The sequence below is a fragment of the Delftia sp. GW456-R20 genome (genome assembly GCF_001622915.1).
GTDB classification, from domain to species: domain Bacteria; phylum Pseudomonadota; class Gammaproteobacteria; order Burkholderiales; family Burkholderiaceae_C; genus Comamonas; species Comamonas acidovorans.
On sequence record NZ_LWCN01000005.1, the window covers coordinates 224,435 to 280,523 of the forward strand.

At 66.5% G+C, this 56,089-nt stretch carries 48 protein-coding genes and 3 tRNA genes (2 of these 51 cut by a window edge); 21 read left to right on the forward strand and 30 right to left on the reverse strand.

Translation table 11 applies throughout. The features are described 5' to 3' along the window. Both A4F85_RS25030 and A4F85_RS25035 read right to left on the reverse strand, forming a co-directional pair. Nucleotides 1-34: the beginning of a DUF2867 domain-containing protein gene (locus A4F85_RS25030; RefSeq protein ID WP_013800955.1), read on the reverse strand. The gene continues 494 nt to the left of window position 1, outside the view; the window shows 34 of its 528 coding nt (coding positions 1-34); it begins with the start codon at nt 32-34; its stop codon lies off the left edge, out of view. An 89-nt stretch (nt 35-123) separates the two neighbouring features. After that, a complete protein-coding gene (locus A4F85_RS25035; RefSeq protein WP_063328159.1) occupies nt 124-6,186 on the reverse strand; it encodes an alpha-2-macroglobulin family protein in 6,063 nt (2,020 codons plus the stop codon). Nucleotides 6,187-6,606: 420 nt separating this feature from the next. Here A4F85_RS25035 and A4F85_RS25040 point away from each other — a divergent pair, with 420 nt between their 5' ends. After that, nucleotides 6,607-7,932: a tetratricopeptide repeat protein gene (locus A4F85_RS25040; protein WP_013800953.1), complete on the forward strand. Its 1,326-nt coding sequence runs from the start codon at nt 6,607-6,609 to the stop codon at nt 7,930-7,932. On the opposite strand, the gene A4F85_RS25045 is transcribed toward A4F85_RS25040, so the two are convergent. From A4F85_RS25045 to argH, 3 genes are read right to left on the reverse strand one after another with little or no spacing between them, the layout of a single operon-like run. Then, nucleotides 7,933-9,423 carry a rhomboid family intramembrane serine protease gene (locus A4F85_RS25045; protein WP_063328160.1) on the reverse strand — a complete coding sequence of 497 codons (1,491 nt, stop codon included), beginning with the start codon at nt 9,421-9,423 and terminating at the stop codon, nt 7,933-7,935. Between the two features lie 21 nt (nt 9,424-9,444). Beyond that, nucleotides 9,445-10,443 carry a Bug family tripartite tricarboxylate transporter substrate binding protein gene (locus A4F85_RS25050; protein ID WP_013800951.1) on the reverse strand — a complete coding sequence of 333 codons (999 nt, stop codon included), beginning with the start codon at nt 10,441-10,443 and terminating at the stop codon, nt 9,445-9,447. 25 nt (nt 10,444-10,468) lie between these two features. Next, complete coding sequence (gene argH, locus A4F85_RS25055; protein ID WP_012207114.1) at nt 10,469-11,950, reverse strand: argininosuccinate lyase; 1,482 nt, start codon at nt 11,948-11,950, stop codon at nt 10,469-10,471. A gap of 150 nt (nt 11,951-12,100) precedes the next feature. Between argH and A4F85_RS25060 the strand changes: the two genes are divergently transcribed. Beyond that, entirely contained in the window at nt 12,101-13,255 is a 1,155-nt protein-coding gene (locus A4F85_RS25060) for a sensor histidine kinase (RefSeq protein ID WP_063328161.1), read from the forward strand. After that, nucleotides 13,236-13,997: a LytR/AlgR family response regulator transcription factor gene (locus tag A4F85_RS25065; RefSeq protein WP_063328591.1), complete on the forward strand. Its 762-nt coding sequence runs from the start codon at nt 13,236-13,238 to the stop codon at nt 13,995-13,997. The genes A4F85_RS25060 and A4F85_RS25065 overlap by 20 nt, the downstream gene beginning before the upstream one ends. 155 nt (nt 13,998-14,152) lie before the next feature. Here A4F85_RS25065 and A4F85_RS25070 read toward each other — a convergent pair whose 3' ends face one another. Further along, the gene (locus A4F85_RS25070) at nt 14,153-15,640 is read right to left on the reverse strand and encodes an aminotransferase class V-fold PLP-dependent enzyme (RefSeq protein ID WP_063328162.1); all 1,488 of its coding nucleotides are present in this window, start codon (nt 15,638-15,640) and stop codon (nt 14,153-14,155) included. Between the two features lie 27 nt (nt 15,641-15,667). Continuing rightward, complete coding sequence (locus A4F85_RS25075; protein WP_063328592.1) at nt 15,668-16,126, reverse strand: Rid family detoxifying hydrolase; 459 nt, start codon at nt 16,124-16,126, stop codon at nt 15,668-15,670. A 647-nt stretch (nt 16,127-16,773) separates the two neighbouring features. On the opposite strand from A4F85_RS25075, the gene A4F85_RS25080 reads away from it, so the two are divergent. Continuing rightward, nucleotides 16,774-18,186, forward strand: a complete 1,413-nt coding sequence (locus tag A4F85_RS25080; RefSeq protein WP_012207119.1) for a cache domain-containing protein — start codon at nt 16,774-16,776, stop codon at nt 18,184-18,186. Beyond that, the gene (locus tag A4F85_RS25085; RefSeq protein WP_013800948.1) at nt 18,183-18,845 is read left to right on the forward strand and encodes a response regulator; all 663 of its coding nucleotides are present in this window, start codon (nt 18,183-18,185) and stop codon (nt 18,843-18,845) included. Before A4F85_RS25080 ends, A4F85_RS25085 begins: the two co-directional genes overlap by 4 nt. Before the next feature lie 28 nt (nt 18,846-18,873). On the opposite strand, the gene A4F85_RS25090 is transcribed toward A4F85_RS25085, so the two are convergent. The 3 genes from A4F85_RS25090 to polA form a co-directional block, all read right to left on the reverse strand. Beyond that, nucleotides 18,874-19,707 (reverse strand): ZIP family metal transporter, encoded by an 834-nt coding sequence (locus tag A4F85_RS25090; RefSeq protein ID WP_063328163.1) that lies wholly within the window; start codon nt 19,705-19,707, stop codon nt 18,874-18,876. Between the two features lie 302 nt (nt 19,708-20,009). After that, nucleotides 20,010-20,906 (reverse strand): dienelactone hydrolase family protein, encoded by an 897-nt coding sequence (locus tag A4F85_RS25095; protein WP_043825097.1) that lies wholly within the window; start codon nt 20,904-20,906, stop codon nt 20,010-20,012. A 57-nt stretch (nt 20,907-20,963) separates the two neighbouring features. Further along, nucleotides 20,964-23,807: a DNA polymerase I gene (polA, locus tag A4F85_RS25100; protein ID WP_063328164.1), complete on the reverse strand. Its 2,844-nt coding sequence runs from the start codon at nt 23,805-23,807 to the stop codon at nt 20,964-20,966. Between the two features lie 72 nt (nt 23,808-23,879). On the opposite strand from polA, the gene A4F85_RS25105 reads away from it, so the two are divergent. The 5 genes from A4F85_RS25105 (at nt 23,880) to A4F85_RS25125 (ending at nt 29,462) form a co-directional block, all read left to right on the forward strand. Beyond that, complete coding sequence (locus A4F85_RS25105) at nt 23,880-24,251, forward strand: hypothetical protein (RefSeq protein WP_043825094.1); 372 nt, start codon at nt 23,880-23,882, stop codon at nt 24,249-24,251. Between the two features lie 130 nt (nt 24,252-24,381). Beyond that, nucleotides 24,382-25,338: a homoserine kinase gene (locus tag A4F85_RS25110; RefSeq protein ID WP_013800944.1), complete on the forward strand. Its 957-nt coding sequence runs from the start codon at nt 24,382-24,384 to the stop codon at nt 25,336-25,338. A gap of 146 nt (nt 25,339-25,484) precedes the next feature. Next, a complete protein-coding gene (locus tag A4F85_RS25115) occupies nt 25,485-26,318 on the forward strand; it encodes a BPSS1780 family membrane protein (RefSeq protein ID WP_063328165.1) in 834 nt (277 codons plus the stop codon). Between the two features lie 283 nt (nt 26,319-26,601). Further along, nucleotides 26,602-28,554: a PhoX family protein gene (locus tag A4F85_RS25120; protein ID WP_063328166.1), complete on the forward strand. Its 1,953-nt coding sequence runs from the start codon at nt 26,602-26,604 to the stop codon at nt 28,552-28,554. A 275-nt stretch (nt 28,555-28,829) separates the two neighbouring features. After that, nucleotides 28,830-29,462, forward strand: a complete 633-nt coding sequence (locus tag A4F85_RS25125) for a hypothetical protein (protein ID WP_013800941.1) — start codon at nt 28,830-28,832, stop codon at nt 29,460-29,462. Nucleotides 29,463-29,486: 24 nt separating this feature from the next. Here the strand turns inward: A4F85_RS25125 and A4F85_RS25130 are convergent, their stop codons facing one another. Beyond that, nucleotides 29,487-31,955 carry a UvrD-helicase domain-containing protein gene (locus tag A4F85_RS25130; protein ID WP_063328167.1) on the reverse strand — a complete coding sequence of 823 codons (2,469 nt, stop codon included), beginning with the start codon at nt 31,953-31,955 and terminating at the stop codon, nt 29,487-29,489. Between the two features lie 341 nt (nt 31,956-32,296). Here A4F85_RS25130 and A4F85_RS25135 point away from each other — a divergent pair, with 341 nt between their 5' ends. The 4 genes from A4F85_RS25135 (at nt 32,297) to A4F85_RS25150 (ending at nt 33,787) form a co-directional block, all read left to right on the forward strand. Further along, nucleotides 32,297-33,274: a GMP reductase gene (locus A4F85_RS25135; RefSeq protein ID WP_013800939.1), complete on the forward strand. Its 978-nt coding sequence runs from the start codon at nt 32,297-32,299 to the stop codon at nt 33,272-33,274. A gap of 184 nt (nt 33,275-33,458) precedes the next feature. Beyond that, nucleotides 33,459-33,534 (forward strand) — tRNA-Lys (locus tag A4F85_RS25140). 55 nt (nt 33,535-33,589) lie between these two features. Then, nucleotides 33,590-33,665 (forward strand) — tRNA-Lys (locus tag A4F85_RS25145). 46 nt (nt 33,666-33,711) lie between these two features. Next, a tRNA-Lys gene (locus tag A4F85_RS25150) sits at nt 33,712-33,787 on the forward strand. Between the two features lie 36 nt (nt 33,788-33,823). Here the strand turns inward: A4F85_RS25150 and A4F85_RS25155 are convergent. After that, the gene (locus A4F85_RS25155; protein WP_063328168.1) at nt 33,824-34,822 is read right to left on the reverse strand and encodes a TRAP transporter substrate-binding protein; all 999 of its coding nucleotides are present in this window, start codon (nt 34,820-34,822) and stop codon (nt 33,824-33,826) included. Then, on the reverse strand, nt 34,819-34,962 hold the full coding sequence (locus A4F85_RS30770) for a hypothetical protein (protein ID WP_156517059.1): 144 nt from the start codon (nt 34,960-34,962) through the stop codon (nt 34,819-34,821). Before A4F85_RS30770 ends, A4F85_RS25155 begins: the two co-directional genes overlap by 4 nt. A gap of 126 nt (nt 34,963-35,088) precedes the next feature. Between A4F85_RS30770 and A4F85_RS25160 the strand changes: the two genes are divergently transcribed. Then, nucleotides 35,089-36,321 carry a multidrug effflux MFS transporter gene (locus A4F85_RS25160; RefSeq protein ID WP_063328169.1) on the forward strand — a complete coding sequence of 411 codons (1,233 nt, stop codon included), beginning with the start codon at nt 35,089-35,091 and terminating at the stop codon, nt 36,319-36,321. 14 nt (nt 36,322-36,335) lie between these two features. Here A4F85_RS25160 and A4F85_RS25165 read toward each other — a convergent pair whose 3' ends face one another. The 3 genes from A4F85_RS25165 to orn all read right to left on the reverse strand — a co-directional run bounded on the left by A4F85_RS25165 (nt 36,336) and on the right by orn (nt 40,922). After that, on the reverse strand, nt 36,336-37,805 hold the full coding sequence (locus A4F85_RS25165) for a sensor domain-containing diguanylate cyclase (RefSeq protein WP_330873353.1): 1,470 nt from the start codon (nt 37,803-37,805) through the stop codon (nt 36,336-36,338). A 151-nt stretch (nt 37,806-37,956) separates the two neighbouring features. Beyond that, the gene (locus A4F85_RS25170; protein ID WP_063328170.1) at nt 37,957-39,984 is read right to left on the reverse strand and encodes a DEAD/DEAH box helicase; all 2,028 of its coding nucleotides are present in this window, start codon (nt 39,982-39,984) and stop codon (nt 37,957-37,959) included. Between the two features lie 323 nt (nt 39,985-40,307). Next, nucleotides 40,308-40,922, reverse strand: a complete 615-nt coding sequence (gene orn / locus A4F85_RS25175) for an oligoribonuclease (protein WP_063328171.1) — start codon at nt 40,920-40,922, stop codon at nt 40,308-40,310. Between the two features lie 30 nt (nt 40,923-40,952). Here orn and A4F85_RS25180 point away from each other — a divergent pair, with 30 nt between their 5' ends. Genes A4F85_RS25180 through rsgA form a run of 3 tightly spaced genes read left to right on the forward strand, consistent with a single transcriptional unit; the run spans nt 40,953 to nt 43,590 of the window. Continuing rightward, the gene (locus A4F85_RS25180; protein WP_063328172.1) at nt 40,953-42,254 is read left to right on the forward strand and encodes a M48 family metallopeptidase; all 1,302 of its coding nucleotides are present in this window, start codon (nt 40,953-40,955) and stop codon (nt 42,252-42,254) included. Between the two features lie 16 nt (nt 42,255-42,270). Beyond that, nucleotides 42,271-42,603, forward strand: a complete 333-nt coding sequence (locus A4F85_RS25185; protein WP_063328173.1) for a 4a-hydroxytetrahydrobiopterin dehydratase — start codon at nt 42,271-42,273, stop codon at nt 42,601-42,603. A gap of 18 nt (nt 42,604-42,621) precedes the next feature. Further along, nucleotides 42,622-43,590, forward strand: a complete 969-nt coding sequence (gene rsgA / locus A4F85_RS25190) for a ribosome small subunit-dependent GTPase A (RefSeq protein WP_013800931.1) — start codon at nt 42,622-42,624, stop codon at nt 43,588-43,590. 88 nt (nt 43,591-43,678) lie between these two features. Here rsgA and A4F85_RS25195 read toward each other — a convergent pair whose 3' ends face one another. The 6 genes from A4F85_RS25195 to rpsP all read right to left on the reverse strand — a co-directional run bounded on the left by A4F85_RS25195 (nt 43,679) and on the right by rpsP (nt 47,783). Continuing rightward, entirely contained in the window at nt 43,679-44,668 is a 990-nt protein-coding gene (locus A4F85_RS25195) for a CobD/CbiB family protein (RefSeq protein ID WP_034398910.1), read from the reverse strand. Between the two features lie 68 nt (nt 44,669-44,736). After that, nucleotides 44,737-45,465, reverse strand: a complete 729-nt coding sequence (locus A4F85_RS25200; protein WP_043825071.1) for a CoA pyrophosphatase — start codon at nt 45,463-45,465, stop codon at nt 44,737-44,739. 87 nt (nt 45,466-45,552) lie between these two features. Next, nucleotides 45,553-45,933, reverse strand: a complete 381-nt coding sequence (rplS, locus tag A4F85_RS25205; RefSeq protein WP_013800930.1) for a 50S ribosomal protein L19 — start codon at nt 45,931-45,933, stop codon at nt 45,553-45,555. Nucleotides 45,934-46,043: 110 nt separating this feature from the next. Then, nucleotides 46,044-46,814, reverse strand: coding sequence for a tRNA (guanosine(37)-N1)-methyltransferase TrmD (gene trmD, locus A4F85_RS25210; RefSeq protein ID WP_063328174.1), 771 nt, complete (start codon nt 46,812-46,814; stop codon nt 46,044-46,046). A 12-nt stretch (nt 46,815-46,826) separates the two neighbouring features. Next, nucleotides 46,827-47,396, reverse strand: a complete 570-nt coding sequence (gene rimM, locus A4F85_RS25215; protein WP_013800928.1) for a ribosome maturation factor RimM — start codon at nt 47,394-47,396, stop codon at nt 46,827-46,829. A gap of 132 nt (nt 47,397-47,528) precedes the next feature. Next, a complete protein-coding gene (gene rpsP, locus A4F85_RS25220) occupies nt 47,529-47,783 on the reverse strand; it encodes a 30S ribosomal protein S16 (protein WP_012207143.1) in 255 nt (84 codons plus the stop codon). A 146-nt stretch (nt 47,784-47,929) separates the two neighbouring features. Here rpsP and A4F85_RS25225 point away from each other — a divergent pair, with 146 nt between their 5' ends. Next, nucleotides 47,930-48,454 carry a GNAT family N-acetyltransferase gene (locus A4F85_RS25225; protein ID WP_013800927.1) on the forward strand — a complete coding sequence of 175 codons (525 nt, stop codon included), beginning with the start codon at nt 47,930-47,932 and terminating at the stop codon, nt 48,452-48,454. Nucleotides 48,455-48,461: 7 nt separating this feature from the next. Continuing rightward, nucleotides 48,462-48,968, forward strand: a complete 507-nt coding sequence (locus A4F85_RS25230; protein WP_012207145.1) for an NINE protein — start codon at nt 48,462-48,464, stop codon at nt 48,966-48,968. A 118-nt stretch (nt 48,969-49,086) separates the two neighbouring features. Here A4F85_RS25230 and A4F85_RS25235 read toward each other — a convergent pair whose 3' ends face one another. From A4F85_RS25235 to A4F85_RS25265, 7 genes are all read right to left on the reverse strand, one after another. Then, nucleotides 49,087-50,097, reverse strand: coding sequence for an inorganic phosphate transporter (locus A4F85_RS25235; protein ID WP_012207146.1), 1,011 nt, complete (start codon nt 50,095-50,097; stop codon nt 49,087-49,089). 22 nt (nt 50,098-50,119) lie between these two features. After that, nucleotides 50,120-50,767: a DUF47 domain-containing protein gene (locus tag A4F85_RS25240; RefSeq protein WP_013800926.1), complete on the reverse strand. Its 648-nt coding sequence runs from the start codon at nt 50,765-50,767 to the stop codon at nt 50,120-50,122. A gap of 142 nt (nt 50,768-50,909) precedes the next feature. Further along, a complete protein-coding gene (locus A4F85_RS25245) occupies nt 50,910-51,272 on the reverse strand; it encodes a DMT family protein (RefSeq protein WP_012207148.1) in 363 nt (120 codons plus the stop codon). A 252-nt stretch (nt 51,273-51,524) separates the two neighbouring features. Continuing rightward, nucleotides 51,525-52,271, reverse strand: coding sequence for an ABC transporter ATP-binding protein (locus tag A4F85_RS25250; RefSeq protein ID WP_096913852.1), 747 nt, complete (start codon nt 52,269-52,271; stop codon nt 51,525-51,527). Nucleotides 52,272-52,274: 3 nt separating this feature from the next. Further along, the gene (locus A4F85_RS25255; protein WP_012207150.1) at nt 52,275-53,069 is read right to left on the reverse strand and encodes an ABC transporter ATP-binding protein; all 795 of its coding nucleotides are present in this window, start codon (nt 53,067-53,069) and stop codon (nt 52,275-52,277) included. A 17-nt stretch (nt 53,070-53,086) separates the two neighbouring features. After that, nucleotides 53,087-54,166: an ABC transporter permease subunit gene (locus tag A4F85_RS25260; protein ID WP_013800924.1), complete on the reverse strand. Its 1,080-nt coding sequence runs from the start codon at nt 54,164-54,166 to the stop codon at nt 53,087-53,089. Between the two features lie 10 nt (nt 54,167-54,176). After that, on the reverse strand, nt 54,177-55,106 hold the full coding sequence (locus A4F85_RS25265) for a branched-chain amino acid ABC transporter permease (RefSeq protein ID WP_012207152.1): 930 nt from the start codon (nt 55,104-55,106) through the stop codon (nt 54,177-54,179). Nucleotides 55,107-55,411: 305 nt separating this feature from the next. Here A4F85_RS25265 and A4F85_RS25270 point away from each other — a divergent pair, with 305 nt between their 5' ends. Then, entirely contained in the window at nt 55,412-55,759 is a 348-nt protein-coding gene (locus A4F85_RS25270; protein ID WP_013800923.1) for a GFA family protein, read from the forward strand. On the opposite strand, the gene A4F85_RS25275 is transcribed toward A4F85_RS25270, so the two are convergent. After that, nucleotides 55,738-56,089, reverse strand: the 3' portion of a protein-coding gene (locus A4F85_RS25275) for a 2-hydroxychromene-2-carboxylate isomerase (RefSeq protein ID WP_063328175.1). The gene runs 284 nt beyond the window's last position; the window shows 352 of its 636 coding nt (coding positions 285-636); the start codon falls outside the window, past its right edge — the gene reads right to left on this strand; it ends in the stop codon at nt 55,738-55,740. The two genes, A4F85_RS25270 and A4F85_RS25275, sit on opposite strands and share 22 nt — an antisense overlap.

A 56,089-nucleotide genomic window follows, 5' to 3' on the forward strand; every position in this document is an offset into this window, starting at 1 on the left:
CTGCGGGAACCGGGGAGAGGATGACTTGTGCCATGGAGCGGAAGGTGATGAAAAAAGGGGGCGGTCCTGCAGCCATCATAGGCCGCAGGGCCGCCCCCTTGTCAGGGCGCCATCAACGCTGCATCAGCGCTTGTCGCTCACCTTGATGCGGGCGTTGGGAACCTCGCCGAACATCTCGGGCGCATACAGCGCCTCCACCCGCGTGGGCGGCAGCGCGAAGTCGCCGGCATTGTTCAGCCGCACGGTGTACTCCACGCGCGTATTGCCCTTGGGCAGGTACTGGTAGTAGGCGCGGTAGGCCTCGAAGCTGCGCTCTTCATAAGCCAGCCAGCCCGCGCCTTCCGCGCGCTCGCCGCCCGAGGCGATCTCCGAGTCGCGCCCCAGGCCGCCGCCCAGGATGGTGGCGCCCGTGGGCACGGGGTCGGTGATGGCCACCCAGGTCATGTCGGTGCGGGCCTGCACCTCCAGCGTGACGCGCAGCACGTCGCCGCGCGAGTACTGGCCTGCGGGCAGGCTCTTGTCGGCCTGCTCCACGGGCTTGACCGTGCGCGTGACGGTGTAGCCGGCGCTGAACGGCGCCTTCAGCTGCACGGCCGCCACAGACTGCAGCGTGAGCCAGGGCTTGCCGGTGCCCTGCTGGGTCACCGTCAGCTGGCCCTTGCGGGCATCACCCACCGCGCTCCAGGGCAGGAACATGGTGTTGTTGCGCAGGCCGCCGACCACCGTGGTCGCGCCGAAGCTGGACGCCTGGTGCGCCGCGCCCTCGGTGTCGCTGGCGCGCATGCGCGTGACCTGGCTCCACTCCACGCGGGCCTGGGACGCGCCCAAAGCCGCCTGGGTGGTGCCCGTCACGGGCGTGGCCTCGAACTGCTGCGAGAAGCGCTGCAGTGCCAGCGCGCCCCACAGGTTGGCCGTGGTCGTGCCCCAGGCGCCGTTGCTCTGGCGCGAGATGAAGCCGTTGGCCAGGCGCGGCAGCTCTTCCTTCCACGTCGGGTCGTCCATGTTGACCAGCATCAGGCGGGCCAGGTTGACCTCGGGGCCCTGCATCAGCCACCACCACTGGTCGTCCTGCTCGTTGCTGAAGGCCACGCGCGTGCCCTGGTAGCTCAGGCGGGCGCGCAGGATCTGCTGGGCCTGGGCCAGCTGCTGTTCGCGCTGGGGCAGCTCGCGCATGTGCTTGAGCAGGGCCACCCAGTCGATGACGGCATGCGTGGGCCAGTCATTGGGCGCGATGGTGATGCTGTCGAGCATGCGCGGATTGGCGCGGCCCGTCAGCGCCAGCGCCTGGATGGCGGCCAGCTTGCGCATGTCCAGATCCTTGCGCGGGCTCCAGAAGCTGCGCTGGATGCGGCCTTCGACGAAGGCGATCAGGCCGTTTTCCATGCGTTCGCGCTCGGCCGCCGGCAGCACGAAGCGCTTGTCCACGCCCTGCGCCAGTGCCGAGAGGTTGAGCAGGTGGGCCGTCAGCGTATCGCTGCCGCGGGCCGCACGGCCCGACCCGTCGCCTGCCAGCGGGAAGTAGCTGGCCAGGCCGTCGCCGTCCAGGTAGCTGGGCAGCTGGCCCATGGTGGACTGCCACAGCGTGGCGTCGCTCATGCCCACGGCCTTGCTGGTGACCTGCTCCAGGCAGCTGTAGGGATAGCGCGCCCACCAGTCGCGCACGCCCGGCAGGCCTTCGGCCAGCTTGGGCGCCAGCGACATGCGCAGGCCGCCGCGGCCGGACAGTGCATCGGCCGGCAGCTGCACGGGCAGGTTGATGCTGCCATCGATCTGCATCAGCGTGCCCTGCTGCACCGTGAGCGGCACGGCCGGGATGATGCGCTGGCTGACCTTCAGCCTGTCGCTGGCCGGCTTGTCACCGCCTGCGGTGTCGCGGGCCTCGATCTCCCAGATCAGCGCCTCGGCGCGGGTCTGGCCCAGCTGGGCCGGCGCCGTGACGTTCCAGGCCACCTCGCGCGCCTCGCCTGCGGGAATCTCCACGGTCTGCGCTGCCAGCTCCAGCAGCGTGGCACGCGGCGTGACCTGCACCTTCATGGCCTTGGCCGAGGTGTTGCGCAGCGTGACCATGGCACGGAACTGGTCCTCCTCGCGCACCAGCGGCGGCAGGCCGCTGATGATCTGCAGGTCCTGGGCCGTGCGGATGGGCGCCTGGCCCGTGCCGAACATCGACACGCCATGGTCGGCAACCGCCACCACCTGGAAGGTGGTCAGCGAGTCGTTGAGCGGCACGCTGACCTGGGCCTTGCCCTGGGCATCGAGCACCACGCTCGGATTCCACAGCAGCAGCGTCTCGAACAGCTCGCGCGTCTGGCTGCGGCCACCGCCGCCGCCAGCGGCCACGGCCTTGCGGCCGTAGTGGCGCCTGCCGATCACCTCCATCTGCGCGGTCGAGGTCTGCACGCCCCACTCGCGGCGGCGCAGCATGGCGTCGGCCAGCTGCCAGCTGGTGTTGGGCATGAGCTCCAGCAGGGCCTGGTCCACGACCGCCAGCGCCACCTCGGCGCCAGCGGCGGGCTTGCCGTCGGGCAGCGTGGCGCTGATGGTGACCTTGGCGGTGCCGCGCACCTGGTAGCTGGCCTGGTCGGCCGTGACCTTGACGTCGATGCGGTGGGCCTTGGTGCCCACGCGGATCTCGGCCATGCCCAGGCGATAGGCGGGCTTGGACAGATCGACCAGGGCCGTGGGCGCGATGTACTCCTTGCCCTCATGCCAGAAGGCGTTCCACCACTCGCGCGGCGCCTTGAAGCCCCAGGTGAAGAAGCTGTACCAGGGCACCTCGCGCAGTCGCCCGCGCAGGGCCAGCACGCTCACGTAGACGTTGGGGCCCCAGTCAGGCTGGACCTTCAGCTCCACGGTGGGGTTCTGGCCATTGAGCTGCATGACCTGGGTGCTGACGATGCCTTCGCGCTCCACGGCGACCAGGGCCGTCGCATAGCGGAAGGGCATGCGCACCTGGAAGCGCGCGGTCTCGCCGGGCTCGTAGCTGCGCTTTTCGGGCAGCACGTCCATGCGGTCATGGTCCTCGCCGCCGAACCACATTTCGCCCTGGCGCGTGACCCAGACGCTGGAGGCGGCCTGGGCGGGCCGGCCATCCTTGTCGGAGGCGGTGACGATCAGCTCCACCTCGCCGGGCTGCGACAGCTGGGCTTCGCACTGCACCATGCCCTGGGCATCGCTGTTGCCCGTGCACACCGTGCCCATGGACTTGAGCGTGGTCTGGTTGTCGTAGCTGTAAAAGCCCCCCACCAGGCGCTTGCGGCTGCTGGTGGTGACGCGGGAGATGGCCTCCACCTTGACCGGCACGCCGGCCTGGGGCTTGCCGTCCACGCCCAGGGCCAGCGCCTGGAACTGGAGCTTGCGGCCCGTGGTGATCCAGCTTTCGGCACGCACGCCGGCCACGATGGCCGCGGGCCACAGCATCTGCGTGCTGCGCAGGGTCTGCACCTCGCCGTTGGGATCGGCATAGGTGGCCTCGATCAGCAGCTCGCGCGGCTCGCGCAGCTTGGGCAGGTTCTCGATCTTGAGCTTGCCCAGTCCTTCACGGTCCAGCGTCACGGGCAGCTTGTCGGCCACCACCTTGCTGTCCTGGGAGGCCGTGGCCTCCTCGTCATCGCTCTGGCCCGTGTCCTGGGCGCTGCGCGGTGCCGAGAAGCTGAAGCCCTGCCAGTCGCTGCGGTCCATCCAGGTGGAGCGCACCAGGGCGGACACGCGCACCGGCAGGTTGGCCGCCGGGCCGCCGGAGACGTAGTTCACCTGCACCTGCACCGGCAGGCTGGAGACGCCGACCAGGGCCTGCTTGCCTTCGGGGCCCACACGGCCTTCGAGCACGGGCAGGCGGAATTCCTCGACACGGAAGCTGCCCGTGCCGAAGCGGTTGTTGCGCCCGCGCGAGCCGTTGCCATCGCCGCGCAGCTCCACGGAATACGAGCCGAGCTTGGCGCCCTTGGGCACGGAGAAGCTGTTTTCCGCACTCAGGCCGCCCGTGCCCGTGGAACGCCACTGCAGCGGCTGCGTGTACTGCTGGCCGCTGCCTTCATGGGTAATGACCAGTTGCGTGGGCCGCTGCTCGGGCAGCGCAAAGCCGCCCTGCCCCTGGCCGATGCCGGTCTGGGTGCGCATCAGGTGCTTCATGGACACGGTCTCGCCAGCGCGCAGCAGCGTGCGGTCGAAGATGGTGTGGGCCACCTCGTCGCGCTGGGCGCTGCGGCTGGTGGGCACGTTGAAGCGCCAGGACTCGATGCCGCGCTGCCAGTCGCTCCAGGTGAAGGCCAGCTCCTGCTGGCCGTCCTTGCCCTGGGCGCGTGCGCTGACGAAGTAGGCAGGCGAGCGGTAGCCGACACCGCCCGTGCACTGGGGAGGCTCGGGCGACAGGCCTTCCAGGCGGGCCACGCCGCTGGCGTCGGTGGTGGCCGAGGTCAGCACCTTGCCATTGCAGTCGGAGACCTGGATCTTGGCATTGGCCACGGCCTGGCCCTTGTCCAGCGTGGTCACCCAGGCGGCCGCGTTCTCGCGGCCGAGCTTGAAGTGCACGGACAGATTGGTCACCAGGGCCGAGGTGCGCACATACATGCTGCGCGCCGAGCCGTAGCGCTCATCGAGCAGCGACTGGCCCAGCAGCGGCGAGGCGATCTCGACCACGTGAAAGCCCGGCGTGAGCGGAATGCCCACCACCTCGAAGGGGCGCGGATCGCCCTTGACGGGCTTGGGCAGCTCCAGCGTCTTGACGTCGCCCTGGCCGGCCAGCAGCGACAGCATGCGCGTCTGCACATAGTCGCGGTTTTCGTTGTCGATCACGGGCGGCAGCGGGCCCTTGATGTCGCGCGAGGCGCGCTTGCGGTCCATGTCGGAGGACTCGTAGTCCGCCACGCGGCGCATCCAGGCGATGATCTCGGCATCGCTGCCGGGCTGCTTGGTGCTCACGCGGCTGGCATCCAGGGACTTGGTGGCCAGCTCGGACTCCACATTGCGCAGCGTCACGGGCAGCAGGGCCGGGCCGTCCGGGCCTTCGGCATAGCGCTCGACGATGCCGAAGGGCGAGGCCGCGAACTTGGCCAGCGGCGGCAGCGCGCCCGTGGCCACCTGCAGCGGGAACATGTCGGCATTGCTCAGGCTGCGGCCTGCCGCGTCCTTGAACTGCGGAGGCAGCTCCACCGTGTAGCGCGCCTGGGCCTGCATGGTGGCCGGGAAGCTCAGGTTCTGCACCAGCGAATCCTCGCTGAGCTTTTCGCCGTATTCGCCGTCGATCACGGGGGCCACCTTGGAGGCGCCGCTGCTCAGGCGAATGCCCTCGGCCAGCTTGCGCGGCACGGGGGCATTGAAGTTCAGGCGCATGGGGCGGATCGGCAGGCAGGCGGCCTGGGCGTTCTCGCGCTCGCAACTGAACTCGGCCGCGAAGGGCTCGCGCACGCGGTACTCGAAGCGCTTGTCCTGGCGGCTGGCCACGCCGTTGGGCGTGGCGATGCCGGCGCCAAAAACCAGCTTCATGGTCGTGCCCGCCGTCAGGCGGCGGTTGCAGGCCAGCGTGGCGTACTGCAGCGGGTTCTTGGCGGCGGCCTTGTCCCAGCCGCGGTGCTTGAGCAGCTCGTCGCGCTCCTTGCCGTCGATCAGGCGCACGGGTATGCGCTCGCCCACGCCTTCGGCCGTGCACCACATGTGCTGCTGCAGGCTTTGCACGGTGGCCGGGCCCGACAGGCGCAGCGCGAAGTACTGCTCCTCGTCGATCTGTTCATAGGTGTCGGGCGCCATGTCCAGCACGGCCGGGCCGCCGGTCTGGAACTGGTAGCTGGCAGCGCCCGTCACGGCCGTGCCCGCAGGCGACTTGTAGCCGGCCACCAGCTGGGCCGTGCAGCGCACGCCGGGCGGCAGGGCCTGCTTGAAGTCGAACACCCATTCCCGGTCGCTGTTCCAGCGGCCCGTGCCCTGGGTGGCCGCCGCATCGCTGCAGCTGAGCGTGACCGGCGCGGCCGCCTTGGGGTCGCCAAAGCGCACGGCCGTGCCATCGAATTGCACCACCACCTGCTCGACCTTGGCCACCTCTCCCTGCGGGCTGAATTGGCGCACGCCCACGGCCTGCGCCGTCAGCGCCGCCGATCCCAGCAGCAGCCCCAACCCCCACCGGCTCCAGGGCCGGCTGTGCGCCGGAGCCCCCTGCAACCCACTGATCGCTTTCGTGCGAAGCACCCCCATGGCAATCCCTTCTGTCGGGCTCAGATGGCCCGCTGTTTTCTTGGAATGAGCAGGCTTTCAGCACTGCGACGCGAGCTGTCCGCATGACACGCTGCAAATGAAAAACCCTGCGCTGCAGGCAGGGCTCGGCGGCAAGGGCTGAAACAAGGCGCAGGCCTGTCGCCCGCATGCACCGAATGCAGGGCCGCATCCGCTGCGGCTGAAAACCACTGCGCGGGATGATACCGGCCCGCATCCGCTGCAGGCCCTGCTGCGGGTGCCCGGAACCGGGTCTGCGGTGTATCCGTCTGTAAGACATCGGCGCATCAACACGTCATATCCGTGCGATCACAGGGCTCACCTCCCAACACAGGCCCCGTCAGACTACATACAGCGTGCTGCCTATACTGCGCGGATACAACACAGGGAGAGAGTCCGTCCATGAAGCCGAACCACGTTGCCGTGCCTCAGCCGTTCTGGCACCGGATCAACCAGTTCTTCGCCTTTCCGTTCCAGTCACAGCCGCTGGGCTATGCGCTGCTGCTGTCGCTGGGCAGCCTGCTGTTCAAGGCGCTGTTCTTCCTGCCCGCACCCCTGGCCATCGGGCTGGTGCAGATCGGTATCCTGCTGGCCGCCAGCCGCTATGGTTTCAAGGTGGCAGCGCTGGGTTCGCAGGGCATATCGCGCGCTGCGGACTATCCTCGCCACCTGGACCCGGACTGGACCCATCTGCCCTGGAAGCTGTTCGCCATTTTGGTGGTGCACGGCATCATCGTCGGCTGGTGTGCGCGGGTGAGCCTGGGCATGGCACAGCTGGCCCTGCTGCTGCTGTCCTTTTTGCTGCCGGCCAGCATCATCGTGCTGGTGCAGACGACGGGCTTTTTCTCCGCACTCAATCCGCTGCTGATCCTGGACACGGTGCGCATCATCGGCAAGCCCTATGCGCTGCTGTGCTTTTTTCTGTTCCTGTTGAGCAGCGGTGCGCAGATCGCCATGTCGCTGCTGCTGCCGCTGTTCAGCGGGCTGATCCTGCTGCCGCTGTTCAACTTCGCCATGATCTATTTCGGCTGGGTCATGGCCAGCCTGCTGGGCTATGTGATGTATCAGCACCATGAGGCTCTGGGTATCGACGCCGTGCCCCAGGCAGACAGCGGGCCCGACGGGGCGCCTGCGCGCACGCCCGAACAGATCGCCCGCCAGCAGCTGGACGAGGACGTGGCCGAGCACGTGGCCGCTGGCGACCTGGCCGCCGCGCTGGGCCTGGCCTACGAGGACCAGCGCACCCACCCCGACGACACGCATGCCCAGCGCCGCTACCACCGCTTGCTGCTGCTGTCGGACAAGACGGCCACGCTGCTGGACCACGGCCGGCGCTTCATCGCCCTGCTGCTGCGCCAGGGCCAGACCGCAGAGGCGCTCAAGGTGTTCCAGGCCTGCCGCGCCAAGGAAGCGAGCTTTGCGCTGGACGATGCCGACCAGACACTGGCCCTGGCGCGCAGCACCTGGCGCGCGGGCGATGCACAGGCGACGCTGACCCTGATCTCGGGCTTCGACAAACGCTTCAAGGGCCATGCCGCCGTGCCCCATGCCTATGAACTGGCGGCGCGCCTGATGCTGCAGGGCTTCGGGCGCCGGGACATGGCCCAGGGCATCCTGGCCACGCTGCAGGCGCGCCATCCCGACAGCGAGGCCACGCAGGAGGTGCGGTGGCTGCTGCGTGACCCGGAACCGGAGCAGGGTCCGGACCCGCGCCCGGCCCCGCACTGATCACGCCGTGGCCTGGGCCCGGGCCTGCCCGTCGAGCAACAGCCGGGTCACGGCCTCATCGGGCGCCCAGCGCTGCAGTTGTGGCAGCCAGGCGCGGGCGCGCTGTGCCAGCCCCTGCTGCAGCAGGCCGTTGACCAGCAGGCACAGCGTCTCGCCCAGGCCCGGCTGGCCGGGCGCTGCCTGCAGCAGCGCGTGGCACAGCTTCTCGGCATCGTCGAACGCACGGGCACGCGTGAAGCGGCGCACCAGCCTGGCCATGTCCTCGGGCGCGATCCTGGCGCCTGGGCGGGCCAGGTCCAGGTAGATGCGGTAGCTGGCGTGCTGCCAGGCGAGGGTGGCGGCATCACGGGCCGGCAGCCTGAAGATGCGCCGGGCCGCCCGGTGGAAGTCCTCGCTGGCAGGCGCATAGCGGGCCGCGGCAAACCAGGCCCGCAGCACCTCGGTGTCGGCAGGCCGCAGCTGGGCTGCGGCGCGCCAGGCGCGCAGGGCGCCCTCCATGTCCAGCGCCTGGCCCAGGCGTCGCGCGTTGGCGACATGTGCGTCGAAGCCATCGTCCGGCGCCGAATGGCGGCCCGCCAACGCCGCCCGTGGCTTGCGGCGCAGATGCAGGGCCATCAGGGCTGCGCCCGTCAGCAGACCGCCCAGGTGGGCCATGTAGCCTGCGCTCTGGCCACTGAAAAAATGCTGCAGCACTTCATTGGCGATCCAGGCTGGCAGCAGGATCAAGGCGGGCGCAGTGACGTAGTTGAAATAAAAAAACAACTGATAGAAGAAACGGACACGCCGCAGCCGGTACATGACGGCGTACATGCCCATCAGGGCCGCCACGGCGCCCGAGGCGCCCAAGCCGTAACTGCCTGTGCCTGCATAGGCCCAGCCCGAAAGCACCGAGCCACCCACGGCGCCCAGCAGATAAAACAACAGATAGGTGCCGCGCCCCAGCATCAACTCGACCGAGAAGCCGAACATGAAGAGAAACAGCATATTGCCCACCAGGTGGCTGGTGTCGACATGCAGGAACGCTGCGGTGATCCAGGTCACCGGGCGCATCGGCGCGTCCAGCGCATAGTTTTTGGCCCAGCGCGTGGTGAAAGGTTCCGGCTGCAACGCCTCGTAGCGGCTGCGGTCGGTCTGCCAACGCTCGTGCAGGGGATCGCTTTCGGGCACGATCTGCCCGCTGCGCAGCAGCGCCAGGAATTTCGGCTCCTGCTCCATGCGCTGCAGCAGCGGCTCGACCAGGCCCTTTTTCTGCAGCACCTTCGCCTGCTTGGCAATGGGCGAATCCGTGCGCTCCAGCCAATCCACGAAGCGCGGCAACTCGATGCCCGGCAGCGCGCTGGCGGCATAGAACTGCGCCGCCGCCTGCTGGGCACGCTCCTCGGAGCGCTGCGGCCCGAAGAACACCAGCACGTTCACGAGGATGATCAGCAGCGTCATCCACGGCGGATTGCTCCAGCGGGGCCGGTCCTCCAGCGGAATCGCGTAGAACATGCGGGACCGCTGGACGCGCGCTTACTGCGGCTGGAAGCCGCTGGTCTGGATGATGCGTTTCCAGACCTGGGTATAGGCCTGCTCGCGCTCGGCCAGTTGCGCGGGCGGCATGTGGCCCACGGTCAGGCCCAGGGCGGTGAGCTGCTCGTGCACATCGGGCTGCTTGAGCACGGTGGCCACGGCGGCGGAGAAGCGGTCGATGAAGGCCTGGGGCGTGCCGCGCGGCGCATAGATGCCGTAGTAGGGCGTGTCCTCGAAGCCCTTGACGCCCTGCTCGGCCAGCGTGGGCACTTCGGGCATGGTGGCCTGGCGGCGCGTGCCCAGCACGCCGATCACGCGCAGCTTGCCGGCCTTGTGGTTTTCCATGAAATCCTGCACCGAGGCGATGCCGGCCGGAATCTGGTTGCCCAGCATGTCGGCCAGCATGGGCGCGCTGCCCCGGTAGGGCGCGGCCACCAGGTCGAGCTTGTAGTGCTCGCCCAGCAGCCTGACCAGGAATTCCGGCGTGGACGCGGGCGCGGGAATGCCGATGCTGCCGCGCTTTGCGCCCTGGCGCACCCACTCCACATACTCGGCAAGGTTGCGCGCCGGCGTGTTGGCGGAGACCGCCAGCGCGTTCACGAAGGTGGCAAAGCCGGCCACGGGAACGAAATCATGGCCAGGGTCGAAACCCGGCTTCTTCACCACCTGGGGCAGGATGGAGATGGTGTGGTCGTGCGTGAGGAACAGCGTGTGGCCATCGGCCGCAGCCGCCTTGAGCTGCTGCGCCGCGATCTGCCCGCCCGCGCCGGGGCGGTTGTCCACCAGCACCGTGGTGCCCAGCACATCCTTGAGCCGGTCGGCCAGCAGGCGTGCGATGGCATCCGTGCCGCCGCCCGGCGGAAAGCCCACCAGGATGCGGATGGCCTGCCCGGGCTGTGCCCAGGCCAGCGGCGCCAGGGCCGACGAGGCGGCAACGGCAGTCACTGCGCCAGCGGCGCGCAGCGCCCCGGTCAGCAGTTGGCGGCGGGAGGATGTCATGGCGCGGCTCCGGCGAACGGGGAAATCAGCCCAGGCGTGCGTTCAGGCGTGCATTCAAGCGCGCCTGGTGGCCTGCCAGCTGCTTGCGCACCTGGGCTGGCGCCGTGCCGCCCAGGGTGTTGCGCGCATTGAGCGAGCCTTCCAGGCTGAGCGCCTCGAAGACGTCGGCCTCGATGCCGGGGTTGAAGGCCTGCAGTTCGGCCAGCGGCAGCTCGGTCAGGTCCACGCCCTTTTGCGAGGCCAGCTTGACGGCATGGGCCACGGTCTCGTGCGCGTCGCGGAAGGGCAGGCCCTTCTTGACCAGGTAGTCGGCCAGGTCGGTGGCCGTGGCGTAGCCCTTGAGTGCGGCGGCGCGCATGGCTTCGGCGTTGACGGTGATGCCGCCCTTCTTGCCGCCCGTGGCCGGGTCGGCCTGGCCGCCGATCATCTCGGCGAAGATGCGCAGCGTGTCCTTCAGGGTGTCCACCGTGTCGAACAGCGGCTCCTTGTCTTCCTGGTTGTCCTTGTTGTAGGCCAGGGGCTGGCCCTTCATCAGGGTGATCAGGCCCATCAGGTGGCCGACCACGCGGCCGGTCTTGCCGCGTGCCAGTTCGGGCACGTCGGGGTTCTTCTTCTGCGGCATGATCGACGAGCCGGTGGTGAAGCGGTCGGCGATGCGGATGAAGCCGAAGTTCTGGCTCATCCAGATGATCAGCTCTTCGGACAGGCGGCTCACGTGCACCATGCACAGGCTGGCGGCTGAGGTGAATTCGATGGCGAAGTCGCGGTCGCTGACGCCGTCCAGCGAGTTCTGGCAGACGCCTTCCATGCCCAGGGTGCGGGCCACGCGCTCGCGGTCCAGCGGGTAGGTGGTGCCGGCCAGGGCGGCGCTGCCCAGCGGCAGCACGTTGACGCGGCGGCGCAGGTCCAGCATGCGCTCGGCGTCGCGCTTGAACATTTCCACATAGGCCAGCAGGTGGTGGGCAAAGCTCACGGGCTGGGCCACCTGCAGGTGGGTGAAGCCGGGCAGGATCACGTCCACGTTCTTCTCGGCCACTTCGACCAGGGACAGCTGCAGCTCGCCGAGCAGGCCTTCGATGAGGTCGATCTCGCCGCGCAGCCACAGGCGCACGTCGGTGGCCACCTGGTCATTGCGGCTGCGGCCCGTGTGCAGGCGCTTGCCGGCGTCGCCGACCAGCTGGGTCAGGCGGGCCTCGATGTTCAGGTGCACGTCTTCCAGGTCGAGCTTCCACTCGAACTGGCCGGACTCGATTTCCTGCGTGATCTGCGCCATGCCCTTGCGGATGGACTCGTGGTCGGCGGCGGCGATGATGCCCTGGGCCGCCAGCATCTCGGCATGCGCCAGGCTGCCCGTGATGTCGGCCTGCCACAGGCGCTTGTCGAAGAACACGCTGGAGGTATAGCGCTTGACCAGATCACTCATCGGCTCTTCAAAGAGAGCGGACCAGGCCTGGGCCTTGGTGTCGAGCTGGTTGTGCGAGGCGGACGTTGGTTGATTGGCAGACATGTGAGGACGCGATCTTCGATTAGGCGGTGCAGGCGGTGGGCGGCACGCCCCCCGCGCGGGCAGGAAGCGAAGATTCTATCGACCTGGGCGGCGCCACGCCCGTGCAGGGGCCTGCATGGGCGGTGTGACCGCTGTGCAGGCCCGCCCGGCATGACCATAATCCGGGCATGCGGCGCGAACCCCACCCGCCGAAACACTACCTGCCGCCCCTTGCCGACCCAGCCGCCCCCCACCACCGCCCCGCCGCCCCTGCCTGCGGCGCTGGTCTTCGACGCCTGCAACGTCGGCGTGGTGCTGCGCGCCGTGCTCTTCGTGCAGGCCGTGGCGGCCACGGCTGCGATGTTCGGCGCCGACTCGCTGCTGCAGTGGCTGGAGAACATGGCCCTGCTGACCGGCGCCAGCCTGCCCGGCACCCTGGTCTGGCTGGTGGCGGCCTGCCTGCTCAAGCATCCGCTGCAGCGCCTGCCGTCGACCGGGCAGTACGCAGCCGGCGTGCTGCTGGGCATGGCGGCCGGGCTGTATGCCTGCGCCATGCTGCAACTGGCCGGCGGCACCAGCGCCCCCTGGCTGGCCAGCGCCATGTCCGGCGGACTGCTGGCGGCCCTGCTGGTGGCCGCCCTGGTGCTGCGCGCACGCGGCCACACCCCCGCCGATACGCAGGCGCGGCTGGCCGAGCTGCAGTCGCGCATACGACCACATTTCCTGTTCAACACGCTCAACAGCGCCATCGCCCTGGTGCGCGCCGAGCCCGCCAAGGCCGAGGCCCTGCTGGAAGACCTCAGCGACCTGTTCCGCTACGCACTGGCCGAGCCGCACAGCACGACCACGCTGGCCGAGGAGATCGAGCTGGCCCAGCGCTACCTGGCCATCGAGCAGGTGCGCTTCGGCGAACGGTTGCAGGTGCGCTGGCAACTGGACCCTGCCGCCCACGGCGCCCTGCTGCCGCCGCTGCTGCTGCAGCCGCTGGTGGAAAACGCCATACGCCATGGCGTGGAGCCCAGCGCACGCGGCGGCAAGCTGCAGGTGCGCACCGAGCGCCGTGGCGATCTGGTGGAGGTGCGCATCACCAACACCCTGCCCACCGAGATCGATTCCGCCAGCGCAGCTGGCACGCGCGGCAACGGCATTGCGCTGGCCAATGTGCGCGCCCGGCTGTCGCTGCTGCACGACCTGCAGGCCCACCTCACGGCGCGCACGCTCAAGGGCCATTTCGTGGTGCGCATCAGCCTGCCGCTGGCTGCGCCTGCCAGCCACCCCACGAAGGCCGTATCGAAGAAGAAGGACCATGCACATCCTGATCGTTGACGACGAAGCCCTGGCCCGCGCGCGACTGCGCACCCTGCTGGCCGATGTGGAAGCCTGCACGGGCACCGGCCCGCACCAGGTCAGTGAAGCGGCAGACGCGCGCCAGGCCATGGCCGTGCTGCAGGCGCCGGGCCCGCGCGCCGTGGAACTGGCGCTGCTGGACATCCACATGCCGGGCCAGGACGGCCTGGCCCTGGCGCACGCACTGCGCCGCCTGCCGCTGCCGCCTGCCGTGGTCTTCGTCACCGCCCATGCCGGCCATGCGGTCGAGGCCTTCGACCTGGACGCCGCCGACTACCTGACCAAGCCCGTGCGCCGCGAGCGCCTGCAGCAGGCCCTGGCCAAGGCCGCACGCACGGCGGTGCACCAGACGGCCGAGCGCGACAGCGGCCCCGTGCTGCTGATACAGGACCGGGGCACCACCGTGCGCCTGCCCCTGTCCGAAGTGCTCTACCTCAAGGCCGAACAGAAATACGTGACCGTGCGCACCGTGGGCCGCAGCTACATCCTCGACGGCGCCCTGGCCGACCTGGAAACCCGCCACGCCGATCACCTGCTGCGCGTGCACCGCAACGCGCTGGTGGCCCGCAGCGCCCTGCGCGCCCTGGAACGCCACGACGACCCCACCGAAGGCGAAGGCTGGGCCCTGCGCCTGCACGGCATCCCCGAACTGCTCATGGTCTCCCGCCGCCAGCTCCCCCAGGTCCGCGCCGCCATCCGCGACGAAGGACAGCCCAGCTGACGATGAAAGGCTGAGGACAGCGCTCTGCGCCAGAAAGCACGCCCCAAAGCAAGCGCGGCCCACCTCAAAGACACCGAGGAAGGGCCGCCCCGCACCGAGGGTGTCGTCCCCCTCCGCGAAGCGAGAAGGGGGAAGCCGCGAAGCGGCTCAGGGGGTCAAGCCATCTTTCTAGACAAATCCCACATCGCATCCACCAGCAGATCGACGTCCCGCGCGTCATGCCACAGGTGCGTGGACACGCGCACGCCGTAGTGGTCTGCCGCCGCGCCGATCACGGGGAAGTTGGAGTTGCGGATCACGAAGCCCTGCGGATAGTCGCTGAGCATGCGTGCCACGAAGGTCGATGACTTGGTCCCGTTCATCACGTCGTCCTTGTTCTGGAACGGGTTGAAGCAGGTCAGCGCCGACAGCAGCTTGGGATCGTCCTTGGGCGAGTACAGCGAGTCCACGCCCCAGCGCTCGACGATCTTTTCCTTGAGGTAGGACGACAGCGTCAGGTCATAGGTCTCGATCTTCTTGCGGCCGATGCTGTCCCACTGCGCGCAGGCCTGGGCCAGCGCCATGAACATGGGCGTGTGCACGCTGCCGCAGGAGGTGACCGAGGCGGCGATGTCGTAGGTCTCCTTGGCCGTGGTCGTGCGCTCCAGCGCCGGGTAGGCGCTGGTGTGCACCGGGTACCACTTGGGCAGGGGCAGCGGGTTGGAGGCGCGCATCTTGTTGCGGATGATGAGGATGCCCGTCGAGCCCGGACCGCACTGCCACTTGTGGCCCGCGCCCGACATGAAGTCCATGCCCAGCTCCGCATAGTTGTAGGCCATCATGCCCGGCAGGTGGGCGCCGTCCACGATGCTGATCAGCCCGTGCGCCTTGACCACGCCCATCAGGTCGGCGATGGGCAGCATGGTGCCGGTCTTGTAGGTGGGAGAGGACCACATCATGGCGCGCACGCGCTTGCCCTGGGCCTTGAGCGCGCGGATGCGCTCGTCGAACAGGTTCACGTAGGTGGCGGCCGTCTGGTTGTTGCCCACGGGCAGCGCAATGCGCGAGACCTCGATGCCGTAGCGGTCCTGGGCGATCTTCAGCGGCGTGTCGCCGCCGCCGTGCTCGTGGTTGGTGGTGACCACCACGTCGCCTCGCTGCCAGTCGATGCCCAGGATGGCATGGCACATGCCCGAGGAGGTGTTGGCCGAGAAGGCCAGTTCGTCGGCATCCACGCCAAAGCCCGGCGCCACCTGCTTGCGCAGGTCCAGCAGGTTGCTGTAGCCATTGCCCGAGTCGGCGGCCTTCTTGCGGTTTTCGGTATCGAACACGTCGAGCACCAGCTTGGGCATGGAGCCGGCCGTGCCGATGTTCATGTAGGTCTTCTCGGGCTTGAGGATGAACATGCTCTGCACGTCGGACCAGAAGGCTTCGTCGCGCATGAGCTGCTCGCGCAGCGCGGCGGCCGAGGTCTGGGCGTTGCCGCTGCCGCAGGCGGCCAGCAGCGGGCCCAGCGTGGCGGCGCCGGTGCCGTAGCCCAGCATGCGCAGGAAGTCGCGGCGCTTGGAAGTCCAGCGCGCGGGATAGCCGGATTCGCCGGCGGCCGCAGTGGCGGTCAGGGATGTGGCCTGCTCGGCCGCGATCTGGGGGTGTCGTGCGTTCATGCGGTCCTCCTGTCGTTGCGCAAGCGGTCAGCGGCGGCCGACGATGGCCGAGATTTCGATCTTCACATCGCGCGGCAGGCGCGCCACTTCCACCGTGGCCCGAGCGGGGGCGCCGGTCTTGAAGTACTCGCCATAGACCTTGTTCATGGCGGCGAACTCGTTGAGGTCCTTCATGAAGACCGAGGTGGACAGCACATCCTCGTAGCCCAGTCCCTGGGACTTGAGCTTGGCGCCGATGTGGTCGAGCACGGCACGCGTCTGCTCTTCGATGGTGGCGCCCTGGATGGCCGTGCCCTGTGCATTCAGCGGCAGCACGCCCGAGAAGTAGACGGTGTTGCCATGCGCCACCATCTGCGAGTACGGGCCGATGGCCGGGTAGATCTGCGTGGTGGACAGCACCTCGCGCTTGTTGGGCGCAGCGCAACCCACCAGCGCCGCCACCCCGCATGCCAGCGCCATGCGCCCCAGGTTCGTTCGAATATCCATGGTATTGCCCTTCTCAAACAAAAATACAAGCTGCCACTGCCGTGCCACGCATTACTGCATTGGCGTTATGGAAACACTTTGTCACCATTAACCCAGTCCTCAGAGGTGACCTGAATCATCGATACAAAATGATTCGAATTCGTGATTTCACGGAGAAATTCTAGGCAGGGATCTGGAGCATTCGATAATGAATTTTCCCCTACGCACCACTACGCACACGGACCCACGCAGTGCTACGCAGCCCTTCAACATTCTTTGAAAACAATGGTTTGGCACGGAATCTGCTCAACAGCAAGCAGCACATCAGGCATCAGAGGGACGGCGCACCACAATACGGCAAAACGATTATCCAAAACCCCAAAAAGGGGAGTACGCACCAAGAAAATGCATCTCGGATTTCCAGTATCCATGGGATATTGTTTCGCACCCAAAAACTATTTTCCATGGTGTTTCCCTTGGGATATTCAAACGCCTTTTCACGCGCGCGTGAATCCGTGTGGATATACGGGGCGCGCAGGCCATTGGAAAATACAGCGCCTGCCATTCAAAGGCCGCCGCCCTGGCGCTGGCGGCATGCGCGCAAGCCCTGTTGACAAGGCCCGGCCACTGGGCGGAAAAGATCGTCGGTGCACCCCACACAGGCTCCCATGCAACTTCCGCTGAAACTTGCACTTCTGTCGATTGCCGCCATCGCGCTCGCCCTGGGCCTGGTCGCGGCGACCGTGCAGCACCAGACCCTGGAGCTGGCCCACCAGGAACGGGAACTGGTCGAGACCGCCTACCTGCACAGCAAGGAGACGGAGCTGCGCCACTACGTCCAGCTGGCGACCACGGCGCTGACGCGCATCAAGTCCAGCGGCGAGGAGCAATCCGTGCAGCGGCGCCAGGCGCTGGAGATGCTGTCACGCATGCAGTTCGGCGAGGACGGCTACTTCTTTGTCTACGACGAACACGGCAACGTGCTGCTGGATGCGCGCCAGATGGGCCTGTCGGGCGTGGACCTGTGCGATCCCAACAGCCCCGGCGGCGCAGGGCCCGCCCGGATCATCCTGGACGCCGCGCGCAGCGGCGGCGGCCTGGTGCGCTACCAGTGGCAAAAACCGTCATCGCTGCGTACCGAGGCCAAGCTCGCCTACGTGGCCACGGTGCCCGAATGGGGCTGGTCGCTGGGCACGGGCCTGTACCTGGACGATGTGGAGCAGGCGCTGCGCCAGATCGACGAAAGCGCCCAGGCCAACATCGCGGCCACGCGCTGGCGCATCTTCGGCATTGCGGCGCTGTGCATCGTGCTCATCGGCGTGGCGGGGCTGGTGTTCAATCTCAGCGATCACCGCGTGTCCAGCAACAAGCTGCAGCGGCTGGCCCAGCGAGTGGTGCATTCGCAGGAAGAGGAACGCACGCGCGTGGCGCGCGACCTGCATGACGGCGTGGTGCAGGTGCTGGTCTCCTCCAAGTTCCTGCTGGAGACGGCCCAGGCCCAGCTCAGGCGGCTGGCCGCGCAGGACCCGGCCACGGCCCAGCGCATGGTGGACCAGGGCCTGGAGCAGCTCAACCACGCGCTGGTGGAGATACGGCGCGTCTCCCACGGCCTGCGCCCCGCCCTGCTGGACGACCTGGGCCTGGCCCCGGCCCTGGCGCTGATGAGCCAGCAGATGCAGGCCGAGGACGGCCTGCGCATGCAGTTCGGCTGCCGCGGCGAGACGCGCTTTCTGCCGCCCAGCCACGCCACGGCCCTGTTCCGCGTGGCCCAGGAAGCCGTGACGAATGCGCAAAACCATGCCCAGGCCACGCGCATCGATGTCAGCCTGCACTTTCAGCGCCGCCGCGTGGTGCTGCAGGTCAGCGACGACGGCCAGGGCTTCGACATGCGCCGCGTGCAGCGCGACCGCCAGGGCGGCATCGGCCTGCGCAACATGCGCGAGCGCATCGAAGGCCTGGGCGGCCACCTGTCCATCAGTTCGGGGCGCCGGGGCACCCGGCTGGTCGCCGTGCTCTACCGCGATGGCGGCATGCCGCTGTCTCCCTCACCGGAATTCGAACTCCCACGGGCCGCTGCATGAACCCCATGATCCGCATCCTCCTGGTGGACGACCACCCTCTCGTGCGCGACGGCGTGTCCATGCGCCTGCAGGCCACGGACCATATCCGTGTGGTGGGCGAGGCCGCCAGCGTGGACCAGGCCCTGCCGCTGGCCCGCGAGCTGTCGCCCGACCTGGTGGTCACCGACATCCGCATGCCGGGCGCCAGCGGCATCGACCTGGCCGCGCTGTTCCGCGATCAGTTCCCCCTGGTGCGCGTGCTGGTGCTGTCCATGCATGAGGATCCCGAATACGTGCGCCGCGCCGTGGCGCTGGGCGCGCGCGGCTATGTGCTCAAGGACGCGCCTGCGCAGCAGCTCATCGAGGCCATAGACCGGGTCTACGCCGGCGGCCTGTATTTCAGCCCCGGCCTGCAGCCCGTGGCCGAGGAAGACGGCAGCGCGTCCGGGCCCCGGCGCGCCCTCACGCCGCGCGAGGCCAGCGTGCTGCAGTGGATCTCGGAGGGCCGCTCCAACAAGGAAATCGCCGCGCTCATGGGCACCTCGGTGCGTACCGTGGAAACCCACCGCCTGCACCTGCGCCGCAAGCTGCGCATCGACGGCCATGCGGCCTTCATCAAGTACGCGGTGGATTACGCCGACCTGCTGGGGCCGGCACCCCAGGAGGCCCGCGCAGGCTAGGACCCGCGCCTCGGCCTCAACATCAGCCTCAGTGCGCGTGCGCCGCGCGGCTGACCACGGTGACCAGCACGATGCCCAGCATCAGCCAGCCCACCTGGGCCACGGTCTCGCGTGCGCTCAGGCGCTTTTGCAGCTGGGGAATCAGGTCGGCCAGCGCCACGTAGATGAAGCTGCTGGAGGCCACGGCCAGGAAGTACGGCAGCAGTTCCTGCAGCTGGCCCACCAGGAAATAGCCGCCAATGCCGCCCAGCGTGGTCACGGCCCCGGCCATGGACACCTTGATCAGCGCCACGCGCCGGTTGGAACTGGACTGGCGCAGCACCACGATGTCGCCCATGTGGTGCGGCACTTCGTGGGCCAGCACCGACACCGCCGCGATCAGCCCCAGGCGCATGTCGGCCATGAAGGCGGAGGCGATCAGCACGCCATCGCCGAAGCAGTGCACGCTGTCGCCGGTCAGCACCGCCCAGCCGCCGTGGCGGTGGCCGTGATGGTGATCATGGGAATGGTCATGGGCGTGGCCCTGGTGATCGTGATGATCGTGGTGATCGTGCTCATGGGCCGGCGGCGCGCCGTGCTCGTGCCCGTGGTGCCACAGCTCGGCCTTGGACAGCAGGAAAAAGAACACCAGGCCCACCAGCAGCGTCACGAACAGGTCATGCGCCCCGGCCTCGCTCTCGAAGGCTTCGGGCAAGAGGTGCATGAAGGCCGTGGCCAGCAGCGCGCCCGCCGCCAGGCTCAACAGCCGCTGCGGCATCATGCCCGGCGAGCGATTGCCTCCCAGCCCCATCAACAACGCGGCCACCCAGACGCTGCCAATACCGGCGGCCAGGGTGGCCAGAATGATTGCTATCAATGTCATAGCGATTTGTGCTTCAACCGTATGCCCTTGCAGGCGAAACCCGCGAATTCTCGCAGAAAGACAGGCCCCATCGCAGCCGTGGCCTGCGATCCCATGAAGGAAGCAGGCCACGGTGTCGGGTGCCCTCGGTTTCAGCCTACAGAAGCTGTCAAGCCCCCCTGCGCGAATAAAGTTGAAAGCCAGTCAGCAATACCTTAAAAACTGGCGCGTCCTCACACCAGGGACACCGAGGAAGGGCCGCCCCGCACCGAGGGTGTCGTCCCCCTCCCGCGAAGCGAGAGAGGGGGAAGCGGCGCAGCCGCTCAGGGGGTCACCCCATGCTTATTGAACCAGGCCAGCATTTTCTGCCAGCCGTCGCGCGCAGCCTGCTCGCGGTAGCTGGGCCGGTAGTCGGCATGGAAGGCGTGCGGCGCCTCCGGGTAGATCACGAACTCCGAGGCCTTGGCCGCTGCCGAGCCCTGCTTGAGCGCCTCGCGCATGCGCTCCACGGATTCCAGCGGAATGCCCGTGTCCTGTCCGCCATACAGGCCCAGCACCGGCGCCTTGAGGCTGGAGACCAGCTCCAGCGGATGGCGTGGCTGCAGCGCCGTCTTGGCGCCTTCCAGCCGGCCGTACCAGGCCACGCCGGCCTTGACCGGGCCATGGGCCGCATACAGCCAGGTGATGCGCCCGCCCCAGCAAAAGCCCGTGATGGCCACGCGCGCCGTATCGCCACCCTGGGTGCCGGCCCATTGCACGGCGCCGTCCAGGTCGGCCATGACCTGCTCGTCGGGCACCTTGGAGACCAGCTCGCTCATGAGCTTGGCGATGTCGGTATAGGTCTTGGGGTCGCCCTGGCGTGCATACAGATCGGGGGCAATGGCCAGGTAGCCGGCACGCGCCAGGCGGCGGCAGGTGTCGGCAATGTATTCGTGCACGCCGAAGATCTCGGAGATCACCAGCACCACCGGCACATTCTTCTTGCCCGCGGGCGCGGCGCGGTAGGCGGGCACCTTGAAGCCGTTCACGGTGAAATGCACCTCGCCGGCCGTCAGGCCGTCGGCCGGCGTGGAGATGGCGGTCTGCGCCATGAGCGGCGTGGCCGCTGCGGCATAGCCCAGGCCCAGGGCCGTCTGCAATGCCAGGCGCCGCGTGGGCCCCTCTTCGCTGCTGCGCCCCGGAACCAGGGCCTTCAGGTCTTGCTGCTGATCGTCACGCATGCATCTCTCCTTGGTGGTGGTTGAGAACCGGCCAAGTCTACGATGCCTGTGTGAAGCTCAATGTGCCTTGTCCCAGTTGGGTCCCAGGCCCACCTCGGCGAGCAGCGGCACCTTCAGGTCGGCCACGCCGGCCATCAGGCGCGGGATCTCGGTGCGTACCCAGTCCGACTCGCCTTCGGGCAGCTCGAACACCAGTTCGTCGTGCACCTGCATGATGACGCGGACCTCGGACTGCCTGGCATCGAGCTCGGCCTGCACCGCCACCATGGCCTTCTTGATCAGATCGGCCGCCGTGCCCTGCATGGGCGCGTTGATGGCCTGCCGTTCGGCCGCCTTCTTGCGCGGGCCGCTGCCGCCGTTGATGTCCACCAGGTACAGGCGGCGGCCGAAGACGGTTTCCACGTAGCCGTGGTCGCGCGCGAATTCCACCGTCTCGTCCATGTAGCGCTTGACGCCCGGATAGCGCTGGAAATAGCGGTCGATGTAGGCGGCCGCGGCCTTGGTCTCTATGCCCAGGTTCTTGGCCAGGCCAAAGCTGCTCATGCCGTAGATCAGCCCGAAGTTGATGACCTTGGCATAGCGGCGCTGCTCGCTGCTGACCTGCTCCAGCTCCACGTTGAAGACTTCCGATGCCGTGGCACGGTGCACGTCGCGGCCTTCGTGGAAGGCGCGCAGCAGGGACTCGTCGCCCGACAGGTGGGCCATGATGCGCAGCTCGATCTGCGAGTAGTCGGCGCTGGCGATCACATGGCCGGGCGCGGCAATGAAGGCCTCGCGCACGCGCCGGCCTTCCGGCGTGCGGATGGGGATGTTCTGCAGGTTGGGGTCGTTGCTGGACAGGCGCCCCGTCACGGCCACGGCCTGGGCGTAGTGCGTGTGCACGCGGCCCGTGCGCGGCAGCGCCAGTTGGGCCAGCTTGTCGGTATAGGTGCCCTTGAGCTTGGACAGGCTGCGGTGCTCCAGCAGCTTGGCGGGCAGCGGATAGTCCTCGGCCAGCTTCTCCAGCACCTCTTCGTCGGTGCTGCGTGCGCCGGTGGCCGTCTTCTTGACCACGGGCATGCCCAGCTTGTCGAAGAAGATTTCGCCCAGCTGCTTGGGGCTGGCCAGGTTGAAGGGCTGGCCCGCGATGTCGTAGGCCTCCTGCTCCAGCTGCACGATGCGCTGGCCCAGGTCGTTGCTCTGCCTGGCCAGCGTGGCGGCATCGATGAGCACGCCGTTGCGCTCTATGCGGAACAGGGCCTCGCTGGTGGCGATCTCCAGCTCGTAGACGCCGCGCAGGCCGTCGTTGGCCTGCAGCTGCGGCCACAGCACGCGGTGCACGTCCAGGGTCTGGTCGGCATCCTCGCAGGCATAGGCGGCGGCCTTGTCCACGGGCACCTGGGCGAACGGGATCTGGTGGGCGCCCTTGCCGCACAGGTCTTCATAGCTGATGCCCGTGCGGTTGGTGTGGCGCAGCGCAAGGCTGGCCAGGCCGTGCGGGCGGTGCACTTCCAGCACATAGCTTTGCAGCATGGTGTCGTGCACATAGCCCTGCACCTCGATGCCGGCATTGGCGAAGACATGGCGGTCGTACTTGACGTGCTGGCCCAGCTTGGGCCGGGCCGCATCCTCCAGCCAGGGCTTGAGGCGCTGCAGCACTTCGTCGGCCGGCAGTTGCTCGGGCGCGTCGGGGCCGGCATGGCGCAGGGGGATGTAGGCAGCGGCGCCGGGCTCCACGCTCAGCGAGATGCCCACGATCTCGGCACGCATCTCGTCCAGCGAGGTGGTTTCGGTATCCAGGGCCGTGAGTTCGGCAGCGTTGATCTTGGCCAGCCACTGGTCGAACGCTTCCCAGGTCAGCACCACGTCATAGTCCAGCGGACGCTGCTGGACGGCCTCGGCCTCGGTGGTGGCGTCGTCGGATTCGGCCTGCTCCTGGGCAAACATGTCGCCCGTGGACTGGTCGGCACGCGGCTTGGCCGCTGGCTTGCGGCCGGCCTTGACGGCTTCCAGCGCATCGGGCTCGGGCGCGGCACCGCCGAGCATGCGCGCCAGGCCCTTGAAGCCGTAGCGCTCATAGAAGTCGCGCAGCGGCGCGGTATCGGGCTCGCGCGGCGCCAGCGCGTCGAGCACCGGCAGGGTGGGCACTTCGGCGCTCAGGTCGCAGTCGGTCTTCATGGTGACCAACTGGCGGCTCAGCGCCAGCTGGCCCGAGGCGATGGCATCGCGCAGGTTCTGGCCGGCCACGCCCTTGATGCCGTCGGCCGCAGCAATCAGGCCGTCGAGCGAGCCGTGCTCGGCCAGCCACTTGACGGCCGTCTTGGGGCCCACCTTGGACACGCCGGGCACGTTGTCCACGGCATCGCCGACCAGGGCCTGGTAGTCGATCATCTGCGTGGGCGGCACGCCGAACTCGGCCGTCACGCCGGCCACGTCGCGGCGCTTGCCGCTCATGGTGTCCATCACCATGATGTGGGAGTCCACCAGCTGGGACAGGTCCTTGTCTCCACTGGAGATGACCACGTTCACGCCCTGGGCGGCGGCCGTCTTGGCCAGGGTACCGATCACGTCGTCGGCCTCCACGCCCTGGATGGCCAGCACCGGCCAGCCCAACAGGCGCACCACTTCATGGATGGGCTCGATCTGCGAGCGCAGATCGTCGGGCATGGGCGAGCGGTGCGCCTTGTATTCGGGGTAGAGCGTGTCGCGGAAGGTGGGTCCGCTGGTATCGAACACGCAGACGGCGTAGTCGGCCGCCACTTCCTTCCTGATCGCCTGGAGCATGTTGATCATGCCGCGGATGGCGCCCGTGGCAGGGCTTTCCGGGTTGCCGGGCTCGGCGCGCAGGTCCGGCATGGCGTGGTAGGCGCGGTAGAGGTAGCTGGAGCCGTCGATCAGCACCAGGGTCTTGGAATTGCTCATGCGCCGATTGTGCACGCGCCGGCAGGGTGACAGGGCGGGACAGCGCCCGCTGCAAGTTCTACAATGGAGCCTATGCGCGCCGCTCCACTTTTCATCTTCCTGACCCTGGCCGCCAGCTCCGTGCTGGCCCAGAACCCCACGCCTGCCCCGGCTGCCTCCACCGCTCCTGCGACGGCGACCGAGCAGACCGCGCCGGACACGGCCAAGCCCGAGGGCCGCGACCGAACCAACCAGCGCGTGGAACACATCCATGTGGAAGATGGCGGCAGCCGCGTTGACGAGCTGCGCGTGGGCGGCCAGACCCGCAGCATCACCGTGCAGCCCAAGGTCGGCGACATGCCTTCGTATGAAGTGCAGTCCAACGACGGCGCCCGTTCCTCGCGCAACCGCGGCGATGGCGACGGCACCAACGGCACGCGCGTCTGGAACCTCAAGAAGTTCTGATCCTCACCGGACTGGACTGTCCGGGCCCCTGGCCCGGCGGCATCCCAGGGGGCAGCACCTGACGGCGCTGCCCTCTTTCCATATCTGACGACAACGATTTCCGCCGCGCCCTGAAGGCCGGCAATGCAACATGGCCGTTTTCACCGAAGTCTCCGACAAAGACGCGCGCGAGCTGCTGCGCCGCATGTCCCTGGGTTCCTTCAAGGAGCTGCGCGGCATCCAGGGCGGCATAGAGAACACCAACTACTTTCTCACCACCGAACAGGGCGAGTGGGTGCTGACGCTGTTCGAGCGCCTGACGGCCGAGCAACTGCCCTTCTACCTGTACCTGATGAAGCACCTGGCGCAGGCCGGCATTCCCGTGCCCGACCCGCAGGCTGAGACGCGCAGCGGCGACATCCTGCTGAGCGTGTGCGGCAAGCCGGCCTCCATCGTCAACCGCCTGCCCGGCAAGAGCGAGCTGGCGCCCCAGCCCGCGCACTGCGCCGCCGTGGGCGAGATGCTGGCGCGCATGCACCTGGCCGGACGCGACTACGATCGCCAGCAGCCCAATCTGCGCAGCCTTCCCTGGTGGAACGAGACCGTGCCCACGGTCATCCCGCACATAGACGCCCCCACCGCCGACCTGCTGCGCTCCGAGCTGGCCTTCCAGAACCATGTGGCCGCCTCGCCCGCCTATGCGGCGCTGCCGCGCGGCCCCGTGCACGCCGACCTGTTCCGCGACAACGTGATGTTCGATGGCGAGCGCCTGACCGGCTTCTTCGACTTCTACTTCGCAGGCGTGGACAGCTGGCTGTTCGACCTGGCCGTGTGCCTCAACGACTGGTGCATCGAACACGCCACCGGCGCCCATGACGCCACCAAGGCCAGGGCCATGATCGACGCCTACCAGTCGGTGCGCCCCCTGACCGCCGCCGAGCGCGAGCTGTTCAACCCCATGCTGCGCGCGGGTGCGCTGCGCTTTTGGATCTCCCGCCTGTGGGATTTCCACCTGCCGCGCGAGGCCTCCATGCTCGTTCCCCACGACCCCACCCATTTCGAGCGCGTGCTGCGCCAGCGCCTGGCCCACCCGGTGGCGCTGGACTGACGTCCGAAGACCGCCACAGCGCGGCCGACAGAGGGCTTTGCGGTCCACGGGCCGCGCGTCCTCGGGTACAGTCCCCGTTCGGGCGCCAGCGGCGCGGCCCATGCCAGAGGCCATGCCCCATCCAGGCGCCCCGACTTCCTCACCCCATGAAACTTCTCATCGTTCCCGCCCGTACCGGCCTGCAATGGGTGCAGCAGGGCATCCGCACCTTCCGCCAGCAGCCGCTGGCACTGGCGGCGCTGTTCTTTCTGTCGATGGCGGCCATGTCGCTGGTCACGGTGCTGCCGCTGATCGGCCCCGTGATCGCTCTGGGCCTGCTGCCGGCCACCTCGCTGGCCATGATGGTGGCGGCGGCCGAGGCATCGCACGGGCGTGCGCCCACGCCGGCCCTGCTGCTGGTGGCCTTTCGCACCGGGCGCCAGCGCCTGAACTCCATGCTCACGCTGGGCGCCATGTATGCGGCAGGCTTCCTGCTGATCATGGGCCTGTCCATGCTCGTGGACGACGGCCAGTTTGCCAACGTCTACCTGGGCGGCGAGCCGCTGACGCGCGAGATCGCCGAGTCGCCCGACTTCCAGGCCGCCATGTGGCTGAGCATGGGCCTGTACCTGCCGCTGTCCCTGCTGTTCTGGCACGCGCCGGGGTTGGTGCACTGGCACAACGTGCCGCCGGTCAAGGCCGTGTTCTTCAGCCTGGTGGCCTGTGTGCGCAACATCGGCGCGCTGGTGGTCTTCGGCCTGAGCTGGATGGGCGTGTTCATCGTGGCCGGCATCGTGATGGCCCTGATCTCGGCCGTGCTGGCCCAGGTGCTGGGCAGCATTGCCAACGGCCTGATGATCGGCACGGCCATGCTGCTGGCCGCCATGTTCTTCACCTCCATCGTCTTCACCTTCCGTGACTGCTTTGCGGCGCCCGATGAAAGCGATGGCAGCGGCGCCATCGGCACCGAGCCGCCTGCGCCGCCCGGACTGTCCGGCTGAGCGCTTCGCCACTGCACCCCACAAAGCCCCTTTCAAGGGGCTTTTTCTTTGGACCTTTCTTCGGGCCTCTTCTTTGGCTTTTTTGACGGGCCGTATCGCCTGGCACCCCTCACCTGGCGGCTGTCACATGACGCTGTCACGGTTCCGTCATGCGGATGCCATCGCTGTGTCACACCGGCTGCCTAGCATGCCGTGCGGATGTCAAGCCAGCGAGTGCGCGGCGGCATCCCGGCCCATCCCGCCCCCGATGGGTTGACGCTGACAAACCCATAACGGAAGCCCCATGTCCCAATCCACGATGCTCTCCCGCCGCAAGGCGCTGCAATTCCTGACCGGCGCCCCCCTGCTGCCGCTCGGCTCCGCCGTGTCCGCCACCGGCCTGCTGACCGCCTGCGGCGGCGGTGACGACGGCCCCGCGAAGAACTATGTGGCGGCCAGCTTCACCTCCATGGCAGCGCCCACGCTGGCCAACCCCCAGGCCATGGCCAGGATGACCGTGGCCTCGCAGCTCAAGGTGCAGTTCAGCGACAACAGCGAGCAGAGCTTCGACCTGGGCTACCAGCCCTTCTTCGTCACCGGCGATGAAGTGTCCGACGGCAAGGGCGGCAAGATCCTGGCCGGCGGCTACTACGACATCAACAACAACAAGATCATCGACCGCACCGTGGCCGGCAGCGAGCGCCACTTCTTCTCCGATTCGCCCGACGGCACCTCGCTGCTGACCGTGCCCAATGCCAAGGTGGACGGCGTCAAGGGCAAGCCCGTGTTCGCCGTGGTGCAGTTCGAATACACCACCTGGGCGCAGGACGGCAAGACCGACATGTACGGCAAGCTGCCCTCGCCCATCGCCGTGCTGACGCTGGACCAGGACCAGACCACCGGCAAGCTCAGCCTGGTCAAGTACCACAACGTGGACACCTCCAAGGTGCACGGCCTGTGGATCACCTGCGGCGCCAGCCTGTCGCCCTGGGGCACCCACCTGTCCAGCGAAGAGTACGAGCCCGACGCCTTCACCACCGGCAATGCCCAGCTGCTGGCCTTCAGCCAGAACCTGTATGGCGACCAGAACAAGGCCAACCCCTACCACTACGGCCACATGCCCGAAGTGACGGTCAACGCGGACGGCACGGCCAGCATCAAGAAGCATTTCTGCATGGGCCGCATCTCGCACGAGCTGGTCCAGGTCATGCCCGACCAGCGCACGGCGCTGATGGGCGACGACGCCACCAACAGCGGCTACTTCGTCTTCGTGGCCGACAAGGAAAAGGACCTGTCCTCGGGTTCGCTGTACGTGGCCAAGGTGGGCGCGGGCTTCTCCATCGACCCCGCATCGGGCAGCGCCGCCGCGCTGACCTGGATCAAGCTGGGCTCGGCCACCAGCGCCGAGATCGAGCAGTTGGCCAACACGCTCAAGCCCACGGACATCATGTCCGTGGCAAAGACCGATCCGGGCGACGCCAGCTACACCAAGATCACGGCCAACGGCAAGGTCGAGTGGATCAAGATCAACCCCGGCATGGACAAGGCTGCCGCCTTCCTGGAAACCCACCGCTACGCCGCCTTCAAGGGCGCAAGCATGGGCTTCACCAAGATGGAAGGCACGACCGTCAACGCCAAGGACAAGGTGGCCTACTCGGCCCTGCAGAACTGCGAAAAGTCCATGGTGGCCGGTGATGCGCTGAACGTGGCCGGCAACGGCGTGTCCATCCCCAAGCAGCTCAAGGCCGGCGCCGTGATGGCACTGAACCTGCGCGGCGGCCAGAAGGACACGGCAGGCGCCGCCATCAACAGCGAGTGGATGCCCGTGGACACCAAGGCCCTGCTGGCCGGCGAAGACATCAGCGCCGACGCGCTGGGCAACACCGGCAACCCGAACAAGATCTGCAATCCCGACAACCTCAAGTTCTCGGAGAAGATGCGCACCCTGTTCATCGGCGAGGACAGCGGCCAGCACGTGAACAACTTCCTGTGGGCCTACAACATCGACACCAAGCAGCTGTCGCGCCTGATGTCGATTCCCGCCGGCGGCGAATCCACCGGCCTGCATGCCGTGGACGAGATCAACGGCTGGACCTACATCATGAGCAACTTCCAGCACGCCGGTGACTGGGGCGCCATCCACAACGTGGTCAAGCCCACGCTGGACCCGCTGATCAGCGCCAACTATCGCGGCAAGTTCGGCGCCGCCGTCGGCTACCTGACCGGCTCCGCTGCCCAGCCCAAGCTGTCGGCCTGACCGCCGCCATAGCGCCCCGCCGCCCTGCGGCGCGTGGCGCCGCCACACAAAGGCCATGGATTTCCATGGCCTTTTTGCATGTCTGCGCCGCAATTGCATGGATGTCATGAACCCGACTCTTAGCGTGCAAAACAAGAGTCATTCTCACCTGATCGCTATAATTTCTGATGCATTGCGGCGTCGCTCGCCCGCCATCGCACCATCTTCAGCCCCGCCGGATCACGCCCCTCAAGGCCCGGCAGGCGCACGCAGAGCCACACCACAGGAGAGACTCCATGACCGAACCTTCCCGCATCCTTCGCAGCACCGCCGCATGGCTGGCCGCCGCCGCCGCACTGGCGGTGCCGGCCGCGCATGCCGACTATCTCTGGCTGCAGCAGGACGCAGGACAGGCCCGGGCCTATGCCGGAGAGCTGCGCAAGCCGCTGGAACAGCTGCCGGCCCTGGAAGACGCCAAGCAGGTCCTGCCCGACGGCAAGAGCCTTCCCCTGAAGGCTGACGCCAATCATTTCACCGCGGACGCAGGCCAGGGCGATGTGCGCATCGCCGCCACGCGCCCCGGCGCCAATGGCGTGCTGACGTACTACCAGGCCCGTTTCGGCCGCAACGACACCAAGGCCGTGAACGACCTGGAGCTGGTGCCCACCACGGCGGGCGGCGATACGTTCCAGCTGGTGTTCAAGGGCCGCAAGGTCGCGGCCAGCCAGGTCAACGTGCAGACCAGCGAGGGCTGGTACCGCACGCTCACGCCATCGCAGGACGGCACGGTGAGCTTCAAGCCCTACTTCCCGGGCCTGTACGTGCTGGAGGTGACGGCGCGCGTGGACAACGGCTCGGTCACGCTGGACGGCAAGAAGTACACCGACGTGCGCCACACCACCACGCTGAGCTTCGAAGTCAAGCCCTGAGCGCCGGGCGCGGCAGCCCGCGCCTCACTCCACGACCGTGAGCTTGGCAATGGACAGCGCCAGCCACTTCGTGCCGTGGCGGCCAAAGCTGACCTGGGCGCGCGCGTCGTCGCCCGTGCCTTCCAGGGCCAGCACCTTGCCTTCGCCGAACTTGTTGTGGAACACGTTCAGGCCCACGCGCAGGCCGTGGCCCGGAGCGGCCTTTTGCGGCGGCACGGGAGGGCTGGCGAAGACCTCGCTGCGCCAGCCTTCGGCCTTGTTGCCGAAGCCGCCGCGATCGCGTGAACCATAGCCGCCACCACCGCCGCCACCGGGGCGGGGCGCGTAGCTGCCAAAGCCGCCCTGCTTGGGGGTGATCCACTTGAGCGCCTCATCGGGCAGCTCGTCGAAGAAGCGGCTCTTGACGTTGTAGCGCGTCTGCCCGTGCAGCATGCGCGTCTGCGAATGGCTCAGGTACAGGCGCTTGCGCGCCCGGGTGATGGCCACATAGGCCAGGCGGCGTTCTTCCTCCAGGCCGCCGCGGTCCATCATGGCGTTCTCATGCGGGAACAGGCCCTCTTCCACGCCGCCGATGAAGACGGCGTCGAACTCCAGCCCCTTGGAGGCATGCACGGTCATCAGTTGCACGGCGTCCTGGCCGGCCTGGGCCTGGTTGTCGCCAGCCTCCAGCGCCGCGTGCGTCAGGAAGGCGGCCAGCGGCGACAGTGTCTCGCCGGTATCGGCATCGACCATGCCGGCCACGGCGCCGGCCGGCGGCGTGAGCGGCGTGTCCAGCAGCGGCAGCGCAGGGTCCAGGCCCTGGCTGGCGGGGCTTTGCGTCAGCGCCCTGGCGCCGTCGTGCTCGTCCAGCGGCAAGGCCACGGCATCGCGGCCAAAGCCTTCCTGGGTGACAAAGCTCTCGGCCGCGTTCACGAGTTCCTGCAGGTTCTCGATGCGGTCGGCGCCTTCCTTTTCGTTGCGGTAGTGCTCGAGCAGGCCGCTTTCTTCCTCGATGGCCTCGATGATCTCGCGCAGCGTGCGGCCCTGGGTCTGCTCGCGCAGCACGTCGATCTTGGCGACAAAGCCTGCGAGCTTGGTGCCCGGCGCGCCCGGCACCGCCGAGACGGCATCGTGCAGCGAGCAGCCCGCGCTGCGCGCCGCGTCCTGCAGCGTCTCCACGCTGCGCGCGCCGATGCCGCGCGGCGGGAAGTTCACCACGCGCAGAAAGCTGGTGTCGTCGTGCGGGTTCTCCAGCAGGCGCAGGTAGGCCAGCGCATGCTTGATTTCGGCGCGCTCGAAAAAGCGCAGCCCGCCGTACACGCGGTAGGGAATGGCGGCATTGAACAGCTGCGATTCGATCACCCGGCTTTGCGCATTGCTGCGGTAGAGCACGGCGATTTCCTGGCGCTGCCAGCCGTCCTTTTTCACGAGCTGCTGGATTTCCTCGACCATCCACTGCGCCTCGGCCATGTCGGTGGGCGCCTCGTAGATGCGCACGGGCTCGCCCGGGCCCTGGGTGGTGCGCAGGTTCTTGCCCAGGCGCTGGCTGTTGTGGCTGATGAGCGCGTTGGCGCAGTCCAGGATGTTGCTGTAGGAGCGGTAGTTCTGCTCCAGCTTGATCTGCTGGCGCACATCGAACTCGCGCACGAAGTCCTGCATGTTGCCCACGCGCGCACCGCGAAAGGCGTAGATGCTCTGGTCGTCGTCGCCCACGGCGATCACGCTGCCCGTGGCCTGCAGGCGGCCATCCACCATGTCGCCCGCCAGCTGCTTGAGCCACTGGTACTGCAGCTTGTTGGTGTCCTGGAACTCGTCGACCATGATGTGGCGAAAGCGCCGCTGGTAGTGGGCGCGCAGCGCGGCATCGTCGCGCAGCAGCTCATAGGAGCGCAGCATCAGCTCGCCGAAATCGACCACGCCCTCGCGCTGGCACTGCTCCTCGTAGAGCTGGTAGATCTCGACCTTCTTGCGCGTGTCCGGGTCATTGGCCACCACGTCGCCGGGGCGCATGCCCTCTTCCTTGCAGCCGGCAATGAAGTACTGCAGCTGCTTGGGCGGGAAGCGCTCGTCGTCCACGTTGAACTGCTTGCACAGGCGCTTGACGGCCGACAGCTGGTCCTGCGTGTCCAGGATCTGGAAGGTGGACGACAGCTTTGCCGCCTGGTGGTGGGCGCGCAGCAGCCGGTTGCACAGGCCGTGGAAGGTGCCGATCCACATGCCGCGCACGTTGTAGGGCAGCATGGCCGACAGGCGGGCCAGCATTTCCTTGGCCGCCTTGTTGGTGAAGGTCACGGCCAGGATGGAGCCCGGCGTGGCCTGGCCCGTCTGCAGCAGCCAGGCGATGCGCGTGGTCAGCACCCGCGTCTTGCCCGAGCCCGCGCCGGCCAGGATCAGCGCGTGGCCGGCCGGAAGCGTGACGGCAGCGAGCTGCTCCTCGTTGAGGTGGGTCAGCAAAGGGGAGTTGGGGGCGGGCGCGGCACCGGAGGCGCCGTCGAGCAGATCGATCGGGAACATCCTGGCATTGTAGAAAGCACCTCGCTCCCCAGGGAAACCGATGCCGCATTTCCCGCAATCGGCCCGCGATCTGCCCGCAATAAGCCCGCGCAGCGCGCCCTTGCGGGCTCATAACGCCATCCCTATAACCGCTATATCGACAGGGTGCCCAGGCCCGTCGCCGGCAACGTATAGAATCAATCACCGGGCCCAAGTTTCTTGCGGTCCGGTTTTTTGTGCCCGGGCCACAGCCGCCCTGGCGACGCGGCCCGCCCGCGCCGCCCGCAAGACCGGCCTCCAAGCCAAGCGCCCCATCGCGGAGGGATGTTCCTGCCGCGACCTTTCATGGAGCTTGGAATCAAATGGAAATCTTCGACTACGACAACATCCTGCTGCTGCCGCGCAAGTGCCGCGTGGAAAGCCGCTCGGAGTGTGATGCCAGCGTGGAGCTGGGCGGTCGGTCCTTCCGCATCCCGGCCGTGCCGGCCAACATGAAGACGGTGGTGGATGAGAGCATCTGCACCTGGCTGGCCCAGAACGGCTACTTCTACGTGATGCACCGCTTTGACCTGGACAACGTGCAGTTCGTGCGCGAGATGCAGGGCAAGGGCTGCTTCGCCTCCATTTCGCTGGGCGTCAAGAAGCCCGACTACGACACCGTGGACCGCTTCGTCGCCGAAGGCCTGTGCCCCGAATACATCACCATCGACATCGCCCACGGCCATGCCGACAGCGTGAAGAACATGATCGGCTACCTCAAGGAGAAGCTGCCCAAGTCCTTCGTGATCGCCGGCAACGTGGGCACGCCCGAAGCCGTGATCGACCTGGAGAACTGGGGCGCTGACGCCACCAAGGTCGGCATCGGCCCCGGCAAGGTCTGCATCACCAAGCTCAAGACGGGCTTTGGCACGGGTGGCTGGCAGCTGTCGGCGCTCAAGTGGTGCGCGCGCGTGGCGACCAAGCCCATCATTGCCGATGGCGGCATCCGCAGCCACGGCGACATCGCCAAGAGCGTGCGCTTTGGCGCCACCATGGTGATGATCGGCTCGCTGTTCGCGGGCCACGAGGAATCGCCGGGCCAGACCGTCGAGGAAAACGGCCAACGCTTCAAGGAGTACTACGGCTCGGCCTCGGACTTCAACAAGGGCGAGTACAAGCACGTGGAGGGCAAGCGCATCCTCGAACCCGTCAAGGGCCTTCTGGCCAACACCCTGATCGAGATGGAGCAGGACGTGCAAAGCTCGATCAGCTACTCCGGCGGCAAGAAGCTGATGGACATCCGCAAGGTCAACTACGTGATCCTGGGCGGTGACAACGCAGGCGAACATCTGCTGATGTAAGCGCGCTGCGCGCCAGCACCCCAAAGGCGGCCTCGGCCGCCTTTTTTGCGGCTGCGCACCGCGTGGCACGCGGGCCCGGCTCAGCGCCACCATGCCATGAACTAAAAATTTGGCGCGTCTTCCTGCAAGCGCACAAAAAATGCCGCATAATTGCGGTCTCGTTTGCAGCGCAGACTTGTTTTTGGGGCTCTTAGCTCAGCTGGTAGAGCAGCGGACTCTTAATCCGTTGGTCGAGTGTTCGAATCACTCAGGGCCCACCAAAAATTCCTTTTCAGCCTGGATTCATCCAGGCTGATTCCTTCGGAATACCCGAGGGGGCTCTTAGCTCAGCTGGTAGAGCAGCGGACTCTTAATCCGTTGGTCGAGTGTTCGAATCACTCAGGGCCCACCAAGAATTTTTTTGCCTGATCTCATCAGGCATCCACGCAGAAATACGTGGGCTCTTAGCTCAGCTGGTAGAGCAGCGGACTCTTAATCCGTTGGTCGAGTGTTCGAATCACTCAGGGCCCACCACCAATACCCAGAACAAGGCACTCGGCGCGACAGCGCTCAGTGCCTTTTCTTGTTGTATTCCATCAGCACAGACATATTGCTGCTGCCAGCCTTGGCCACCCACTCCCGGCCAAAGCGCTCCCCCATCAAATCCAGCATGCGGCGCAGGTCCGCCGATGGCGCGGCCACGGACATCTTGTTGTCGACAAGAACCTTCTTGCCCAGCTCATCGGCCTGCTGGGCCAGCGCCCAGCCTTCTTTCTCGGCCAGCGCGGCGGCGCGGCTGATGGCCTGGCGTTCCGGCTCGGCAAAGCCCTTCCAGGCAAGTTCGCTGACGCACAACATGTTCTTGGGAATCCAGGCCTTGATGTCCAGAAACACCTTCATGGTCTTCCAAGCCTGGCTGTCGACGCCGGTGGCACTGGATGAAACCATGGCGTCAATACCTCCCTGCTCCAGCACCATGCCAAGATCACCGGCCGCGAGCACCACCGGCTGCGCTCCCCAGAGTTCCGCCAGCCGCTTGGTCGCATCGCTTTGCACACGCAGCCTGAGCCCCCTGAGATCCACGATGCTGTTGACCGGGCGCCGGCAGAACAGGCCCTGCGCCGGCCAAGGCACGGCAAACAGCAGGCGCACCCCCTGCTGAGCCAGCAAAAACTCCTGCAGCACGGGACGGGTCAGTTGCCACAGGTGCGCAGCCTCGTCAAAGCCACGCACGATGAAAGGCAGCGAGTCCATGGCCAGCAGCGGATGGATATCCACATAGGACGACATGAGAACTTCGCCGAACTGGATTTCATTGCGCTTGAGCGCAGGAAGCACCTGCCCCATGGGCTTGAGCGCCGAGTTGGACACCACATCGATCTCCAGCGCCTGCTGGGTATCGGCCCCCACGCGCGCCGCGAAGTTGCGCAGGTTCTGCGTGTGGAAGATGCCATCGCCATAGGCCGCCGACAGCTGCAGTCGACGGCCCTTGGACCAGGCAGCGCCTGCAGTCAGTTGCAACGCAGCCGGGGCCAGAGCCGATATCAACGTGCGGCGAGAAACAATCATGAAAGATCCTTGGCGAAAGCACCCAGAACCATGCCATCCACCCCACGGCGGACCTGTGCATGCTGGCGAAAAAGATAAATTCTATCGATATTTAAATCATTTAGATACAAACTATCTAACCATTCCATCGCCCAGGTCATTCGCCAAGCCATCCGTCACACCGGATTCCAGCCAAGCCGCTACAGTGTCACCCTGCCGCAGGCGCAAGGGCGCGCGGCCTTTTTCTGCGCCTGCGGTCTCCCGCAACGCACAACCGCCTCGCCTGCATGCCACAAAATGTTTCCCCGCTCTGGCAGGGCCCGCGCTGGGCCCTGGCCGTCCTGCTTGCCATCCTGGGCATGCTGGGGCCGTTCTCGATCGATACCTACATCCCCGCCTTCTCCGGCATCGCCCAGGCCCTGAACGCCACGCCGCTGCAGATGCAGCAGACGCTGTCGGCCTATCTGTTCGGCTTTGCCTTCATGAACCTTTTCCACGGCGCCATGGCCGACAGCTTTGGCCGCCGCCCCGTGGTGCTGTGGGGGCTGGCCGTATTCACGCTGGCATCGGCGGGCTGTGCACTATCGCAGAACATCACGCAGCTGGTGCTGTTTCGCGCGTTGCAGGGCCTGTCCACGGGTGCCGGCATCGTGGTGTCGCGCGCCGTGGTGCGCGACCTGTTTCCACCCGCCCAGGCCCAGCGCGTGATGGCGCAGATCACCATCTTCTTTGGCATAGCCCCAGCCCTGGCCCCTGTGATGGGCGGCTGGCTGTTCATACACCTGGGCTGGGCGGCAGTGTTCTGGTTTTTGACCCTGGTGGGCGTGCTGCTGTGGGGTATCAACTGGCGATTCCTGCCGGAATCCCTGCCACAGGCGCAGCGCCAGCCCTTCCGCTTCAAGCCTCTGATGCACGGCTACAAGGAGCTGTGCAGCGATCCGCGCTTTGTGCTGCTGGCCTTTGCCAGCGGCGTGCCGTTCAACGGCATGTTTCTGTATGTGCTGTCGGCGCCCGCCTTCCTGGGCGACCTGCTGCACCTGCAGCCGCAGCAGTTCTTCTGGTTCTTCGTGATCTCGATCTCGGGAATCATGGGTGGCGCATGGGTGAGCGGTCGTCTGGCCGGGCGCATTCCGCCCAAGCACCAGATCCGCCATGGCTTTCTGATCATGTTCGTCGTGTCCATCATCAACCTGGTCGCCAACCTGATCTGGCCCGCCCACGTGAGCTGGGCGCTGATTCCCGTGGGGGTGTTCGCCTTCGGCTGGGCCATGATGGTGCCCGTGGTCACGCTGCTGGTGCTGGACATCCACCCGGAGCGGCGCGGCCTGGCCTCATCGCTGCAGGCCGTGGTCGGCTCCACGGCCAATGGCATCGTGGCGGGCATGATTGCACCGCTGGTGATGCATTCGACCGTACTGCTGGCCCTGGGCTCGATCAGCATGATGCTGATCGGGCTGGCGTCCTGGATCTACCTGCACCACCGCTGGCCCGAAATCGGGCGGCACGCCTCGGAGACCTGACAGGTACTGCGGCGCTAAGCGCGGCCCGCGCGGCGGTCCAGCATTCTTTCCTTGTAGTAGCGCGCCTTTTCGGCATACATGGCCTGGTCGGCGCGCGAGACGGTGGCCTCGACTTGGCTGCCCGAATCGCAGCAGGCCACGCCCATGGACAGGCTGACCGCCTGGCCCGGATAGAACTGGTTGTTGAGCTCCAGCAGCGAGAGGATGCGCTCCTTGACCGCCTCGGCGCCGCGCTCGTCCGAAGCCGGCAAAAGCACCATGAACTCGTCGCCGCCTATGCGCGCCGCGCAGGCAGGCGCATCCACGGCCTTGGTCAGCACTTCGCCCACGCGGCGCAGCATGTCGTCGCCTGCGGCATGGCCATGCTCGTCATTGGCCTCCTTGAGGCCATTCATGTCGATGGCAATCACCGCCAGCGGCCAGGGCCCCTTGCGTGCCAGGCGATTGAGTTCCTCGATATAGAAGGCGCGATTGCGCAACTGGGTCAGCACATCGTGCTTGCCCAGGTATTCGAGGTAGGCCTCGGCCTTCTTGCGCGCCGTGATGTCCACCAGCGACAGCAGCACCAGCCCCCAGTCATCTGCATGGCCATCGAGCACGGCCAGCTGCATGTGGATGTGCAGAGCGTCGCCTGACAGGGCGTAGTTCACCACTTCGCGGTGCTGCACGAGCTTGCCGCTCCAAAGGTCCTGCAACTGATCGGCAAAGGAGTCGATCATCTCGTCACGGAAGATGCGGCCCAGCCGGCTCAGCAGTTGCAGCTTGTCGGTGGCGCCGAACATGCGCAGCGTCTGGCGGTTCACGTCCACAACGCGAATCTCCTGCATGCAGCGCGAGACGAATTCCGGGTGCACCTTGAGGAAGGTGGCGAAGTCGCTGATGCCCTGGGCACGCACATCGTCGAGCAGGCGCTTGATGGCGCTGAAATCCTCGACCCACAGCGACACGGGCGAGTACTCGAACAGGTCGCGCGAGTACTGTTCGCTGCGGTGCAGCTGGCGCGCGCTGCGCATCTCGGCCGTCACGTCTTCCAGCGAGACCAGCACGCAGTCCCAAAGCGCTTCATGACCGGGCAGGATGCGGCCACGGATCTGCACATCGAGCCGTCGCCCGTCCAGCGTGTAGTTGGCGGTGCGGTTGGCAAAGCTCAGAGAGCCCTGCCACAGATCCTCCAGCTCGCAGGCCAGACCCGCGTGCATGTCATCGCGGAACACCTGGCCCAGGCTGGCAAGAAAGGTCTGCTGGTCACTGGCGCCGAACAGGTCCAGCGTGCGCTGGTTGACGCGCACCACCTTGAGCGCCGCGCTGCACTGCTGCAGCGCCTGAGGGTGGGCCAGGAAATGCGCCTGCAGATCGGTCACGCCCTGCGCACGCCACTGGTCGAGCAGCCGCTTGAGCGCGCTGTAGTCCTCCAGCCATAGCGAGACGGGGGCCAGTTCGAACATGTGTTCAAAATCCACACTGGACGCGATCAAAGACTCCACAGGGCACCTCCGCGCCGCGATTATGGCAGTCACAGAGCCCGCCAGACAGCAGGTTCTGCACCATCAAGGACAGGCCGCACCACGCGAGGACGCAGATGGCCGAAAAAAAACCGGCCCCGAAGGGCCGGTCTGCATGCAATGCCGAGATCGATCAGCGCACGACGCGCTTGCGATCACCGCCCTGGGGCGAGTAAGGCTTGGGAGCGCTCTTGCCGAAGGCAGGACGGCGCTCGCCGCCGCCGAAGCCGCCACGGGATTCGCCACCGCCAAAGCCGCGCGACTCGCCGGATGCACCACGGAAGCCGCCTTCGCGAGGAGCGCCGTCACGGCGATCGCCGCCACGCGGAGCACCGCGGTCGCCGCTGAAGCCACGGCCTTCACCGCCACGGCCAAAGCCGCCTTCGCGCGGGGCCTGGCTGTAGCCGCCTTCGCGCTGACCTTGGCCCTGGCCGAAGCCGCCTTCGCGCTGGCCACCGCCGAAGCCACCGAAGCCAGCCTTGCGGCCATAGCCTTCGGAATCACGGCGTGCGCCGAAGCCACGATCGCCACCGCGATCACCGAAGCTGCGCTCGCGATCGCCGCCAAAGCCACGATCACCACCGAAACCGCCACGGCCACCGCCGCCGGCACCACGGCGATCGCCGCCACGGCTTTCAAAACCACCGCCGCCACGACGGCCGCCACGGCCTTCGTTGCTGCTGGGTGCGCGCTGTGCAGGTTCCAGGCCAGGAATCACTTCGGCCTTGAATTGCTGGCGGCTGTAGGCCTCGATATCGAAAATGCGACGACGGTCACGGAATTCCGCGAACGTGACGGCCACACCTTCGCGACCGGCACGGCCCGTGCGGCCGATACGGTGGGTGTAGTCCTCTGCCTTCATGGGCAGGCCGTAGTTGAAGACGTGGGTGATGGTGGGCACGTCAATGCCGCGTGCCGCCACATCGGTAGCCACCAGCACCTGCACCTGACCGCTGCGCAGCGCCATCAGGCGGCGGTTGCGCAGGCCCTGGCTCAGGGCGCCGTGCAGTGCCACGGCGGAGAAGCCGTCTTGCTGCAGGTCATTGGCCAGACCGTCGCACTCGACCTGGGTCGATGCGAAAACGATGGCCTGGTTGATCGTGGTGTCGCGCAGCCAGTGGTCCAGCAGCTTGCGCTTGTGCTGGGAGTTGTCGGCCCAGAACAGCACTTGCTTGATGCTGGCGTGCTTTTCCTGAGGCGTGTCGATGGTGACCTTCTTCACGCCGGAGCCGCCGTCATGCATCACGCGCATGGCCAGTTGCTGGATGCGGGGCGCGAAGGTGGCGCTGAACATCATGGTCTGCTTGCGCTGTGCCGTCAGGTCGTTGACTTCGGCCAGGTCATCCGAGAAGCCCAGGTCCAGCATGCGGTCGGCTTCGTCCACCACCAGGAACTGAACCTGGTCGAGCTTGATCTGCATCGAGCGCTGCAGGTCCAGCAGACGGCCGGGAGTGGCCACCACGAGGTTGGCGTTCTGCAGCTTGGCGATCTGCAGCTGGTAGGGCATGCCGCCCACCACGTTGGCGATGCGGATGCCGCGGCAGTGCTTGACCAGCTCGATGGCGTCATGCGCCACCTGCTGTGCCAGCTCGCGCGTGGGGCACAGGATCAGGGCGCCGGGAACGGCTGCCTTGAAATTGCGGGGATTCGTGGGGTCCTTGCGCTTGTTGCGCTTGGGCGTGGGCTGGCCGCTGGCCGTTGCTTCGGCGCACTGGCGGTCATATTCGGCGCGGATGGCGGCTTCTTCGTCAGCCTTTTGCTGGATCAGCGTGTGCAGCACGGGCAGCAGGAAGGCAGCGGTCTTGCCCGAGCCGGTCTGGCTGGACACCATCAGGTCGATGAAGGCCTGGTCATCACTGCCCATGGCCAGGGGAATGGCTTGCGCCTGCACGGCCGTGGGCTGGGTGTAGCCCAGATCGGCAACGGCACGGACCAGTTCTTCAGCCAGGCCCAGCTCGATGAAGGCATTGGGCAGTTCGGGGGCTGCTTCAACAGCCTCGGCGCCTTCGGCGATTTCCACGACTTCGGCGGCGGCCAGGGATTCGGCGGCCTGCTCGGCGCTGGCAACGGCGGCGTTCAGCACGGAAGATGCTTCAGCGGCGGAAGCAAAAGAGGAATCGGCAGCGGCAATGATGCCCTGCTCTTGAGAGATATCGTTCATGAATGGCTCTAACGAAAAGCACGCGCAGTCAGCGATCTGGCACGCTTTTCTCGACGGTTGGGTCAACATCCACCGTCAGACTTAACCGGCCCTTCGCAAAAGGGCGGATGGGCATTTTCGGCTGGTCCGAAACCGGTGGTCCCGCCATCCATGAAAGTCTTCATGGTGGTCTATGGACACCGACCACAGACACACAGCGCAGGGGCCCTTGTGTGATGGAGATGTGCAAATTGCCCCTTGTTGATGGGGGCAAGCTGGAGATTGTCGCACTCCCCGGGTTTTCCCGCAAGCCCCTGGCACAAAAATGGCCGGGGCCGCCAGATTCAGACGCTCAGCAGGCGCGCGCGGTAGTGCGCCAGCTCATCGATGGACTCGTGCACATCGGCCAGTGCGGTGTGGCGCTGGGCCTTCTTGAAGGAGGCATAGGCGTCGGGCTTCCAGCGCCTGGCCAGTTCCTTGAGGGTGCTGACATCGACATTGCGGTAGTGGAAGAAGTTGTTGAGCTTGGGCATGTAGCGCTCCATGAAGCGCCTGTCCTGCCCGATGCTGTTGCCGCACAGCGGGGCCTTGGCCTTGGGAACGTACTGCGAGAGGAACTTGATCAGCGCAGCCTCCGCATCGGCCTCGCTGGTGGTCGATGCCTTGACGCGATCGATCAGGCCGCTCCTGCCATGCGTGCCCTTGTTCCAGGCATCCATGCCATCGAGCAGCGCATCTGCCTGATGGATGGCAAATACCGGCCCTTCGATGCGAATGGCCAGGTCCGGACTGGTGACGACCACGGCGATCTCGATGATGCGATCGGTATCGGGCTGCAGCCCGGTCATCTCGCAGTCGAGCCAGACGAGGTTGAGATCGGATTTGGCCAGGGTGATGGACGTGCCGGGTTCGGCGGGGACGGGAATGCAAGCGCTGGCGGCTTCGGAGGCTTCGGACATGGCCCAAATTGTCGCCTACACTGCGGCCACATGGCCTTCAACCCCGATTTTTCCTCGACGCTGTCCCTGCTGTTTGCCGCAGCCGTGCTGGCCCAGTGGCTGCTGCGCGCCTGGCTGGCCTCGCGCCAGGTCCGCCATGTGGCCCGCCATCGGGCCGAGGTGCCTGAGGCCTTTGCGCAACGCATCAGCCTCGCGGCCCATCAAAAGGCCGCCGACTACACGCTGGCCAAGGCCCGCATCGCCCTGATCGAGATGACGCTGGGCGCCGTGGTGCTGCTCGCATGGACGCTGCTGGGCGGGCTCGACGCGCTCAACCAGTGGCTGCTGGAACTGATGGGCGCCGGCCTGTGGCAGCAACTGGCACTGCTGGCCGGCTTTGCCCTGATCTCCGGGCTGGTGGAGCTGCCGCTGTCGCTCTACCAGACCTTTGTGCTGGAGCAGCGCTTTGGATTCAACCAGATGACGCTGCGGCTGTGGCTGACCGATGCCATCAAGTCCACCGCCATGGGCGCGGCCATCGGCCTTCCCCTGGCGGCGCTGATCCTGTGGCTCATGGGCTCGGCCGGCGACCTGTGGTGGCTGTGGGCCTGGGCCGTGTGGACGGCGTTCAACCTGCTGCTGATGTGGATCTTTCCGACCTTCATCGCACCGCTGTTCAACAAGTTCGAACCGCTGGCCGAAGGCACGCTCAAGAAACGCGTGAGCGCGCTGATGCAGCGCTGCGGCTTCACGGCCAAAGGCCTGTTCGTGATGGATGGCAGCCGCCGCTCGGCCCATGCCAATGCCTATTTCACGGGCTTCGGCCATTCCAAGCGCGTGGTGTTCTTCGACACCTTGCTCAAGCAGCTCGACGCCGACGAGGTGGAGGCCGTGCTCGCGCACGAACTGGGCCACTTCAAGCACCGCCACATCCTCAAGCGCATGCTGCTGATGTTCGCCGCCAGCCTGGCCGGCTTCGCACTGCTGGGCTGGCTGTCGCAGCAGCTGTGGTTCTACCTGGGCCTGGGCGTGCGCCCCGGTCTTGACCTTGCGCTGGGCCATGGCGGGATAGGCGCCGGCAACGAGGCCGTGGCACTGCTACTGTTCCTGCTGGCCGTGCCGGTGTTCAGCTTCTTTGTCACCCCGCTGTTCTCGGCCCTGTCGCGCCGCGACGAGTTCGAAGCCGATGCCTATGCCATGCAACAGGCCAGCGGCGCCCATCTGGCCTCGGCACTGCTCAAGCTGTACGAGGACAATGCTTCAACGCTCACGCCCGATCCCTGGTACGTGGGCTTTTACTACTCGCATCCGCCCGCCCTCGCCCGGCTGGCGCGCATGCCTTCTCCGACCTGACCCTTTCACATCCACCATGAGCACACAACGCTTGCAACAACAGGACTGGTCCACTCAGCAGCGCCGCGCGCTGACGCCGGACGAATTGCGCACCGCACTGGCGGCCCTGCCGGGCTGGCAGCTCGATGGCGATGCCATCGCCAAGAGCTACGCCTTTGCCAATTACTACGAGACCATGGCCTTCGTGAACGCGCTGGCCCTGATCGCCCACCAGCAGGACCACCACCCCGACCTGACCGTGAGCTACGGCCGTTGCGGTGTGCGCCTGAACACGCATGACGTGAACGGCATCTCGTCCACCGACATCGAGTGCGCCCGGCGCATCAATGCGCTGCTGGAGCGTCCATGAATCCCACCCCGGCATCCCATGGCTGAGCGCTCCGCATTGCGAGAAGGCCTGGTCGTCTCCAGCCATGGCCGCCACTGCGTGGTCGAGACCGAAGAAGGCGCACGCCACATCTGCCATCCGCGCGGCAAGAAGAGCCAGACCGTGGTCGGCGACCGCGTGCGCTGGCAATTGCCACCCGCCGGCCAGGGCGAGGAAGGCACCATAGAGAAGGTGCTGGAACGGCGCAACCTGTTCTACCGCCAGGACGAGATACGCACCAAGTCCTTTGCGGCCAACATCGACCAGGTGCTGATCCTGATCGCGGCCGAGCCGGTGTTCTCCGAAAGCCAGCTGGCCCGTGCCCTCATCACCGCCGAAGCCACCCACATCAAGCCCCTGATCGCCCTGAACAAGCGTGACCTGGCCGAGCCCTTCGCCGATGCCTGGGAGCGCCTGAAGCCCTATCGCGAGATGTACCTGGGCCAGGAAACGCCGCACTACGAGGTGCTGTCGCTGTCGCTGGCCAACGAAGGCGAGGCCGACCGGCAGTTGCTGATGCAACACCTCAAGGGCAAGGCCACCTTGGTCCTGGGCCCGTCCGGCTCGGGCAAAAGCACCTTGATCAACCTGCTGGTGCCCGGCGCACGCGCGGCCACCAACGAGATCTCGCAGGCGCTGAACTCCGGCAAGCACACGACCACCACGACCAGCTGGTACTGGATGGACGAAGAGCGCACCACGGCGCTGATCGACTCACCGGGCTTCCAGGAATTCGGCCTGCGCCACATAGAGCCCACGGACCTGCCCCGCTGCATGCCCGACATCGGCGCCCACGCGCAGGAATGCAAGTTCTACAACTGCACCCACCTGCACGAGCCGGGATGCGCCGTCATGCCGCGCGTGGAAGACGAGGAAACCGGAATGGATGCCGACCACGACATCAGCGCCAACCGCTACTACATCTACGCCGAGCTGTTCGATGAATTGAGCCAGGCGCAGAAGTACTGACCTCCTCAAAACAACGACCCGGCTGCATCAGGAAGGGCGGGCTGCTGCCTGGCAAGACAGGCAGGGCTCGCCTTCTGCGGCGCAGCGATCAGCCCAGCAAACGCGCCAGCGACAGCAGGGCCAGCAGCAGCAGCCAGACCACGACCGAACGCCAGACCAGGCCGACCACGCTGCGCAGATGGCCGATCTCCGGCTCGCGGCCCGGCGTGGCTTCGCTGTCCACATCGAGATCGATCTCCTCGCCGTCGTCGCGGGTCACCGAGATGCCTTCACGGCGCTTGAGCGCCTCGCCGCCCAGGCGCACGTTGATGGCACCCGAGGTGGCGGCCAGGATCACGCCATCGTTGTCGTTGGGAAAGCGCTGGGCATGGAAGCGCCAGCCTTCGATGGCTTCCTCGAAGCTGCCGACCACAGCAAAGGACAGCGCCGTCAACCGTGCAGGCAACCAGTCGATCACGGTCCAGGCCAGCCGGGAGGTGTGCTGCAGCTGGGGACTGACCTGGGTGCCGCCCACCAGGCCCTTGCGCGACCAGGAGCGCGACAGGTGCTCGGTCATGCGGTAGAACACGGCGCCGAGCGGACCCAGCCCCAGCGCTGCCAGCGCAGAGAACCAGAACAGAACGCCAAACACATGGCGATGAGCGGCCAGCACCGAGTACTCGATCACATGGCGCACGACCTCGCTGCGCGGAACCTCGCTGGCATCGACCTGCTGCCAGTGAGCCAGCGCCTCGCGCGCGGCATACTCATCGCCTGCATCCAGCGCATCGCGGATGCGTGTGAAGTGGTGGCTGAACTGGCGAAAGCCCAGCGTCACATAGAGCACGGCCACATTCCAGACCATGGCCAGCGGCCAGCCCACGCCCCACAGCAGCAGCAGGTAGATGCCCGTCACCAGCACGCAGGGCAATGCCACCGCCACGGTCCAGGCAAGCCAGCCATGGTGCGCCTGGCCGGCATCGAAGTTGCGGCGCACCGAAACCGTCCAGGCCCTGTAGCCTGTGTGCACGAGATTGGCCGGCGTCAACGGGCGCGCCTGCTCGATCAGCAAGGCGATCAGAATGGCAAAGAAACTCATCCGGCCATCATACTGGCGCATGCAGACAGGTCAGTGACCCCGGGGTGGCACGGCCCGCGATCCGGGCATCAGGCCGACAGGAATCGGTAAAGATTTCGCAGCATGCCGGCCGTGGCGCCCCAGATGTAGCGCTGGCGATCACCATCCTGGTAGGGCATTGCAAACCATTCGCGCGGCACGCCGTTCCAGACCATGGAGTGGCGCTCATGATTGGCAGGATCGAGCAGGAAGGCCAGCGGCACCTCGAACACATCCGCCACTTCGTAGGGATTGGGATTGAGGTGCGCCCGGGGATCGACCAGGGCCACCACCGGCGTGATCAGGAAGGCCGTGCCCGTGATGTAGATGGGCAGCGTGCCCAGCACTTGCACATCGCTGGCGGCCAGTCCGACTTCCTCATGCGCCTCGCGCAGGGCCGTGGCCTGGGCAGAGGCATCCTCCGGATCGCGCTTGCCGCCCGGAAATGCCACCTGCCCCGAATGCGTGGACAGGTGGGCCGTGCGCTCGGTCAGCAGCACCGTGGGCTCGGGGCGAAGCACGATGGGCACGAGCACGGCGGCATCGGTGGGCTGGCGATCGCTGAAGCGCTTCTCGCGCACCACCTCGGGAGCCCACTGGGGCGGCAGCGCAAAGCGCTGGCGCAGGGCCTCGGGCGTGCGGGCCTCGGGGGGCACGGCAGGCAGGTGGCTGTCCTTGCCAATCAGTTGCGCCATGCGCGGGTCGGCGATCGACGGCACGGCTGCGGGCACTGGCCCGCCGGTCGGCACGGGAATGGCGGTATCGGGCAGAGAGGACACGAATAAAGGCTTGTGATGGGCAACGGCCGGACAACAAAAAAGCCGCTACAGGCGACTGTAGCGGCTTTCCAGCTGTGACGCAGGTGCTTAGGCTTCGGCAGAAACCTTGACACGCGACGGCAGCTTTTCCTTGATGCGGGCCGACTTGCCGCTGCGCTCGCGCAGGTAGTACAGCTTGGCACGACGCACATCACCGCGACGCTTGACTTCGATGCCGGCGATCAGGGGCGAGTAGGTCTGGAACGTACGCTCCACGCCTTCACCGCTGGAGATCTTGCGCACGGTGAAGCCGCTGTTCAGGCCACGGTTGCGCTTGGCGATCACCACGCCTTCGTAAGCCTGCACGCGCTTGCGGCTGCCTTCGACCACGTTCACGCTCACGATGACGGTGTCACCGGGGGCGAACTGGGGGATGGTCTTGTTCAGACGGGCGATTTCCTCTTGCTCGAGGATCTGGATCAGATTCATGGTCAACATCCAATCGATCTTGTCCGCGCCAGGATTGGCAAGCGCCGGGATTGGCGCCATGGCTGCTTTGTTCGTAGCAGCGGCCGGATAGAGGATCGAAGAATCGCGGATTATAGCCCGGAGACGTTTTTTGCCAAAAACCCCTCGTCCTTGGCGTTGAGCAGGCCCTGGGCGCGCGCCTGCTCTATCAGCTCGGGCCGGTGCCTGGCTGTGATGGACAGGCGCTGGTCGCGGCGCCAGCGCTCGATCTGCGCGTGGTGGCCGGACAACAGTGGCGCCGGCACTTCACGCCCTTCCCAGACTTCGGGGCGGGTGTAGTGCGGGCAATCGAGCAGGCCGTCGAGCGCCGGATTGAAGCTGTCCTGCTGGAAACTGCCTTCGTCATTGAGCACGCCGGGCTGCAGCCGTGCGACGGCATCCAGCAGGGCCATGGCAGCGATCTCGCCGCCAGAAAGCACGAAGTCGCCCAGGCTCAACTGGTGCGTGACATGGGTATCGATGAAGCGCTGGTCCAGGCCCTCGTAGCGGCCGCACAGCAAGATCGCGCCCTGTCCCTGCGCCCAGTCGGCCACCACGGCATGGCGCAGCGTGGTGCCGATCGGCGAGAACAGCACCACGGGAGCCGGCTCGGGCTCGCCGGCCTCGCGGCGCGCCTGCTGGGCCGTCTCAAGGCAGCGCTGCAGCGGCTCGGCCATCATCACCATGCCCGGACCGCCGCCAAAGGGGCGATCGTCCACGCGCCGGTAGTTGCCCTGGGCATGGTCGCGCGGATTCCACAGGTGTACGCCGACCTGGCCCGAGGCATAGGCACGGCGCGTGACGCCGCTTTCAAGAAACGGCGTGAACAGCTCAGGGAACAGCGTGATGATGTCGAAGCGCATGGAGGTCGGCGATCAATAGTCGGGCTGCCAGTCGGCAACGATGGTCTTGCCCGGCAGATCCACCTTGTCCACATAGGCATCGACAAAGGGAATCATGCGCTCGCGCTCCTTGCCATCCTCTTCATAGGCCAGCACCAGCACGGTCTGCGGGCCGGTGGACAGCAGGTCGCGGACGACGCCCAGGGCCACGCCCTCGCGGTTGACCACGGACAGGCCCAGCAGATCGACCCAGTAATACTCGCCATCTTCGGGCTGCGGGAAATCGCTGCGCGCCACGAAGATGCGCGCGCCACGCAGGGCCTCGGCGGTATTGCGGTCGTTCACGACAGGCGATGTGGCGACGACGGAATCGGAGTGGACGCGCGCCTGCTTGACCGGCAGCAGCACCGTACCGGTGAACTGCCGCGCACCCTTCTCGGGGGGCTGCAGATACCACTGCTTTGCGGTGAACAGGGCCTCGGGGTCGGCACTGAAGGCGGCCACCTTGAACCAGCCCTTGATGCCCCAGGCATCGGCGATGCGCCCGACCTCCACGGCATCGGCGGGCAGGACGCTGGCTTCGAGTTCAGGCATGTGGCTCATGGCAGTCGGTAGGCAGTAGATGGACAGTCAATGCAGATCGTTGCAGATCCCTGCAAGGCGATCCGGAAGGGAAAACAAAAACGGGCTCCGTCAGACAAGCCAACGGAACCCGATTTCAGAAGGGATGCTGAATTAGGCAGCAGTCTTCTGGGTGGCCTGCTTGATCAGGCGCTCTGCGGTCTCGGAAGCCTGCGCGCCAACGCCCTTCCAGTAGTTCACGCGGTCCAGAGCAACGCGCAGACCCTCTTCGCCGCCACGGGCGTTGGGGTTGTAGAAGCCCAGGCGTTCGATGAACGAACCATCGCGACGCACGCGCTTGTCGGCGGCAACGATGTTGTAGAACGGACGGGCCTTGGAACCGCCGCGAGAGAGTCGAATGACGACCATGATTTTCCTTCGGGTGGGCGCAGCCACCACACAATTAACTAGACAATGAATGGCTGCACATGTTTTGCGGCGTTTGAGACACGCGACATGGCCACCCGGCCAGCGACACGCCGTAAAACCAGCGATTATATCCAACTTCCCTTTCCATGCCTACCATTCGCTCAAGCCTGGACGGCGATCTCGCCGCCATCACCTCCATTTACCGCCACCACGTGCTGCACGGCACGGGCACGTTCGAGACCGATCCCCCTGCCGAATCGGACATGGCCACGCGCCGCGCGGACGTGCTGGCCAAGGGCCTGCCCTATCTGGTCGCCGTGGACGAACAGGGCCAGGTGCTGGGCTTTGCCTACGCCAACTGGTTCAAGCCGCGCCCGGCCTATCGCTTCTCCGCCGAGGATTCCATCTACGTGCATGACGCAGCGCGCGGCCAGGGCGTGGGCCGACTGCTGCTCGATGCGCTGTCGCGCGAATGCGAGGCGGCCGGCGTGCGCAAGCTGCTGGCGGTGATCGGTGACTCGGCCAATGCCGGCTCCATCGGCGTGCACCGCGCCGCGGGCTTCACCCCGGCGGGCACGCTGAGCTCCATGGGATGGAAGTTTGGCCGCTGGCTGGACATCGTTCTCATGGAGAAGACCCTGGGAGACGGCAACCGCAGTTCGCCCGAATAATGGGTGCATGAACCGACCCAGCACGCCTTTGCCTCAGCCCGCTCAAGCACAGCAGGGGGCTGCGCGCTCCAAAAGCAAGACCCTGACGACCTGGCTGGCCTTCGTCGGCGGGCCGCTGGGGCTGCACCGCTTCTACCTGCATGGCTTCGGCGACTGGCTGGGCTGGCTGCTGCCCGTGCCCACGGCGCTGGGCGTGTATGGCATCGAGCGCGTCCAGCAACTGGGGCAGGACGACCAGCTCAGCTGGCTGCTGATTCCGCTGCTGGGCTTCACCATCGCCGGCTGCGCGCTGCGCGCCATCCTCTACGGGCTGACCGACACCGAAGCCTGGAACCGGCGCCACAACCCCGGCATTGACGTGCAGGCGCAGGCCGGGCGCACGGGCTGGTCCACCATCTTTGCCATTGCGCTGTCCCTGATGCTGGGCGCCGCCGTGCTCATGGCCAGCATTGCCTACAGCTTCCAGCACTACTTCGAGCACCAGGTGGAGGAAGCGCGCAAGATTTCGCAGTGAAGACTTCTCAGTGAAGTTTTCACCATGCAGATTTCGCCGTGGTACGCCAGCGCGTGACTCCCCCAAAAAAGAAAGACCGCCATCGGCGGTCTTTCTTTTTGAAGGCACTTGCCTTGGCTCAGTACAGCTGGAGACTGATCCAGTAGGCAATGGAAGCCACGAAGGCGCTGGCAGGGATCGTCAGCACCCAGGCCCAGACGATGTTGCCCGCCACGCCCCAGCGCACGGCGCTGGCACGCTGGGTGGAGCCCACGCCGACGATGGCACCCGTGATGGTGTGCGTGGTCGAGACCGGCACGCCCAGGAAGGTCGCGAAGAACAGCGTCAGCGCGCCGCCGCTTTCGGCGCAAAAGCCTCCCACGGGCTTGAGCTTGGTGATCTTCTGGCCCATGGTCTTGACGATGCGCCATCCGCCGAACATGGTGCCCAGGCCGATGGCCAGGTAGCAGCTGACGATGGTCCACAGCGGCGGCTCCGCGTCGCCGGCATTGGCATAGCCGGTGGCGATCAGCAGCAGCCAGATGATGCCGATGGTCTTTTGCGCATCATTGCCGCCGTGGCCCAGGCTGTAGGCGCCGGCGGAGACCAGCTGCAGCCGGCGGAACCAGCGGTCCACCCGGTTGGGAGCGGCGCGGCGGCAGATCCAGGCCACCAGCACCATCATCAGCGAGCCCAGCAGGTAGCCCAGCAGCGGCGAGACGAAGATGAAGGCCACGGTCTTCCAGATGCCGCTGGCGATCAGTGCGCCCGCGCCGGCCTTGGCGATCACGGCGCCCACGATGCCGCCGATCAGCGCATGCGAGGAGCTGCTGGGGATGCCGTAGTGCCAGGTGATCACGTTCCAGGCAATGGCACCGACCAGGGCGCCGAAGACCACGTGCGTGTCCACGATGCCGGGCTGGACGATTCCCTTGCCCACGGTGGCCGCCACGCTGAGGTGAAAGACAAAGACCGCCACCACGTTGAAGAAGGCCGCGAAGGCCACGGCCTGCGTGGGCTTGAGCACGCCCGTGGAGACCACGGTGGCGATCGAGTTGGCAGCATCGTGGAAGCCGTTCATGAAGTCGAACAGCAAGGCCAGCACCACCAGCAGGATCACGACCCACAGGGCCGCTTGTACGGATTCCATAACGAAACGACTCCGCGAGGGCTCAGGAATTCTCGAGGACGATGCCCTCGATCAGGTTGGCCACGTCCTCGCAGCGGTCGGTCACCGTCTCCAGCAGCTCGTAGATGGCCTTGAGCTTGATGACTTCGCGCACATCGGGCTCTTCGCGGAACAGCTTGCTCATGGCCGAGCGCATCACGCGGTCGGCGTCCGATTCGAGGCGGTCGATTTCCTCGCAGGTCTTCATCGCCGCGTCCACCACCGATGGATCGGAGATGCGCGACAGCAGCTTGACCGCATCGCGCAGCCGCTCGCAGCAGCGTACGCACAGGTCGGTCAGGCGCGTGATCTCATCCGTCATGTGGCGCACGTCATACAGCGCCATGGTCTCGGCCGAGTCCTGGATCAGGTCGGCCACGTCGTCCATGGTGTTGATCAGCGAGTGGATCTGCTCGCGGTCCAGCGGCGTGATGAAGGTCTTGTGCAGCGCCTTGGTGACGTCATGCGTCACGCGGTCGGCGGCACGCTCGGCGTTGTTCACGTCCTCGTTGTACTTCTCGCGAAGATGAGGATCGTTGTAGTTGGCGACAAGCTGCGAGAAGGCATGCGCGGCATCGACGATGCGGTCGGCATGCTGGTTGAACATCTCGAAGAAATTGCCTTCGCGTGGCAATAGTTTGCCAAAAAGCATGAATGCTCCTTACCGGGAAAAGTGGGAACCAGGCGACTCACTGCGTCACATTGCGGATGCTTGGCATGGCTTCCCGGCTTGAACGGGGCGAAGTGTACTCTTGAGTCCCAAGCGCGTTTTTGCGCGCCGGCGCGCCGCCTTGTCAGCCGCTGCGAAAAATAAAATACACCGCGCCCACCATGCACAGGCCGGCCCAGAGGAAGTCCCATTTGAGGGGCTGGTTCAGGTAGAGCACGGCAAAAGGCGCGAACACCGACAGCGTGATCACCTCCTGGATGATCTTGAGCTGCGCCACGCTGAACTGCGTGTGGCCTATGCGGTTGGCGGGCACCTGCAGCAGGTACTCGAACAGCGCAATGCCCCAGCTGACAAGGGCTGCCACGTACCAGGGCGACGAGGCGTGGTTCTTCAGGTGCCCATACCAGGCAAACGTCATGAAGACATTGCTCATGGCCAGCAGGACCACGGTCTGCAGCCCGACGGGGATGTGTTGGAGCCAGTTCATGTGAGGTGCGCCCGGGTGCTGGAAGGCCTGAATTATCGCGCCCGCAGCGCCAGAAGCCGGTTTTTCGATTGCTTTCCAAAAATTGCTTTTTTGCGCGAATTTTCTTGAAAAACCTGCTTCATCGCACAGATACGCAACATCCCGCATCGATGGGCATTCGATGAATCTTCATCAAATCGTCATATTTTTGCCATATCCCGTCGATGGCACGGGACATTCCAGCAACCTGTGCGCAGGCGGCTGCCCCGGAGTTCACTCGCCCAGGTAGGCGGCCCGCACGCGCGGATCGCTGAGCAGGGTCTGGCCGGGCCCGGTCATGGTGATCAGGCCGGACTCCATCACATAGCCGCGATCGGCCAGCGCCAGCGCACGACTGGCGTTCTGCTCGACCAGCACCAGCGTCACGCCCAGCGCATGCACATCGCGCACCACCTCGAAGATCTTGTCCACCATGATGGGCGACAGGCCCATGGAGGGCTCGTCCAGCAGCAGCACCTTGGGCTGGCTCATCAGCGCGCGCGCCATGGCCAGCATCTGCTGCTCGCCGCCCGACATGGTGCCGGCCAGCTGGTCGCGGCGCTCCTTCAGGCGCGGGAAGATGCCGAACATGCGCTCGATGTCGGCGGCAATGCCGGCCTTGTCGTTGCGCGTGTAGGCGCCCATGAGCAGGTTCTCGGTGATGGTCATGCGCGCGAACACGCCGCGCCCCTCCGGCACCATGACCAGGCCCTGGGCCACCAGATCCCAGGCGCCCACGTTGCGGATGCTGCGGCCCAGGTAGTGCACGTCGCCATCCGCCATCTGCAGGCTGCGCGTGACGGCCTTCATGGTCGTGGTCTTGCCCGCACCGTTGGAGCCGATCAGCGAGACCAGCTCGCCCTGGCGGACCTCGAAGTCCACGCCCTTGACGGCCTGAATGCCGCCATAGGCCACCTTCAGTCCATGGACCTTCAACAGCACCGGCGCGGACACGCCCTTGTCTTGCACTTGCTCACCCATGGTTCAGTGTCCTCCGGTGCCCAGATAGGCTTCGATCACCTTGTCGTTCTTCTGCACCTCGGCCGGCGTGCCTTCGGCGATGGGCTTGCCATAGTCCAGCACGGTGACGCGATCGCACAGGCCCATGACCAGTTTCACGTCGTGCTCGATCAGCAAGATGGTGCGCTGGTCCCGGCGGATGCGGTCAATCAGCTCGCGCAGCTGCACCTTCTCGGTGGCGTTCATGCCGGCGGCAGGCTCGTCCAGCGCGATCAGTTGCGGGTCGGTGGCCAGCGCCCGCGCGATCTCCAGGCGGCGCTGGTCGCCGTAGCTCAGCGTGCGGGCCTTGAAGTCGGCGTATTTGGAAATCCCCACGTAGTCCAGCAGTTCGCGGGCCCGCGCGCGTATCGCGGCTTCCTCGGCCTTGAAGCCGGGCGTGCGGAACACCGCGCCGATCAGGCCCGAATGCGTGCGCACATGGCGCCCGACCATCACGTTCTCCAGCGCCGTCATCTCGGCAAACAGCCGGATGTTCTGGAAGGTGCGCGCAATGCCGGCCTTGGCCACCTTGTGCACGGCCGATGGCTCGTAGGCCTTGCCGGCCAGCTCGAAGCTGCCGCTGTCGGGCGTGTACAGGCCCGTGATCACGTTGAAGAAAGTGGTCTTGCCCGCGCCGTTGGGACCGATCAGGCCGTAGACCTGGCCCCGGCCAATGGTCATGCCCACATCGGACAGGGCCTGCAGTCCGCCAAAGCGCTTGGAAATGCCCGAAACCCTGAGCACCGGGGAGGTGGAGCCGTTGTCTGCCGTGTTCGCCATCTGCGTTGTCTCCATGCTCAGGACTGGTGCGGCAGGTTCTTGCCATGCTCGGGCGACGGCCACAGGCCGCGCGGACGCATCAGCATGATGACGATCATGGCCAGCGCGATCAGCAACTGGCGCAGGATGGAGGCGTCAAGCCGCCCGTCGGTCATCTGCTGCAAGGGACCGGCCACATAGCGCAGCACCTCGGGCAGGGCCGACAGCAGCACCGCACCCAGGATCACGCCCGGCAGATGGCCCAGGCCGCCGAGCACCACCATGGCCACGATCATGATGGACTCCATGAGGCTGAACGACTCGGGCGAGACGAAGCCCTGGAAGGCCGCGAACATGGCGCCCGAGACACCACCGAAGGAAGCGCCCATGCCGAAGGCCAGCAGCTTCATGTTGCGCGTGTTGATGCCCATGGCCTTGGCGGCGATCTCGTCCTCGCGGATGGCCATCCAGGCGCGGCCGATGCGCGAGTCCTGCAGGCGCCAGCAGATCACGATGCTGACGAGCACCAGGAAGAGGAACAGGTAGTAGTACAGCGTGACCGAGCTGATGTCATAGCCGAAGATCTCCTGGCGCTTGGCCAGGTCCAGGCCCAGAATCTTCACCGAGTCGATCTGGCCTATGCCCTTGGGGCCGTTGGTGATGTTGACCGGCTGGTCCAGGTTGTTCATGAAGATGCGGATGATCTCGCCGAAGCCCAGCGTGACGATGGCCAGGTAGTCCCCGCGCAGCTTGAGCACCGGGATGCCCAGCAGTATTCCCGTGATGCCCGCCAGCAGCGCCGCCAGCGGTATCACCAGCCAGATGGAGGTATGCAGCCCGTCAGGGAACATGGCGGCAAAGCCCTCGAAGGTCTCCGCCAGATGCGGCGAGGCCATCAGCGCGAACATGTAGGCGCCCACGGCGTAGAACGCCACGTAGCCCAGGTCCAGCAGGCCTGCATAGCCCACCACCACGTTCAGGCCCAGTGCCAGCAGCACATAGAGCAGGGCCAGGTCGGCGATGCGCACCCAGGCATTGCCGAAGTACTGAAGCACCAGCGGCAGCACCATCAGCGCCAGGCCGCCCAGAATCCATTGCACGGTCTTCTTGCTGTTCATGCGGGTCTCCTCAGGCGCGGTCGGCCACACGCTCACCCAGCAGGCCCGAGGGGCGCAGCGTCAGGATGATGATGAGCACGATGAAGGCGAAGATGTCGGTGTAGTGGCTGCCCAATACGCCGCCCGTGAGGTCGCCGATGTAGCCCGAGCCTATGGACTCGATCAGCCCCAGCAGCATGGCGCCGACCACGGCGCCAGCCAGGTTGCCGATGCCGCCGAACACGGCCGCCGTGAAGGCCTTGAGCCCCGGCAGAAAGCCCATGGTGTGGTGGGCCGTGCCGTAGTTGGAGGCATACATGATGCCTGCGATGGCCGCCAGCACGGCGCCGATGATGAAGGTGGCCGAGATCACCACGTCGGGCTTGACGCCCATCAAGGCCGCCACGCGCGGATTCTCGGCCGTGGCCCGCATGGCGCGCCCGAGCTTGGTGTAGTTGACCAGATAGGTCAGCGATGCCAGCGCGATCGCCGTGACCACCAGCACCAGGATCTGGGTGGGCGTGATCACCGCCGTGCCGATCTCGAAGGGCGTGCTCGGCAGCAGCGTGGGATAGGCCTTGTAGTTGGGCTTCCAGATGATCATGGCCAGCGTCTGCAGCAGCAGCGAGACGCCGATGGCCGTGATCAGCGGCGCCAGGCGCGGGCTGCTGCGCAGGCGGCGGTAGGCCACTTTCTCGATCACGAAATTCAGTGCCGCGGCCACCACGCAGGCGATCACGGTCGCCAGCAGCAGGATCAGCCAGCCCGGCGCACCGGGCATGGCCTCCTGCATCAGGCCTATGCAGCTCCAGCTGGTCAGCGCGCCGACCATGAGCACCTCGCCATGGGCGAAGTTGATGAGCTGGATGATGCCGTACACCATGGTGTAGCCCAGGGCGATCAGGGCGTACATGCTGCCCAGGACCAATCCGTTGATGACCTGCTGAAGCAGTATGTCCATATGCGCTCTCCCCTTTAGTCCAGGATGGAGACATTCAGCGTGCCTCGCATCCAAACGAACGGAGCCAGCAATGCCATGGTGGTGGAAGCTCTCCCGCCGCATCCTGGCTTGTGGCCCGGAAACCGCAGGGGATTGGCGATTCTAGGCACCCCCCGGTGGCCTGCAACGCCTTGTTGCAGGGGGGTTTCCCGAGGCTTTACAAGCCACGTGCTCTTATGTAGCACTGCAGCAATTTGCCGTAGCCAGCATGAACTCCTACCATCAACGGCAGTGCCGCCAGCCCGCGGTGGCCACGGAGAACCCCGATGAAATACCACGGCAGCTGCCACTGCGGCGGCATCGCTTTCGATGTGGAAGGCGAACTCACGCAGGCCATGGCCTGCAACTGCTCCATCTGCGCGCGCAAGGGCGCCCTCATGTGGTTCGTTCCCCGCGAACAGCTGCAGCTGCAGACGCCCGATGAACAGATGCGGACCTACACCTTCAACCGGCACCTGATCCAGCACCGCTTCTGCCCGACCTGCGGCATCCATCCGTTCGGCGAGGCCATCGATCCCCAGGGCCGGCACATGGCGGCCGTCAACGTGCGCTGCCTGGAAGGCGTGGACCCCGAGGCGCTGCGCATCACGCGCTACGACGGGCGATCGGCCTGAGGCTGGCCGCAGGCCCGCAGCGCTTGTTCCTCCACATCGCGCAGGCGGTCCTTGCCGAAGTAGATCTCGTCGCCAACAAAAAAGGTGGGCGATCCGAAAGCGCCACGGTGGAAGGCCTGCTCGGTATTTGCCAGCAGCCGGGCCTTGACTTCGGGCGTCTGGCTTGCGGCGATCAGGGCTGGGGCGTCCAGGCCCGCCCCGGACAGCTCGGTGCCGATCACCTGGGCATCGTCCATCTTGCAGCCCTTCTCCCACATGCTGGAGAACACCGCATCCACATAACGCTCGAAGCAGCCCAGGCCCTGTGCCGCCACGGCCCCGCGCATGATC

Bases quoted from the DNA above. Each gene is read 5' to 3' on its own strand.
- A4F85_RS25035 (WP_063328159.1), bottom strand. From the start codon at position 6,186: ATGGGGGTGCTTCGCACGAAAGCGATCAGTGGGTTGCAGGGGGCTCCG.
- A4F85_RS25040 (WP_013800953.1), top strand. From the start codon at position 6,607: ATGAAGCCGAACCACGTTGCCGTGCCTCAGCCGTTCTGGCACCGGATC.
- A4F85_RS25045 (WP_063328160.1), bottom strand. From the start codon at position 9,423: ATGTTCTACGCGATTCCGCTGGAGGACCGGCCCCGCTGGAGCAATCCG.
- A4F85_RS25050 (WP_013800951.1), bottom strand. From the start codon at position 10,443: ATGACATCCTCCCGCCGCCAACTGCTGACCGGGGCGCTGCGCGCCGCT.
- argH (WP_012207114.1), bottom strand. From the start codon at position 11,950: ATGTCTGCCAATCAACCAACGTCCGCCTCGCACAACCAGCTCGACACC.
- A4F85_RS25060 (WP_063328161.1), top strand. From the start codon at position 12,101: ATGACCATAATCCGGGCATGCGGCGCGAACCCCACCCGCCGAAACACT.
- A4F85_RS25065 (WP_063328591.1), top strand. From the start codon at position 13,236: ATGCACATCCTGATCGTTGACGACGAAGCCCTGGCCCGCGCGCGACTG.
- A4F85_RS25070 (WP_063328162.1), bottom strand. From the start codon at position 15,640: ATGAACGCACGACACCCCCAGATCGCGGCCGAGCAGGCCACATCCCTG.
- A4F85_RS25075 (WP_063328592.1), bottom strand. From the start codon at position 16,126: ATGGATATTCGAACGAACCTGGGGCGCATGGCGCTGGCATGCGGGGTG.
- A4F85_RS25080 (WP_012207119.1), top strand. From the start codon at position 16,774: ATGCAACTTCCGCTGAAACTTGCACTTCTGTCGATTGCCGCCATCGCG.
- A4F85_RS25085 (WP_013800948.1), top strand. From the start codon at position 18,183: ATGAACCCCATGATCCGCATCCTCCTGGTGGACGACCACCCTCTCGTG.
- A4F85_RS25090 (WP_063328163.1), bottom strand. From the start codon at position 19,707: ATGACATTGATAGCAATCATTCTGGCCACCCTGGCCGCCGGTATTGGC.
- A4F85_RS25095 (WP_043825097.1), bottom strand. From the start codon at position 20,906: ATGCGTGACGATCAGCAGCAAGACCTGAAGGCCCTGGTTCCGGGGCGC.
- polA (WP_063328164.1), bottom strand. From the start codon at position 23,807: ATGAGCAATTCCAAGACCCTGGTGCTGATCGACGGCTCCAGCTACCTC.
- A4F85_RS25105 (WP_043825094.1), top strand. From the start codon at position 23,880: ATGCGCGCCGCTCCACTTTTCATCTTCCTGACCCTGGCCGCCAGCTCC.
- A4F85_RS25110 (WP_013800944.1), top strand. From the start codon at position 24,382: ATGGCCGTTTTCACCGAAGTCTCCGACAAAGACGCGCGCGAGCTGCTG.
- A4F85_RS25115 (WP_063328165.1), top strand. From the start codon at position 25,485: ATGAAACTTCTCATCGTTCCCGCCCGTACCGGCCTGCAATGGGTGCAG.
- A4F85_RS25120 (WP_063328166.1), top strand. From the start codon at position 26,602: ATGTCCCAATCCACGATGCTCTCCCGCCGCAAGGCGCTGCAATTCCTG.
- A4F85_RS25125 (WP_013800941.1), top strand. From the start codon at position 28,830: ATGACCGAACCTTCCCGCATCCTTCGCAGCACCGCCGCATGGCTGGCC.
- A4F85_RS25130 (WP_063328167.1), bottom strand. From the start codon at position 31,955: ATGTTCCCGATCGATCTGCTCGACGGCGCCTCCGGTGCCGCGCCCGCC.
- A4F85_RS25135 (WP_013800939.1), top strand. From the start codon at position 32,297: ATGGAAATCTTCGACTACGACAACATCCTGCTGCTGCCGCGCAAGTGC.
- A4F85_RS25155 (WP_063328168.1), bottom strand. From the start codon at position 34,822: ATGATTGTTTCTCGCCGCACGTTGATATCGGCTCTGGCCCCGGCTGCG.
- A4F85_RS30770 (WP_156517059.1), bottom strand. From the start codon at position 34,962: ATGACCTGGGCGATGGAATGGTTAGATAGTTTGTATCTAAATGATTTA.
- A4F85_RS25160 (WP_063328169.1), top strand. From the start codon at position 35,089: ATGCCACAAAATGTTTCCCCGCTCTGGCAGGGCCCGCGCTGGGCCCTG.
- A4F85_RS25170 (WP_063328170.1), bottom strand. From the start codon at position 39,984: ATGAACGATATCTCTCAAGAGCAGGGCATCATTGCCGCTGCCGATTCC.
- orn (WP_063328171.1), bottom strand. From the start codon at position 40,922: ATGTCCGAAGCCTCCGAAGCCGCCAGCGCTTGCATTCCCGTCCCCGCC.
- A4F85_RS25180 (WP_063328172.1), top strand. From the start codon at position 40,953: ATGGCCTTCAACCCCGATTTTTCCTCGACGCTGTCCCTGCTGTTTGCC.
- A4F85_RS25185 (WP_063328173.1), top strand. From the start codon at position 42,271: ATGAGCACACAACGCTTGCAACAACAGGACTGGTCCACTCAGCAGCGC.
- rsgA (WP_013800931.1), top strand. From the start codon at position 42,622: ATGGCTGAGCGCTCCGCATTGCGAGAAGGCCTGGTCGTCTCCAGCCAT.
- A4F85_RS25195 (WP_034398910.1), bottom strand. From the start codon at position 44,668: ATGAGTTTCTTTGCCATTCTGATCGCCTTGCTGATCGAGCAGGCGCGC.
- rplS (WP_013800930.1), bottom strand. From the start codon at position 45,933: ATGAATCTGATCCAGATCCTCGAGCAAGAGGAAATCGCCCGTCTGAAC.
- trmD (WP_063328174.1), bottom strand. From the start codon at position 46,814: ATGCGCTTCGACATCATCACGCTGTTCCCTGAGCTGTTCACGCCGTTT.
- rimM (WP_013800928.1), bottom strand. From the start codon at position 47,396: ATGAGCCACATGCCTGAACTCGAAGCCAGCGTCCTGCCCGCCGATGCC.
- rpsP (WP_012207143.1), bottom strand. From the start codon at position 47,783: ATGGTCGTCATTCGACTCTCTCGCGGCGGTTCCAAGGCCCGTCCGTTC.
- A4F85_RS25225 (WP_013800927.1), top strand. From the start codon at position 47,930: ATGCCTACCATTCGCTCAAGCCTGGACGGCGATCTCGCCGCCATCACC.
- A4F85_RS25230 (WP_012207145.1), top strand. From the start codon at position 48,462: ATGAACCGACCCAGCACGCCTTTGCCTCAGCCCGCTCAAGCACAGCAG.
- A4F85_RS25235 (WP_012207146.1), bottom strand. From the start codon at position 50,097: ATGGAATCCGTACAAGCGGCCCTGTGGGTCGTGATCCTGCTGGTGGTG.
- A4F85_RS25240 (WP_013800926.1), bottom strand. From the start codon at position 50,767: ATGCTTTTTGGCAAACTATTGCCACGCGAAGGCAATTTCTTCGAGATG.
- A4F85_RS25245 (WP_012207148.1), bottom strand. From the start codon at position 51,272: ATGAACTGGCTCCAACACATCCCCGTCGGGCTGCAGACCGTGGTCCTG.
- A4F85_RS25250 (WP_096913852.1), bottom strand. From the start codon at position 52,271: ATGGGTGAGCAAGTGCAAGACAAGGGCGTGTCCGCGCCGGTGCTGTTG.
- A4F85_RS25255 (WP_012207150.1), bottom strand. From the start codon at position 53,069: ATGGCGAACACGGCAGACAACGGCTCCACCTCCCCGGTGCTCAGGGTT.
- A4F85_RS25260 (WP_013800924.1), bottom strand. From the start codon at position 54,166: ATGAACAGCAAGAAGACCGTGCAATGGATTCTGGGCGGCCTGGCGCTG.
- A4F85_RS25265 (WP_012207152.1), bottom strand. From the start codon at position 55,106: ATGGACATACTGCTTCAGCAGGTCATCAACGGATTGGTCCTGGGCAGC.
- A4F85_RS25270 (WP_013800923.1), top strand. From the start codon at position 55,412: ATGAAATACCACGGCAGCTGCCACTGCGGCGGCATCGCTTTCGATGTG.